The sequence below is a fragment of the Streptomyces sp. NPDC046303 genome, from assembly GCF_055588085.1.
In genome coordinates this window covers 1-56791 of the sequence record NZ_JBVJFA010000010.1, presented here as the reverse complement: position 1 = coordinate 56791, position 56791 = coordinate 1, and the positions used below count along the sequence as shown (strand labels likewise).

Here is a 56791-nt window from a genome sequence, read left to right as displayed (position 1 = left end):
GCCGGGTACACCTCCGCCGCGGTGGCCGCGGCCGCCTGCTTGAGGGTGGCGGTCATGGCCTCGCGGCACGCGGCGAGGGAGCCGCCGCCGCAGTGGACCCGGGACGGCGGATCGGCCACCGGCCGCCCGAGGACCATCCGCAGGTCCTCGTCCGCGTAGCTCCACCAGCCGTACTGGAAGGCCGATCCGGCATGCGAACCGGTGGGCCCGTGACCTGCGTTGGGTGCCTCGTCGACGGTCAGCGAGGCGCGCAGGGCGTCGTACAGCGGTGTGCCGAGGCTCGGTTCGAACTCGGCCTTGATCAGCCGCGGCCACCAGGCGTCCATGATCCTGATCGCGTCCGCGTGCGCGTACGTCCGCGAACCCCGGGCGGTCTCCTTGCGCTTGCCGCCGCTCGCCTGCCAGGCGGCCAACTTGTCGACGGCCGCGGCGACCGCCGGGTCGGCGACCGGTCCGCTGCGCAGCACGGCGAGGAGTTCGGGCAGCAGGTTCTCGGCGCGCAGGTCGGTGACGGCGGCCTCGGCCATCGCCTGCGTGAGCGTGGCGCGCGTGACCCCGCCGGCCGTGACGAGCTGCTTGACCCGGCGGTCGAGGAGATCGCCTCGGTGCACGGCGCCCATGCCGAAGCCGGCCGCGCCGTAGTCCTTCGCCTGCTTGTTGTTCCAACTGATGTAGTAGTCCTGGCCGATGGACTGCGGGTGCTCGGCGGGCGGGGTGTAGGCGGCGGTGTTCGCGGCCGGGTCGAAGCCCTGCCACTCGTACGACTGCCGGGCGTGCACGGGCAGGGCTGCGTCCACGCCCGGCGCGCGCACGGGGTTCAGCCCGCTGTTGTAGTACGCGGCTTCGCGCGAGTCGGCGTAGAACCAGTTGAAGGCGTAGCCGATGTGCTGGGCCGCCTGCTGGAAGGTGCGGGCGTCCGTGACGTACGACGGGTCGTTGAGCATCTGGAAGCCGATGATCGAGTCGGCTTCGTGCCGGTAGGTGGAGCGCAGCGCCGTGTAGGCGACGGGCTTCCCGGCCACCGTGGCGCGGTGGGTGACGATGCCGTAGTGCGTGCGCCAGACCTGCATCCGGTAGGAGCCGTCGGGGGTCGGGTCGGCGACCGACTTCTTCCAGGCGTTGGTGCGTTCCAGCTTCTCCATCGGGGTGCAGGTGCCCCGGTAGAGGTAGGAGGTGCTCGCCTTGGTCGGTGCGCCGCCGCCGGGCTCGCACAGTTCGACGGCGAAGGTGTCGGTGATGTCCTGGCCCGCGGAGGTGGCGCTCCAGGCGTAGTCCTGGCCGCGGCCCAGCTGCACGTACATGCTGACGCCCGCGAAGGAGGCGCCGCGGGCGCTGATGCCGGGGCCCTGGAGCTCCTGGAGCATGAGGAGCTGGGGCGCGAGGTAGCCGGTCTGCGGCCCGAAGACGGCGACGGGGTGGCCGCTCGCGGTGTGGGCGCCGGAGACGAGCAGGGCGTTGGACATGCTCTGCTTCAGGAGCTTCGGCGGACTCGCGGCCTCCTGGGCGGTCGCCGCGCCCGTACGGTCGTGGACGAGCTGTTCGGCGGCCACGGATCCGGCGTCCGGGAGGGCGGCGCCCTGCGGGTCCGCGGGCTTCTGGGCATACGGGAAGCTCGTGCCGTCGTGGACGGTGAGCACGGCCTCGGGGTCGTTGCGCTGGCGGAAGGACTCCCAGACCCTGGTGCCCTCCTCCGGGCCGTACCTCTGCTGGGCGGACAGCAGGGACAGCGCGGCCTGCACCTCGCCGCCGCCCCCGCCGCCGAAGAGGCCGCCGACGACGGAGGCCAGGGCGATCAGGTCGGTGATCTTGAAGGGCTGGATCTCGCCGGCGTTGGTGATCGAGTCGATGTGGCCGGTGAGGACGTACTCGCCGGGGAAGTAGCGGCCGTTCTTGGACTGGGTGCGGTAGAGGTTGATGCCGTCGACGTAGGCCTGCGCGTCCTCCATCGCGAGCCGGCCGCGCTCGCCCCCGGTGGTGCGTATCCGGTCCACCTGGGCCTGGAGGTCGGCCTCGGTGTACGGGGCCTGCGGCCAGAACTGCTGCTCCAGGCCCTGGTTGGCGAGGGCGCCGCCCGCGAAGGGCGTCAGGTCGCCGCGCCCCACGTGCCGGAAGAGGTCCATCTGCCAGAGCCGGTCCTGGGCTGCGGCGTATCCCGCGCCGAAGGAGGTGCCGTAGCGGGTGGTGCCCTTGATGTGGGGGACGCCGGTCTTCTTGTCGCGGGTGATGGTGACGTCGGGGCGCGGGCTGGTGGTGGATTCGACCTGGTCGGCCGGGACGCCGAAGGACGCCGTGTTGAAGAAGTCGTTGACCTTGGCGTCGGTCAGGCCCGGATAGCCGGCCACCAGCGAGTCGTAGCGCGCCAGTTGGTCGGAGGTGTGGGCGGGCAACGTCCCGAACGCCTGGTGCAGGAGGATCTGCGCGAGGGTGGCGTTGCCGCTCTGGCCGGGCGGCAGGATGTCCGAGCACTGGCTGCCGCAGTAGTCGGCGATCGGGAGCGGCACCGGGTCGGCTGCGCCGGCGGCGCCCGCGGCCGTGGCGGCCGGTGTCAGCAGGGTCGCGCCGAGGGCGATCAGCGCGGTGGCGACGGCAGTTCTCAGGCGAGCGGTGGGACGTCGCATACGTGCTCCTCCGTGGGGGGCAGGAAGCGGTCACGGGGAGGGTACTGATGGATCTACCGCTCAGTAAGGTGAATGCCCGTCACTTTTTCGATCGGGCGGGCGGATTGGAAATTGCGTTGCCGGGGCGGCGGGCGCCGGGGGAGGCTCCTGGCATGTCACAGAGCACCGCGCATCAAGAGCCGGCCGTCCGCACGCGCCGGGGCCGGGACGTATCCGACCTCTTCTCCGGCGGCCGCCTCCTGGCGGTCCCCCGCAAGGCGGCCCGGCGCGAGCAGTTGCTCGTCCACCTCGCGCAGACCCTCTTCGCGGCGGACCGGGAGTACACGGAGCCCGAGGTGAACGACGCCCTGCGCACGGTGCACGAGGACTGCTCGGCGCTGCGGCGCTACCTGGTCACCTCCGGCCACCTCACCCGTACCCGGGACGGCAGCAGCTACCGGCGGGCGGCGACCACCCGGTAGTGGGTCGTCAGGCGGCCGTCGTCACCCAGTACGTGGAAGGCGACGGCGGGGGGCTCGTCGAGGTGGACGTGCTCGGACGCCCCCGTCCGCGCCTCCCACGGCAGCCGGACCGTGGAGACCACGCCCGGCGCCACCAGCAGCGGCCGGCCCGCGAAGACGGTGGCCGCCGCGGTGTGGGCGTGCCCGCACAGGAAGGCCGTCAGGTGCGGGTGCCGGTCGACGAGTCCGGCGAGCCCCTCCTCGCCGAACTGGCGGATCTCGTCCACGTACGGGACGTGCAGCGGGACCGGCGGGTGGTGGAAGGCGACCAGCACCGGGGTCTCGCGGGGAGTACCGGCGAGGACCCCGTCCAGCCAGGCCAGCGTGGCCTCCCCCAGGAGGCCGTGGTCCTCGCCGGGCACGGACGAGTCGCACACCGCGAGCACGAACCCGTCCCCGCGCAGCACCTGGTCGACCGGTTCCGCCGATGCTCCGGCGCCCTCCCCCAGCAGCCCCTGCCGGAAGGCGGCCCGCTCGTCGTGGTTGCCGGGGCAGACGACGAGCGGGTGGCGCGAGCGCATCAGCTCGGCGGCCTGCCCGTACTCGTCGGCAGTGGCGTGGTCGGCTATGTCCCCGGTGACCAGCACGGCGTCCAGGTCGTACGGCAGGGTCTCGAGGTACTCCATGACGGCTCGGGTACGGTCGGCCGCCCGCGGACCGCAGTCGAGGTGGATGTCGCTGAGATGGGCGATCACGATCACGGGTGATGCCTCCTTGGTGTCCGGTCGCGTGGTCGGCCCCCATTCAACTCAACGGGCCCGCGCGCGTCCCACGCCGCCCCGGCGAAGCATTGTCAGAGGGGCCGTTTACTGTTCGGTCAACTGATCACGCGCGACAAGGGGAGGCAGCGTGCGGCGCTGGGAGTACGTCGACGGCGGCTCGGCCAAGTTCTGGGAAGCGGCGGCGGAGGGCACGTCGGTGACCGTCCGCTTCGGGCGCACCGGGACCGCCGGACAGACCCGGGTCAAGGAGTTCGGCTCCGCCGCTGACGCCCAGTCGCACCTGGTCAAGGCCATAGCCGAGAAGGAGCGCAAGGGCTACGCGGAGACCGGGGCGGCCGCCGGAGCAGCCACTCCCGCAGAGCCAGGCACCGCGGAGCCGGTCATCGCCGTCGCCCCTGCCGCGCCGGCCGTACCCGCGGACGAGGACACCTTCGTCCTGCCCGCGGCGTGGAAGCGGAATCTGCATCCGCGGCGGGGCGGGGTGAGCGGGACCGTGCCCGACGTCGACGCGAGCGCGCCGCAGACGGTGCGTGAGTGGCTCGAACGGGACGCGCAGAGCGTCGAGCGGGCACTCCGCTCCCCGCAGAGCGACCCCGAACTCGTGGAGGCCGCCCGGGCCCACCGGTCCGGCAGTCGGAACCCGCTGGGCGCCGCGGTGCTCGCCACGCTCCTGAGGCAGCACACCCTCGACTTCACCGTCCTCGCGGATGCGTGGGCGGCCGAGTTCGGGCTGCCGTTCGCCGCCCGCGCGGCGGCCGAGCTGCCTGAGATCCGGCCCGTGTGGGCGGCGCGGAAGGGCAAGCACGTCATCGACGGGGTGATCACGCAGCCGGACGACGACGGCCCCGACGGCAGCTGGGGCAGGCTGGCTTCCCGGCCGGCCCTCGAGCGCGTCCGGGCCCTGCTGTCCATGGCGGACGAAGAGACGTACCAGGCCGCCGTCGCCGGCCTCGCGCGCGCCCGCCGCACCACCCGCCAGCACGTGGCGGCGTGCTTCATCGCCCCCTCGGAGCAGGAGTGGGTGGACGAGTGCTGTGCCGATCCGGCAACGCGCACGCACACGGACCGGGCCGTGCGGGAGCTGCTGCTGTGCTCCCTCGGATCGCCCGAGCAGGTGGCCCTGTTCGGCGGCCGCGTGGAGCTCGGCTGGCGGGGCTGGAGCGCGGAGGTCATCGCGACCCTCGCGGAGGGCGTCGGGCCGGCGATGGCACCCCTGCTGGCAGCCGAACTCAACGGGAAGTACACCGACACGGACGGCATCAAGTCCATGGCGGGGGCACTCGCCGAGCTGCCCTCCGACGAGGCCTTCGGCTTCCTCGTGGACCGCCTCGACAACAAGCACGTCCGGGTGTCCGCCGCCGCCGCGGCCCGCCGGTATCCGGCGCGGGCCGTGCGCATCCTCGCGCAGGCCTCGCTCGGCACCGGGCCTTCGGCGGCGATGGCCCGTCAGCTGCTGGGCGCGCACGTCGCCGCCCACCGGGAGCTCGCGCTCACCCTGTTGCCGGCCCTCCCCGAGGAACTCGCCGCGCTCGTGGCTCCCCTCGCGCACCGGGCGCAGCGCGTGGAGGAGGCCCCGGCGGAGGCGCTGCCGCCGCTGCTGACCAGCCCGCCGTGGACCCTCAAGCGGACGGTGGTCAAACCGCGCGTGGTCACCGGCCTGGTGCCTCCGGAAGGAGCCCGGATCAACTGGCGGACCGGCGAGCAGGAGGCGTGGGCCTCCACCGAATCCTGGGTCACCGGCTGGGAGCCGCACTACCCGTGGGAGACGTACGCCAAGAACCTGCGCCAAGGTCTGCGGCGCAGGATGTGGGACGCGCTGGCGGTGTTGGTCAAGGGTCCCGCCGACCTGGTGCGTCCGCTGCTCACCGGCTGGGAGGGCACCGAGTACACCTATGAGGGGCTGAACTCCTTCAAGCCGCTCGTCGCCCGCCACGAACTGGCCGCCCTGCCGGTGGCCGTGAGCATGGCGACCCGCAACCCGACGGTCATGGCACCCCTCCTCCTCCCCTTCCTCGATGCGGGCGTGGCCCGGCTGATGGCCGAGTGGCTGGTACGGCTCAAAGTGGCGGGTGAGACGGCGCGTTCCTGGTTCGTGCGGCATGGCGCCGACGCGGCCCGGCTGCTCGTCCCCGACGCGCTCGGCGCTCCCGGGGCGGCGCGGACGGCCGCCGAGCGGGCCCTCTCGGTGATCGTGGCGGCGCACGGCGCGGACCTGGTGCGCCCGGTGGTCGCGGAGTACGGACCGGAGGCCGCCGAGGCCCTGGAGCAGCTGCTGACCGCCGATCCGCTGGCGGCCGCGCTGCCCGCTCGCATGCCCAAGGTGGCCGACTGGGCCGATCCGCGGGCGCTGCCGCAGATCCTGCTGAAGTCCGGCGGGGCCCTGCCCGCCCCGGCGACCGGCCACGTGCTGACGATGTTGGCGGTGTCCACGCCGACTGCGCGGTTCCCGGGGCTGGACCAGGTGGGCGAGCTGTGCACGCGGGAGTCGCTGACCGCCTTCGTGTGGGGCCTGTTCACGGAGTGGCAGCTCGCCGGGATGCCGGCGAAGGAGGCGTGGGCGCTGACCGCGCTCGGCTGGTTCGGCGACGACTCGACCGTACGCGACCTCACGCCGGTGATCCGCGCGTGGCCCGGCGAGGGCGCCCACCACCGGGCCGTCGACGGCCTCGACGTCCTGGCGGCGATCGGCACCGATGTCGCCCTGCTGCACCTGCACGGGATCGCGCAGCGGGTGAAGTTCAAGGCGCTGAAGCTGCGCGCGCAGGAGAAGATCTCCGAGGTCGCGGCCGGGCTGGGGCTCACCGGTGAGCAGCTGTCGGACCGTCTGGTGCCGGACCTCGGTCTCGGCGCGGACGGCAGCACGGTCATCGACTACGGCACGCGCCGCTTCACCGTCGGCTTCGACGAGCAGCTCAAGCCGTACGTGCTCGATGAGGACGGCCGGCGCCTGAAGGACCTGCCGAAGCCCGGTACCCGCGACGACACGGAGCTCGCCACCGCCGAGCGCAAGCGGTTCATGGCGCTGAAGAAGGACGTCCGGACGATCGCCTCGGACCAGGTACGGCGGCTGGAGGCCGCGATGGTCGACGGGCGCTCGTGGACGGGCGCCGAGTTCCGCCGGCTGTTCGTGGAGCACCCGCTGGTGTGGCACCTGGTGCGGCGTCTGGTCTGGCGGGCCGAATCTCAGGGCGAGGTGACCGCGTTCCGGGTGGCCGAGGACCGCACGTACGCCGATGTCGAGGACGAGACGGTGAAGTTCGGGGACGACGCGAGCATCACCGTGGCGCACCCGCTGCACTTGGACGGCGCCCTGGAGACCTGGTCCGGGCTGTTCGCGGACTACGAGATCGTGCAGCCGTTCCCGCAGCTGGGCCGGCCGGTGCTGGCGGTGACGGAGGAGGAGGCCGCCGGTGCGCGCCTGACCCGTTTCGAGGGCTTCACGGTGCCCGTCGGCAGGCTGCTCGCGCTGCAGAAGCGCGGCTGGGAGCGCGGCGAGCCGCAGGACGCGGGGGTGGAGCGGTGGTTCTCCCGCCGGCTGGGCCCCGAGCGCCATCTGGTGATCCAGCTCGACGAGGGCATCGCGGTCGGGATGATCGGCGAGTTCCCCGACCAGAAGCTGGAGACGATCTGGCTCGACACCCGTCCCGGCGACCACTGGAGCTCCCGCAGCTATCCGCTGAAGTTCGGCGACCTGTCCCCGGTCATCGTCTCCGAGGTGCTGGTCGACCTGACGGAGCTGACGTCATGACGGCCGCCACCCCTGCCCCGGCCGCGGATCAGCTGCAGCGGCCGCCCGCCGAAGTCCGCTACGCCGGGGAACTCGCCGCCCTGCGCGCCGCCGACACCGATCACCGGCCGCCGGGCTGGCAGTTGAGCCTGCGGGCCGCCCGCCGCTTCATCGTCGGAGACCGGGAGGCGGGCATCGGCCGCAAGTTCGTCGGGGACACGGCCCTGGTCGAGCGGGCCCTGGTGGCGCTGGCGACGAACCGGGGCCTGATGCTGGTGGGCGAGCCCGGCACGGCGAAGTCGCTGCTGTCGGAGCTGATCGCGGCGGCCGTCAGCGGGGACTCCACGCTCGTCGTCCAAGGCGGCGCGGCAACGACCGAGGACCAGATCAAGTACTCCTGGAACTACGCCCTGCTCGTCTCCGAGGGCCCGTCGCAGCGCTCGCTGGTACCGGCTCCCATGCTGAGCGGGATGCGGGAGGGGCGGCTCGTACGGTTCGAGGAGATCACCCGCTGCCCGCTGGAGGTCCAGGACTCGCTCCTGTCGCTGCTCTCCGAACGGGTCGTCGCGGTACCGGAGCTGGCGGGCCCGGACGCCATGGTGTTCGCCCGCCAGGGCTTCAACGTGATCGCGACGGCGAACACCCGCGACCGCGGGGTCAACGAGATGAGCGCCGCGCTCAAGCGGCGGTTCAACTACGAGACGGTGTTCCCCATCTCCGACCTGGACACCGAGATCGCCCTGGTCGAGACGGAGGCGAAGGCCCTGCTCCAGCGCTCGGGCGTGACCGCGGCGCCGGACCCGGACGTCCTGGAGGTGCTCGTCACCACCTTCCGGGAGCTGCGCTCCGGAGTCGGCCGCGACGGGGCGGGCACGGACCGGCTGTCCTCCGTGATGAGCACCGCCGAAGCCGTGTCGGTGGCCCACGCGGTGGGCGTACGGGGGTGGTTCCTGCGCGGCGAGCCGGGCAACGCGGCGGACCTGGTCACCTGCCTGGCGGGTACGGCGGCCAAGGACAGTCCGGAGGACCTGGCCCGGCTGCGCCGCTACCTCGAACAGCGGGCGGCCAAGCGCGGCGGGGCGCAGTGGAAGGCCCTGCACGCGTCACGCCACCTGCTGGCGGGCCGATGAATGCATGAGCAGGTGAGCCGATGACCGCAACCTTCCTGGGCGTACGCCACCACTCCCCCGCGTGTGCCCGCCTGGTCGCCCGCACGATCGGGGAGCTCCGGCCCGCCCACGTACTGGTCGAGGGTCCGGCCGATCTCAACGGCCGCCTGGACGAGCTGCTGCTGGGCCATGAGCTGCCCGTCGCCGTGTTCAGCCACTACCGGGACCCGGAGCGCACCGCCACGTCCTGGGCGCCGCTGTGCGACTACTCGCCCGAGTGGGTGGCGCTGACGGCGGGCCGGGCGGCGGGGGCGGAGGTGCGTTTCATCGACCTGCCGGCCTGGCACCCGGCGTTCGCCGGACGCACCAACCGGTACGCGGACGCCGAGGCCCGCTACGCCGAGGCGACCGACCGGCTATGCCGGCGCTTCCACGTCGATTCCGTCGACGCCCTCTGGGACCGGATGTTCGAATCGGAGCCGGAGCCCGCGTCCGGTGCCGGTGGCGGGGACGACTCGGGGGACGGCGGGCTCGGCGCCCGGCTGGAGGCGTACTTCGACGTCGTACGCGGCGACGCGGACGCGGATGACGGCGACCAGGCACGGGAGCGGTACATGGCCGCCTGGGTACGGGCCGCCGTGGCCGACGCCGGGGAGCGCCCGGTCCTCGTGGTCACGGGCGGCTTCCACCGGCCCGCGCTGGTCGCGCTGGCCGGTTCACCAGCGGCCGGCGACCCCGGCGGCGGCTGGCCGGAGGTACCGGAGCCGCCCGACGGGGCCGTCGGCGGGAGCTTCCTGGTCCCGTACTCCTTCCGGCAGCTCGACGCCTTCGCCGGGTACCAGTCCGGGATGCCCTCGCCCGCGTACTACCAGCGGCTGTGGGAGGCGGGCCCCGTCGCCGCCGGCGAAGGCCTGGTACGGGCGGTCGCCGGGCGGCTGCGCGACCGCGGCCATCCGGTCTCGACGGCCGGGCTGATCGCCGCGCGCGGCACCGCGCTGGGCCTGGCCGCGCTGCGCGGGCACCGGGCGCCGACCCGCCTTGACCTGCTGGACGGACTGGCCGGGGCGCTGATCACCGAGGCGCTCGACGAGCCGCTGCCGTGGACCCGGCGCGGCCCGCTGCGCCCCGGAGCCCACCCGGTCGTCGTGGAGATGGTCGCCGCCTGCAGCGGTGACCGCGTCGGGCGGCTGCATCCCGATACGCCGTTGCCTCCGCTCGTGCACGACGTCGAGGCCCGGCTGGCCGCGCTGGACCTGGGTCCGGACCACGGCCGTCCCGTCACGCTGCGCCTGACCGACCCGGCTGACCTGACCCGCAGTCAGGTCCTGCACCGGCTGCGGGTCCTGGACATACCGGGCTTCACCCGGGTGAGCGGCCCCTCCCACGGCACCGACCCGGTGTTCACCGAGACCTGGGAGCCCCGTACGGCGTCGGGCCGTGAGGCCGCGCTGATCGAGGCGGGCGGTTTTGGCGCGACCCTCGACGCGGCCTCGGCCGTCGCCCTCGACGACCGGATGCGCGCCGCGGGCCCGGAGCCCGACGCCCTGGCGGGGGTCCTGTTCGACGCCGTGGTGTGCGGCGCGACGCGGCTGTCCGCCCGCCTGGTCGCGGAGTTGGGGGCCGGGCTCGGGCGGGCGACCGCGCTCGGAGCGCTGGGCGGGGCACTGCACACGGCCCTCGGGCTGTGGCGGCACGACCGGGTGTACGGCGTGGCCCGCGACCCGCTGCTCGGCGCCGCCGTCGACACCGCCGTCGGCCGCGTCCTGTGGCTGGCCGAGGGCGTTCAGGGGGCGGGCGCGGGCCCCGACCAGGGCAGGCTGCGCGCGCTGTCCGCCGTACGGGATGCGGTCCTGCACGCCGAGGAGCTGCTGTCGGTGTCGCGGGAGGCGGTGGCCGGGGTCTGCCGCCGGATCGGCACGGATCCGGCGGTCCCGGCCGACCTGCGGGGTGCGGCCTTCGGTCTGCGCCGCGTGCTGGGGGACACCGGCACCGGCGGTCTCGACGCGGCCGCCGCGACCCGCGCGGCGGCCGCGCCCGGGATGCTCGGGGACTGGCTGGCGGGCCTGTTCGCCCTCGCCCGTACCGAGCTGACGTCGGGCGGCGGACCGGAACCGCTGGTCGGCGTGCTCGACGAGCTGGTCCGTGACATGTCCGAGGAGGATTTCCTGGCGGGTCTGCCCGCGCTGCGGCAGGCCTTCGCGTACTTCCCGCCCCGCGAGCGCGAGCGGATCGCCGCCCAACTGATCGAACGGCGCGGGCTGCGCGGCTCGGCACGGTCGCTGCTGCGCGTCACCGCCGACCCGCTGCTGATCGCGCGGGCCCGGAGCCTGGAGAACCAAGTGGAACGCACCCTTGACCGCTACGGCCTGCGAGCCGCCCCGTGACCGCCCCCGGCCCCCGTCCGGCCGGCGCCGGCGCCCCCGATCCCGGCCTGGAGCGGTGGCGGCTCATCCTGGGCGCCCCCGCCGAACGCTGCACGGGCCCGCTCGGCGCCGAGGCCGCCGCCCGCGACGCCGCACTGGACTGGCTCTACGGCCGCGACCCGGAACAGGCCCGGCGAGGTGTCCGTCCCGGCGTGAACGCACGTCAGGGCGGGGACGGCCCCTCGGCGGTCACCGCGGTCGACTGGCTCGACGACATCCACCGGCTCTTCCCCAAGGAGACGATCGAACGGCTGGAGCGGGACGCCGTCGAGCTCTACGAGATCCACGAGATCGTCACCGACCCGGCCGTGCTGGAGCGCGTGGAGCCCAACGCGACCCTGCTGCGCGCCGTGCTGCGCACCAAGCACTTGATGAACCCGGAGGTGCTGCGCCTGGCCCGGCGGATCGTGGAGACGGTGGTGCGCCGGCTCCTGGAGCGGTTGACGCCGGAGATCCGGCGCTCGTTCACCGGTACGCGCTCGCGGCGCCCCAGCCTGCTGCCCTCGGCCCGCGACTTCGACTTCCGCGGTACCGTCCGCGCCAACCTGGCCCACTACCAGCCCGCCGAGCGGCGCATCCTGATCGAGCGGCCGCGCTTCCACTCGCGGACCCGGCCCCACCTGGAGCAGTGGCAGCTGATCCTGCTGGTGGACCAGTCCGGTTCCATGGTCGACTCGGTCATCCACTCCGCGGTCACGGCCGCGAGCCTGTGGGGGCTGCCGGGCCTGAAGACCCACCTGGTCGCCTTCGACACCAGCGTGGTGGACCTGACGAGCGATGTCACCGACCCGGTCGAGCTGCTCATGCGCGTCCAGCTCGGCGGCGGCACCGACATCGCGAAGGCCGTCGACTACGGCACCCGGCTGATCGACAACCCGCGGCGCGCCATCGTCGCGCTGATCACCGACTTCTACGAGGGCGGCGACCCGTACCGGCTGGTGCGCGCCGTACGCGAGCTGGCCGGACAGGGCACGACCGTACTGGGCCTCGCCGCCCTCGACGAGGAGGCGAACCCGGCGTACGACCGGGAGATCGCGCAGCGGCTCGCGGACGCCGGTGCGCACGTCGGCGCGATGACGCCCGGTCAGCTCGCCGAGTTCGTCGCCGAAAGGCTGGGCCGATGACGGCGGGCTCCGGGACGGCACGCACCGGGACGGCACGCACCGACCTGCTGGCCCTCGACCTCGCCACCTTGGCCTCGCTCGCCAACCGCGGCCTGGTCAAACGTGCCGTGAAGGAGCTGGAGGCGGGCGCCGGGGCGGTGGTGTCCGCGGACGCGGACGATACGCTCCGCGGCGGGTTCCCGGACGGCACCGAGGTGTCGCTGCCGCCGGGTGCGGGCCTCGACCGGGGCGCGTGCACCTGTGGGGCACCGGGGATCTGCCGGCACCTGATCGGCCTGGTCCTCGCCTGTCAGCGGGCGGCCGCCGAGACCGGGGCCGCTACCGGGGCCGGCGCCGATGTGGCAGGGGAGCCGTGGTCCCCCGGCAGCCTCGACGACGACGCGCTGAGCGCCGCGGTCGGGGCGCGGGCCGTGGCAGCCGCCCGGCGGACCTTCACCCGCGGCTACACCGCCCGGCTGCACCACGCCACGGCCGAGGAGCCCGCCGCCCGGGCCGAGCTGCCCACCTGTACGGTGCGGTTCCCGGTACCGGCACCGGACGGCATCGGGCACGCGGTCACCGACGCCACCGCCGACCGGCGCGGGGAGGTCATCGCGCTCGCCGTCTGGGCTTTCCGTGCCGCCACCGAGGCCGATCCGGCGGATCCGCCCGTCCAGGTGGACGTGGGCGGGAGTGGCGGCCGGGCGCGGGCCGCCGGGTCGCCGGAGCTGAGCACGGCGGCCGCCCTCCTCGAGGACCTGCTGCTGGACGGCGCGGCCCACGCCGGCCCGGTCCTGGCGACGGCCCTGCGCCGGGTGCGGGACGAGCTGACGGCCCGGGCCCTGCACTGGCCCGCCGGAACGCTGACCGACGTGATCGAGCAGCTCGACGACCACGCCGCCCGCGGCGTCCGCTACCGGGCCGAGCGGCTCGCCGCCCTGGTCACCGAGTTCCACGCCCGCCACCGCGCGGCCACGCACACCGCGCACACCGCGCACACCACGCAGCTCGCCGCGTCCCAGATCCTGGGGTCGGCGGAGCGCGGCGACACCGCTCTGCGCCGGGTGCGCCTCACGGCGCTCGGCTGCCGGATCAGCGGTACCCCGGCCGACCGGACCGCCGAGGTGTTCCTCGCCGACGGCAACGCCGGGACCGGCCTGGTGCTGCGCCGACGGTGGGACCTCGCGCCGGGCCAGGAGCCGACCGGGCCCGATCTGGCGACCCGGCGGGTGGCCGGGGCCCCGCTGGGCGCGGTGGCCCGCGCCAACCTGGTGAGCGAGAGTGCCTCCCGTACGCCCGGCCTGTCGGTCACCATCGGCGGCAGCCGGGTGGCGTCGACGAGCGTGACACCGGTCGGCTCGGCATGGTCGGAGCTGCCGGAGCCGCTGCTGCTCAGGGACTTCGGCGCCCACGCCCGCGCCCTGGACCGGCTGCCGCCGTACCTGGTCCGGCCCCGGACCGAGGCCGACTCCGTCCGCGTGGTCGAGGTGCACGAGGTCGGGGAGCTGGGCTACGACCCGGCCGAGCAGCGTCTCGAGGCGACCGTGCGCGACGCGCACGGGGCTTGCGCCACGCTCTCGGCGACGCACAACCCGTACAGCCCCGGCGCGCTGGACGTGCTCGCCTCGTGCCTGGACGGCAGCCGGGGCGAGGTCCGCTGCCTGAGCGCTTTCGTCCGCGTGACGGGCGGCGGGCTCGTCTTCGACCCGATCGCGGTCATGACGGCCGAGGGCGTGACCGTACCGGACCTGAGCCCCGCCACCGGCTCCCGCCTCGTACCGAACCTGCTGCCGCGTCCGCGCGACCCTCTCACCGAGGCCCTGGAGGGCGCGCTGGCGGCGATGGCCGCGCCGGCCGACCGCGGCCTGCGCGAACTCGGCGAGGGCGCCCGCGCCCAGCTCGAGGCCGCCGCGACGGGTCTGTCCCGCGCGGGGCTGTCGGCCTCCGCCGGGCTGGTCCGGGCCTTCCTCACGACCCTGCACGAGGAGGGCCCGCCCGCGGCGGCACGCCCCTGGGTGGACGCGCAGATCCACCTGCTGTCCGCCCTGGAACTCCATGCCCGCACCACCTGAGCCCGCGCGTGGAACGCCGGCTCGCACGCCCGCACCACGAAGTCGGCGCCCTCGGCGTGACGTTGCGAGCCGAGAGCCGTCTACGCGGGGCCGTCGCCGGCCCCGGGTGCGGTGTGATCCAGCTCGGCGGCCAGTTCCTCGGCCTCGGGGTCGTTGAGCAGCGACAGGCGGTCCGGGCAGTCACCGATCTCCTCGCACACCGCGAGGGCGCCGGTGAGGGTCTCGATCGCCTGCACCGGCTCCCCCTGTGCGAGCTGGACGACTCCCCACGCCCGCAAGGCGCTTGCCCGGCCCCGCCGGTCGCCCAGGCCGGTGGCGATGTCCAGGGCTTCGCGCGCGGAACGGGCCGCTTCCGGCAACTCGCCCATGCGGGACCGTACGAACGCCAGATGGTGCAGGGCATGCGCCTGCGCACGCCGGTCGCCCAGCAGCCGGGCGGTCTCCAGCGCGTCGTTGTGGGCTTCGACGGCCGCGGTGTTGGCGCCGGTACAGCGGTGCACCGCCCCCAGGTGGTTGAGGCTGTACACCTGCCCCCGCCGGTCACGCAGCTCCCGGGCCGTTTCCAGGGCGGCAGCGTGGCCCGCCTCTTGCGCCTGGAGCTCCCCTCGCGGCCGCGAACGCGCCCGGCAGCTGACGTGCGGTGGTGTCCGGCGGTGCCGGCGGTTATCCGCGGTGCGTCTCCAGCAGCCTGAGCCAGATTTCGCTGATCGTCGGGAAGGCCGGGACCGCGTGCCAGAGGCGTTCGATCGGGACCTCGCCCGCCACGGCGATGGTGGCCGCGTGCAGCAGTTCGGCGGCGCCCGGGCCGACGAAGGTGGCTCCGAGGAGGATCCCGCGGTCCAGGTCGACGACCATCCGGGCGCGGCCGCGGTAGCCGTCGGCGTAGAGTCCGGCGCCCGAGACCTTGGAGAGGTCGTGGTCGACGGCGCGGACCCGGTGGCCCGCCCGTTCGGCCTCGGCGAGGCTGAGGCCGACCGCGGCGGCTTCCGGGTCGCTGAAGACCACCTGCGGGACGGCCCGGGTGTCGGCGGTCGCCGCGTGCGCACCCCAGGGGCCGGTGGCGAGCGGGGCGCCGCCTTCCGCGCGGGCGGCGATCGCGGCTCCCGCGATACGGGCCTGGTATTTGCCCTGGTGGGTCAGGAGCGCGCGGTGGTTGACGTCGCCGACGGCGTACAGCCAGTCGTGCCCGGGCACCCGGCAGCTGTCGTCGACCCCGATCCACTGCCTCGCGGGCAGCCCGACCGTGTCCAGCCCGATGTCCTCGGTCCGCGGCGCGCGTCCGGTCGCCACCAGCAGTTCGTCGCCCTCGACGAGCTCGCCGCCCTCCAGCACCACCGTGACGGGGCCGGTGGTGCCGTCCCGTACGACGGCCTCGGCGCTCACACCCGTACGGACCACCGCGCCCGCCTCGCGCAGCGCCTCGGCGACCAGCCCGCCGGCGAAGGGCTCCATCCGCGGCAGCAGTCCCGAACCGCGTACGAGTACGGTGACCTGCGATCCGAGGCCCTGCCATGCCGTGGCCATCTCCGCGGCCACCACCGAGCCGCCCACGATCAGCAGCCGCCCCGGCACCTCCCGGGCCGACGTCGCCTCGCGGCTGGTCCACGGGCCGGCCGCGGCCATCCCGGGGACGTCGGGGATCACGGCCCGGCTCCCGGTGGCGACCACCACCGCGTGGCGGGCGGACAGTACGTGGTGCTCGCCCTCGGGGCTGGTGACGGCGACCTTGCGGACCCCGTACAGACGGCCGTGGCCCCGGTAGACATGGGCGCCGATCGAGTCTAGCCAGTCGATCTGGCCCTCGTCCTTCCAGTTCCCGGTCCAGTAGTCGCGGTGCGCGAACACCGCCGCCGTGTCGAGCGGCCCCCCGGCGGCGCCCGCCAGGCCCGGCACCCGGCGGGCATCGGCCCGCGCCAGCACCGGGCGCAGCAGCGCCTTGCTCGGGATGCACGCCCAGTACGAGCACTCCCCGCCCACGAGCTCGCTCTCGACCAGGGCGGTACTCAGCCCGGCGGCGCGGGTCCGGTCGGCGACGTTCTCGCCTGCCGGCCCCCCGCCGAGCACCACTACGTCGTACTCCACGGCTCCAGTCATACGGGTCAGTGTCGCCGCCCGCCGGGGGCGGCGTCACGCAATCAGGCCTCCGGCGTGCCGGTGTCCTGGCCGCCCTGCTGCTCCGCGGCGATCTTGGCGCGCACCTCGTCCATGTCGAGGGCGCGCGCCTGCGCGATGAGGTCCGTCAGGGCCGCCTCGGGCAGGGCGCCGGGCTGGGCGAAGATCGCCACCTGGTCCCGGACGATCATCAGGGTCGGGATCGAGGTGATCTGGAAGGCTCCGGCCAGCTCCTGCTGCGCCTCGGTGTCCACCTTGGCGAAGACCAGGTCGGGGTGGGCCTGCGAGGCCTTCTCGAAGACCGGGGCGAACTGCAGGCACGGCCGGCACCAGCCCGCCCAGAAGTCGATCAGCACGAACGGGTTCTCGCTGACCGTCTGGTCGAAGTTTTCCTTGGTGAGCTCGACTGTAGCCACGGTGTCCTGCCTCCTGATTGGGCGTTCTGCTCCTTGAACCAACGACGTGTGCGCATCATTCCGCCCGCGACCGGACGGTTCCTAGAACGGATGCCCTGCGGGGGTGGAGCGGGTCGTGGTCCAGCGCAGCTCGGTGAAGGCGTCCAGGTTGGCCTCGCCGCCGAACCGGGCGCCAGTGCCGGAGGCGCCCACTCCGCCGAACGGGGCAACGGCCTCGTCGTTGACGGTCTGGTCGTTGACGTGCGCGATCCCGGTCGGGATCCGCTCGGCCAGGTCCAGCCCGCGCGCCGCGTCCCGGGTGACGATCCCGAGGGAGAGCCCGTACGGGCCGGCCGAGGCCAGCTCCACCGCCTCCTCCTCCGTGACGAAGGACCGAACGGGCGCGACGGGCCCGAAGACCTCCTCGGCGTAGGCGGGGGTGTCGTCGCACACCCCGGCCAGCACGGTCGGCCGGTAGAACAGGTCGCGGTGGGTGCCGCCCGCGACGAGCTTGGCGCCCTGTCCGGTGCTGGCCTCGACCAGGGCGTGTACGCGCTCCACCTGGGCCCGGTCGATCAGCGGGCCCAGATGGACCTGCTCGCGGTACGGGTCCCCCACCGCCAGGGCCTCCGCGCGTACGGCGAGCCGCTCCACGTACTCGTCGTAGAGCGAGGCGTGCACGAGGTGGCGGCCGGCGGTCATGCAGATCTGGCCCTGGTGGAAGAAGGAACCCCAGGAGGCCTGGGCCACGGCGGCCTCCACGTCCGCGTCGCGGAGTACGACGAGGGCCGAGTTGCCGCCCAACTCCAGGTGGACGCGCGTGAGGTGACGGCCCGCCAGTTCGGCGACGGACCGGCCGGCGGCGGTGGATCCGGTGAACGACACCACCCGGACCCGCGGATCGGCGACGACCGCGGCCCCCGTCTCGGCGCCGCCCGGCAGGACGTGCAGCAGGCCGCCCGGCAGTCCCGCGGCGGCGAAGACGGCGGCGAGCGCGAGACCTCCGCAGACGGCGGTGCGCCGGTCCGGCTTGAGCAGCACCGCGTTGCCGAGGGCCAGCGCGGGCGCCACCGAGCGGATCGACAGGATCAGCGGGGCGTTGAACGGGGCCACGACCCCGACCACCCCGGCCGGCACCCGCCGGGTGAACGAGAGCCGGGGCGCCTCGCTCGGCAGCACCTGCCCGGTCGGGCGGGAGGCCAGCGCGGCGGCCTCGTAGCACTCCTGCGCGGCGACGTGCAGCTCGAAGTCGGCCTTGCCCGGTATCGAGCCGGACTCCCGCACCAGCCATTCCCGCAGCTCGTCGGCGTGCGCGGTGAACAGGTCCCCGGCGCGGCGCAGCACGGCCGCCCGCTCCGGGTGGGTGGCGCGCGCCCACTCGCGCTGCGCGGCCTGCGCCCGTACGGCCGCCTCCGCGACATCAGCGGGCGCGGCCAGGTCGACGGTGGCGAGGGTGCGGCCGGTGGCGGGTTCGACGACCGGGGCGGCGCCGCCGGTGAGGGTGGGTCCGTCCTGCCAGAGCGTCGGATCGAGGATCGGCATGGCGCGGGGCCTCCGGGTGGGATGGGCGAGTGCCGGGCGTGCGGGGGGCGTGCGGGGGGCGGCAGCACGCGCCATCGTGCCAGACCGGAGGCTCCACTTCTGTTCAGTTATTGGGCAGTTGAGGAGGGGCGGTGACCGGAAACGATCGACGCCCTTCAGCGCTCCAGGACGAGCGCGATGCCCTGCCCGACCCCGATGCACAGCGCCGCCATGCCGGTGCCCGAGCCCGCCGCCGCCAGCTGGTGCGCGACCGAGCCGGCCAGGCGGGCCCCCGACGCGCCGAGGGGGTGGCCGATCGCGATGGCGCCCCCGCGCGGATTGACCACCGCCGGGTCGAGCTCCGGCCAGGCCGCCAGGCAGCCCAACGCCTGTGCGGCGAAAGCCTCGTTGAGTTCGAAGGCGGTGAGGTCGCCGAACCCTCGGCCGGCCTTGCCGAGCGCCTGCTGCACGGCGTCCACCGGGCCCAGTCCGAAGAGCTGGGGCTCGATGCCGGTGACGGCGGAGGCACGGATGCGGGCGAGGGGCTCCCGGCCGGTGGCGGCCAGGCCCGCCTCGTCGGTCAGCAGAAGGGCCGCGGCGCCGTCGTTGAGCGGGGAGGCGTTGCCGGCCGTGACCGTACCCCGGCCGTCCGTACGGAAGGCGGGCTTCAGCCGGGCCAGGGCCTCGGGCGTGGAACCCTCCCGGATGCACTCGTCCCGTACCAGGTCCACGCCCTCGTACGGCGCGACCTCGCCGTCGTACAGACCGGCGGCCCAGGCGGCCGCCGCCTTGCGGTGGCTCTCCAGGGCGAAGGCGTCCTGCGCCTCGCGCGTGATGGCGTACTTGTCGGCGACGAGTTCGGCGCCCTCGCCGAGGGAGACGGTCCACTCCGCGGGCATCCGCGGGTTGGTCATCCGCCAGCCCAGCGTGGTGGACCACATCTGCTGGTGGCCGGCCGGGAAGGTGCGTTCGGGCTTCTGCACCACCCAGGGGGCGCGGGTCATCGACTCGACTCCGCCCGCGATGGCGACGGAGGCGTCGCCCAGCGCGATGGCGCGGGCGGCCTGGATCACGGCTTCGAGGCCCGATCCGCACAGCCGGTTGACGGTGACGCCCGGGACGCTCACCGGGAGGCCGGCCAGCAGGACCGCCATCCGGGCGACGTCGCGGTTGTCCTCGCCCGCGCCGTTGGCGTCGCCGAAGACGACGTCGTCGATGCGGGCCGGGTCGAGGTCGGGCGTACGCTCCACCAGCGCGCGGACCACGTGCGCGGCGAGGTCGTCCGGCCGGACTCCGGCGAAGGCCCCGCCGAACTTGCCGATCGGGGTGCGGACGGCGTCGACGACGTAGACGTCGCGGACGGTGCGGATGCTCATGGGGTCGCTCCTGGGCGGATCCGTACGGGCGGTGGCGCTTCGGTGCGTGTGTGGGCACCGCGGGACGCCGCCGGGCGCGCCCGGTGGGACGCGCCCGCAGTCTCCGTCCGCAGGTCACCGCCTGTCAACGGCCCCCGGCCCCGGAAGCGGCCGGCACGCCGCGCCGGGCTTCTGGCGTGAAAGCGGCCGTCCCCCGTCTCCTGGCCGCCGGTCGTCAGGTCGACTCGCGGTGGACGGCCCTCGCCGCCATCAGGTCGTGCCGCTCCGTGACCTCCGACGGCTCCCGCACGGCGCGGTCCACCAGCGAGGCCAGGTGGTCCCCGGTCGGCAGTTCGATCTGCACCGTGCTCAGCCGGGGCCGCAGCAGCCGTCCGATGAGCAGGTCGTCGGCGCCGATGACGGCGACGTCCTCGGGGATGCGCAGCCCCTCGTCCTGCAGGGCCCGCATGAGCAGCATGGCGTACTCGTCGTTGTACGCGAAGACGGCGTCCAGACCGAGTCCGCGCCAGCGGGCCGCGAGCGACGCGGCCGACTCCTCGGAGTAGGCCATCGGGAGGGCCTCGATCTGCGCACCGGCCGCACCGGCCCCGGCCGCTCCCCGCACCGCCTCGCGGGCGCCCGCCAGCCGGGGCGCGGAGAACAGTTCCATGCCGTCCTCCTCGGGCACGATCACGCCGATCCGGCGCCGGCCGCGCTCGACCAGGTGGGCGGCGGCCCGTGCTCCGACCTGCTCCTGGTTCATGACCAGCGCGTGCGCGCCCGGCACGCTGCCCGGGCCCATGGTGATCACCGCGCGGGCCCCGGCCCGCTTGAGGGTGGCCACGTTGTGCGCCGAGAGCGTGGTCTCACCCAGGGAGATCACCGCCACGGGACGCAGCTCGGCCCAGGCGCGGGCGGCCTCGTCACCGCTGAGGCCGAGGCTGCCGTACTGGACCACGGTGTAGTCGAGCCGGCGCAGTGCCCACTGGAGTTCGTTGAGGAAGGTGCTGTACAGCGGCCCGACCGGCACGTGCGAGGTGGGCAGCAGCACGATCCGGGTGTGCCCGGCGCGCAGGCTGCGGGCCGCCGCGTGGGGCACGTATCCGAGTTCCTCGGCGGCCTCGCGCACCTTGCGGCGGGTCGGCTCGCTGATGCGCACGGCTTCGGCGTTGTTCAGGACGTACGAGACCGTGGCGCGCGACACGCCCGCGAGCCTGGCGACGTCGGCACTGGTCGGCACGGGGGGCGGCGGGGCCTGCGGCGGCGTGGAGGAGCCGGAGCGCCCCGAGGCGGGTGCCGGCGACGGCGACTTCGATGACTGAGACATTGCCGTGGCATCTTTCCAGACCGGTTGCGGCCGGGGGCTAGCGGATGGCCGGAATCGGCTGCTACACAGTGGTTACACGATTCATTGACACGTGTAACTGACGCGCCGCATCCGCTTCGCCGAGCACGTCGCCGCGCGTGTCCCGACGTGCCGCCGCCCTGTCGCGCTCCGTCGCACCCCCGCCGTCGCGACAGGGCGGCGCGCACCCCTCCCGCCCCCCATCCCTCATCCCCTCGCACCCGCCCAGGAGGGCACCGTGGGCCTTTCCTCCCCCGGCAACGGCATCGGCAGCGCCGCCGCCGGCCCAGCCACCGCCGGCCCAGCCACCGCCGGCACGTCCGCCGCGACCGGCCCGTCCCGCCCCGGACGAGGGCTGCTGCCGCTGCTGCTCGTCGGCAACAGCGCCATGTACGCCCTGTACACAGGCGTCGCCGGCGTCCTGCTCGCGCTCCAGGTGGAAGATGTCGATCCGGCGAACAAAGTGGCGAACTTCGGCCTGATCGCAGGGGTCTCGGCGGTCTTCGCCACGGTGTTCAACCCCGTCGCCGGTGCCCTGTCCGACCGCAGCGGACGGCGCAACCCCTGGATCCTCGGCGGCGGACTCGCCGCCGTACCGGCGATGTTCCTGCTCGGCTTCGCCGACACGATCCTGCTGATCACGATCGCCTGGTGCCTCGGCCAGGCCGTCATGAACGTCTACCAGGCCGCCCTCACCTCCGTGGTGCCCGACCGGGTGCCGATGGACGCACGCGGCAAGGCCTCCGCGGCCGTCGGCCTCGGCCTGCCCTTCGGTTCCACGCTCGGCGCGCTGGTCGGCGCGGCCTTCTCCGACGACTACCGCACCGGCTACCTCGTCTTCGGCGCGCTCGTGGCGGGCTCGGCGGTCCTCTTCACCGCCTGCACCCGCGAGCAGCGGCTGCCGGCGCGCGCGCCGCTGCCCGTCAAGGCGCAGCTCGCCGCCTTCGCGAGCGCGCTGCGCGACCACGACTTCCGGTGGGCCTTCATCGGGCGGGCGCTGCTCGTCCTCGGGTACTTCGCGGTGAGCGGCTACCAGCTCTACGTCCTCCAGGACCACACGGTGCTGCCCGGCGGCATGGAGCCGGAGGCCGCGGTGGCGGTGCTGATGCCGCTGACCAGCGTGGCGATGGTCGTCTCCACGGTCCTCGGCGGCTACCTCTCCGACCGCTTCGACCGCCGCAAGCTCTTCGTGGGCGCCTCCGCCCTGCTGTCGGCGGTGGCGCTGGTGATCCCGGCCCTGTCGGCCGGCTGGACGGCGATGCTGGCCTTCTCGGTCGTCAACGGGCTCGCGTTCGGCTGCTACATGGCCGTGGACACCGCGCTCGTGACGCTGGTGCTCCCCAAGGCCGAGGACGCGGCCCGCGACATGGGCGTGCTCAACATCGCCAACGCCGGTCCGCAGATCGTCGCGCCGTTCATCGCCTCGGTCGTGGTCTCGCTCAGCGGCGGGTACACGGCCCTGTTCGTCGTCGCGGCCGTACTGGCGGTGGCGGGCGCCCTGGCCGTGATGCCGATCCGCAGCGTGCGCTGACCCGTCCCCTCCCCTCTCCCCGTTCCCTCCTGTCTCGCCACCGTTCCTCCCCTCATCGACGAAAGGCACCACCGTGCTGCTGCACACCCAGACCTGGGGCGAGGGCGAGCGCATCGCCCTCCTGGTCCACGGGATCATGGCCGACCACCGGACCTGGCGCCGGGTGGGTCCCGCCCTCGCCGACCGCGGATACCACGTGATCGCCGTGGACCTGCGCGGCCACGGGGCCAACGGCCGGGGCGAGTACAGCCCGGCGCTCTTCGCGGACGACCTGGTCGAGACCCTGCCGTCGGGCGCCGAACTCGCCGTGGGCCACTCCCTGGGCGCCTTGACCCTGTCGCTCGCGGTGGACCAGCTGAGGCCGCGGCGCGCGGTGTTCTCCGACCCGGCGTGGCACCTCTCCGCCTCCCCGGAGGGCTTCGGGCCGGAGCTGCTCGCGGAGTTCAAGACAGCGCCCAGAGAACGGATCCAGGCGATGAACCCGCGATGGGAGGAGGCCGATGTGGACATCGAGCGGGCGACCCTGGCGGTGTGGGACGAGGCCACCGCGCTGAGCCTCGTCCCGCTGAGGGGAGCCGACCTGATGCCGGCGGCCCCCGCAGTCCCTTCGCTGGTACAGCTCGCCGATCCGAGCACGCTGGTCTCGCCGGAACGGGCGGCGGTCCTCAAGAGCCGTGGTTTCGAGGTGCGTTCGGTCGCCGGGGCCGGACACACCATCCACCGGGACGACTTCGACGGGTTCATGGCCTCGCTGGAAGGTTGGATCTAGTCACCTCCGGCCACCCACCGCTACGGTCTCCTTACTGATCGGTAGGGGGAGTGGTCGCGGTGTCTGATTCTTCAGCGTCAACGGTCTCGGCGGCGGGGCCGGCCGCCTGCGGCTCCGGACACGGATCCGACTACGGCTACGGCTCCGGCTCCGGCTCCGGCTCCGGCTCCGGCGGGCCGTCGGGCCTGGTGGAGACGGCGGCAGCTCTCGCCGAAGGCCGCTGCTCGGCACGGGAGTTGACGGAGCGCGCCCTGCACCGGATCGCGGCCGCCCAGCCCCGGCTCAACGCGTTCCGGACGGTGCGCGCCGAAGCCGCCCTCGCGGAGGCGGACGCGGCGGACCGGCGGCTGGCCGCGGGCGAGCGGCTGCCGCTGCTGGGCGTTCCGCTCGCCGTGAAGGACGACATGGACGTGGCCGGCGAGCCGACCTCCTTCGGCTGCGCCGGCGCCTTCCCCGCGAAGGCCGCCGACAGCGAGGCGGTACGCAGGCTGCGCGCGGCCGGTGCCGTGATCGTCGGCAAGACCCAGACGCCGGAGCTGGGCCAGTGGCCGTTCACCGAGGGCGAGGCCTTCGGAGAGACCCGCAACCCGTGGAACACCGCCTACACGCCCGGCGGTTCCTCGGGCGGCTCGGCGGCCGCGGTGGCGGCGGGACTGGTCCCGGCGGCGCTCGGGTCCGACGGCGCGGGCTCCGTCCGGATCCCCGCGGCCTGGACGCACCTGATCGGCGTGAAACCGCAGCGCGGGCGGATCTCCACCTGGCCGGAGCCGGAGTCCTTCCACGGGCTCACCGTCAACGGCGTCCTGGCCCGTACGGTGGCCGACGCGGCCCTCCTTCTGGACGCGGCGAGCGGCCCGCACCCCGAGGACCTGCACCGGCCGGCCCGCATCTCGGCCGCGGAGGCGGCCCGCCGCACGCCGCGCCGGCTGCGCATCGCCCTGTCGTTCGCGATGCCGTTCACGGCGACGCCCAAGTCCCTGGACCCGGAGGTGCGTTCGGCGGTGGAGCGGCTGGCGGCGCGGCTGGAGTCGCTGGGCCACGAGGTGGTTCCCGAGGACCCCCGGTACGGTCCGATCGGCCTGACCTTCGTCCCCCGGGCGACGAGCGGCGTACGGGACTGGGCGTCGCGGGTTCCGGATCCCGGGCTGCTGGACCCCCGTACGCACGAGGCGGTACGGACGGGCCGGATCCTGGGCGGCCTGCCCCTGCGCGCGGCCCGCCGGACGGAAGCGGTGCTGCGCCGGCGGGTCGGGGAGATCTTCGGCCGCTTCGACGTGGTCCTGACCCCGACGACGGCCACCCCGCCCCTGCGGATCGGAGCGCTGTCGGGCCTGGGTGCGATGGCCACGGACCGGGCGATGATCGCCGCCTGCCCGTACGCCTGGACGTGGAACGTGCTGGGCTGGCCGGGCGTGAACGTTCCGGCGGGCTTCACGGAGGACGGCCTGCCGACGGGGGCCCAGCTCCTGGGCCCGGCCGACTCGGAGCCGACCCTGCTGGGCCTGGCGGCGCAGCTGGAGTCGGCGGAGGGATGGGCCGCGAGGTGGGCCGGGGACTCCTGGGGCCGATAGCCGGGCGGGCACTCCCCTAGACACCCCCTAGAGGCCCCAGGCCCTACGGAAGGCCGTCAGGCAAGCGACCGAAGTCCAGGGGCTTGGGGAGAGGGCGTGGCGGGCGTCGGCGAGCCGTGTGAGGGACCTGGCGCCCGCGTCGGGCCCTGTGGCCTGCTTGAGGCGGTCCGAGGTCAGGGTCGCCCCGAAGAAGTCCATCACCGTCGCGGCGAAGAGCATGAAGGCGGCGAGCTCGCACCCCAGGCGCGTGGCCGCGGGCATCTGCGGCGACCCGTCGGCCGCGCGGAGACCGGCGCCCTGCCGCAGACACCACGCGCCCAGCTCCTCGTACCACTCGCGGAACCGGTCCGCTGAGGCGCCCGCAGGTTCGATGAGTTCGATGCGGTTGACGAGCGCGAGGCCCGCCGCGCCCGTGGCTTCCCGCAGCAGGCCGTGGCGAACGCCGGCCAGCCGTGCCACGGCCTCGCTTCGCATGAGTTGCGGCACCTCTTGCACCAGGTCGATCTCGCTTCCTTCCTCGTGCCGGCCGACCAACGCGCGAGCGCTGCGCTGCAGTTCCCGGGGGAGGCCGCCCGACAGGACGTAGCACAGGGCTACGAAGGGGTCCTTCCATCCCAGGAGCAGCCCGTGAAGCATCTGCTGCGCGTTGGGAAGCTCCAGGCGCTGGAGCGTGAGGACATCGTCGAAACAGCTGTCGAACACATCACGGAAGGGCATCCCGCGCCGTGCGAAGCTCGCGGCGGCCTCCTCCGAAACGGAGACAAGGAAGAAGCATCGGCTGGCGCCGAACATTCCCTTGACATCGTTGAGGAACTTCTCGACTTCCTCCGCGCTTCTCACCTTGTCCAGCTCGTCGACGGCGATGATGAGCTGGTAATGCTGGGTCACTGCCTCAAGGAACACCCGGAGCCCGGCCACGATCTCGGGATAGCTCTTGGCCCGTTCACCCATCGTCGTCCCTTGTTTGGCACTGATGTCGACTCCTACCGGAAGCTGGCGCGCACCACCGAGCCTGAGCGTCATCGTGTGCTCAGCGCTGAGCGTCTGCTCGTAGCGGATCTGCCGGAGCTGGTCGAGGGCGAGTTCACGGAGCGCGGCCTCCCGGGAGTACCTCGACTTGTCGGATGTTCCGGCTCGGGCGATATGCCACAACTCCCTGGCCACCTTCGCCAGCCGGCTCCCCGCGAGGATCAGCGCCGCACCGAGGAGGACCATCGCCACACCTCCCAGCAGCATCCACGTACCGCGCCCCAGCCCGCCGGACACCGTGAGCAGCGACAGGCCGCCCGCCGCGCACAGCGCCAGCGCAGGGCACCACCACCTGGCCAGATCCTCCGCCTTGGCATGCCGCCGGCTCTGCTCGGACCCCGGCCCACCGTCGGAGGCCGGTTCGGACGTGGACCGGAAGGCACGCGGCACCGCCAGCTCGACGGCGGCAACGAAGAACACCACCAAGAGGGCTGCCGCGGCCGCGGTCAGGACCACGCCGGCATAGGCCCACGAGTCACCCGGAGCGCTGACCAGCCGGGCCGCGCGGGCCACGAGTACGGCGCCGGCAGCCAGGACGGCCACTCCGGCCAGAGCGATACCGACCGCGGTGGCGACCCTGGTCGCATAGCGGGGCCGTGGACTGTCGTTCACCTCCGCTTCGAGGCTGCGGTCCGCATCGGGGCCCACCAGCGCACGGCAGACCTCGGCATGCAGGTGCAGGACGAAATCGCGCGGATCGTACGCGACGGGGGCGGCCACCCTGACCCCCAGCCGGGTGTGCTCCGGTGGTCGCAGGTCCGCGTCCTCGGACCCCTCGCTGGGCGGGCTGGAGGTCGTGAAGTACTCGATGAGCCGGGACTTGCCCACACCTCTCGGACCCGCGATGCCGAAGCTTCCCTCGCCCCACCGGTCGATCATCGACTCCAACCGCTCGAAGGCCGAGGTGACCACCACCTTTCTGTTGGCCACCGTCTCGCGGAGAAGGTCAAGGGAGCCGACCTGCATGCTCAAGGCGAACTGCGCGGCCACAGCACTGTTGAGGGCCGTGACGACCACCGTGTAAACGCACGATTCCGCCGCCGCGTCGAGGTCCGCCCGTGCCGCGTCCCATTCCGTCTCCAGGGCGCGGTACTCCTGCCGCTCGCGCGCCCGCGCTTGCTGCTCGCGCACGTCCTTCGCCAGGCTGGCCTCGACCTCGGACTCTGCGTTCCGCAGGGCCATGAGCTCGCGAAGCATCGCGACTCGGAGATCGTCCGGCCGCTTCGGCGGAGCGGCCGGACCGTCCTTCGCCATGCCCCGGATCCAGTGGCCCGAGACGGGCGTACGGGCGGCCAGCAGTTGTCGGGCCGTCTCCCGTCGCTGCCAGGCCACATTCAGCAGCACCCGCACACGGTCCGCCGCCTTGCCGGTCACCTCATCACGGGAAAGTTCACGGTTCAGATCGAGCAGCGCCGCCCGCACATCGCGCAGGCCGTCCGCCGCCTCAGAAAGCTCCGTGAACGCGGCGTACCGCACCGGATCGGATTCCATCTCCGCCACGAGCAGATCATCCAGGTGGCCCGCGACCTGGCGGGTCCGCTCCAGCTGGTCGGTCAGGTTCTGACGGATGGATTCCCGCTGCTCCTCCACCACAGCAGCGAGATCCGGGGCCTCCTGGAGAAGCCCCAGCTGGTCGGCGATATCGGACCGGGCACACACGGCGGCCATCGCCTGCCCCATCAACAAGGCTTCGTCCACGGCGTAGTGCCCCGCCATCGGACGCGGCAGGAAGGACCGCCGCATCTTCGCATAACCCGTGCCGAGCTCCCCCGGACGGATACCGCTGGGGAATGACATGGGGGATCACCCCACAGATCTCGGTCTCTCCCCCTCCAGGGTCATCCCGCTGCCGTCAGGCGGTCAAATCGGCCACAAGGCGACACTGCCCGGCAGACCACTGCAACGACTGTTGAAAGGCGGCGATCTCAGGTAAGTTCCTTTTGGGAACCTATAAGGACCGAGGGGATGTCGATGACTCAGCAGACCTGGACGGCCGTGGACGCGTACTTCGACGGGCTGTTGGTCGAGGAGGACGAGGCCCTGACGGCCGCCACGGCCGACAGCGAGGCGGCGGGGCTTCCGCCCCATCAGGTCGCGGCCAATCAGGGGAAGTTGCTCCACCTTCTCGCCCGGATTCGCGGCGCGCGCAGGATCCTGGAGATCGGCACGCTGGGGGGTTACAGCACCATCTGGCTCGCCCGGGCCCTCACCGAAGGCGGGCAGGTGGTCACGTTGGAGGTCGACGCACGGTGTGCCGAGGTCGCCGCCGCGAACATCGCCCGCGCCGGACTGCAGGACGTCGTCGACATCCGTCACGGCAGGGCCGTGGACCTCCTCCCGCAGCTCGCGGACACCGAGCCGTTCGACCTGGTCTTCATCGACGCCGACAAGCCGTCCAATCCCGAGTACCTCGAGTGGGCCCTCAGGCTGACGCGGCCCGGCAGCGTCATCATCGGCGACAACGTCGTCCGCGACGGCGCCGTGGTCGACGCCACCAGCTCCGACCCCCGCGTGCAAGGCGTCCGCCGCTTCACCGAACTGATCGCCGAACACCCCCAGCTGACGGCCACCGCCCTGCAGACCGTCGGCAGCAAGGGCTACGACGGCCTCGTCATGGCCCTCGTCACGCAGGAGCCGCGTCGGCGCCCCGTGTCCGACACCGCGACCCGCTAGCCTCACGCGGATGACGACCATTTCACCCCAGGACAACCACCCCACCGACCAGCCCGGCCGCGACGGAGCCACCGCCACCACCGAGGCCGATCCGCATGCCATCGGCCCGGTGCGGACGGAGTACGCACCCGACCCGGACGGCGATCCGGACCCGGGCGAGATCGTGTGGACCTGGGTCCCGTACGAGGAGAACGACGGCCGCGGCAAGGACCGCCCGGTCCTCGTCGTGGCCCGGGAGCCGGGCGAGCGGACGCTGCTCGCCGTACAGCTGTCCAGCAAGCGGCACGACCACGACCGGGAGTGGGTACCGATCGGCACCGGCCCGTGGGACAGCGCGCGCCGGGAGTCCTGGGTGGACGTCGACCGGGTGCTGCGGGTGCACGAGGCGGGGATGCGGCGCGAGGCCTGCGCGCTGGACCGGGGACGCTTCGGGCTGGTGGTCAACCGGCTGCGCGAACGCTACGGCTGGCGGTAGCCCCGGCCACCCGGTGGCCGGCCGGCCACCCGCCCGGCTCCGCCGCAGCCACGCCCCCAGGGGGTGTCTGACGGAGGTCCGCGGCGTCGCGATGCCCGGCACGCACTCTCGCAGCACCGGCTGTCCATGGAGACGCCCGGTCTCGACACCCCCGAGGCGAAGGCGGCCCTCGGTGACGCCGCCGAGGCCGCTGCCGGAGCCGTGGCATACGGCGCGTACTACCCCCGCGTCCCCTTCGACGTCTTCCTCACCTACGCCGACTTCGGCCTGCGTTACGACACCGAACCGGACGGCAGCCCGGAGCCCGTGAGCGCGGACGGCTGGATCGAGGCGTTCTGCCTCGCGGTTCTCGTCGACAAGACCGAACACCACGGCGAGGCCTTCCACTTCGCCCGCCGGGCGCTGCAGCGGGACAAGGCCGGATGGCCGTCGGCCGAGCTGATCAACGGTCTGCTCGCGTACGTCAGCGGAGACATCGGCAGGGAGTACCCGAAGGGTCCGCCGTCCCGCGAGGAGAAGCTCGCCGCGCTCGACGCCGCGCTCACGCGGATCGCCGGTCGGCAGGGCAGCGGCGAGGACGACCCGGAGAGCCACCCGCACAGCGTCGGGCTCCGCGCGCTGCGCGCCCTGACCCACGGCGATCGGGACGCGTTCCGTGCCGAGTTGGCCGCGCTGCTGCTCCCGCACGCCACCCTCGACGCCACCTCCCAAGGCGGTTCCGGCCGTGGCCCCTCCCCCACGCCCCGTACCCTGCTCCCCCTTCTCCCCCTGACCCTGACCGCGCTCGCCTGGCGCCGCGAAGGCTGGCGGCCGCCCATCGACACCGGCTACCTGCCGCGGGCGCTGGTCACCGGTTTCGCGACGGCAGGGCCGCGGGTCGGGGCGTACGGCCGCGCCGCCGGCCGGATGCGGTCGCGGCCCTCGCCGCCGGTCCGGTGATGGTCGAGCGGCCCGCGTCCCCGCTGGCCGTCCACCCCGAGGGGGAGGCGCTGTTCGAGCAGGCCGCCCGGGAAGCCCTCACCCCGCCGCCCGGGAAGCCGCGCTCCGTCCGGCAGTTGGCGCACGCCGCCAACGACCACAAGCTCCTGTTCATGGCACGCGCCGCGCAGTCCGCGGACGCGACGGAAGAGCAGTGCGAAGGCCTCCGCCTCGCAGCCCGGCTGAGCTCCACCATCTTCCGTGCGGCGCTCGCCGAGCCCGGCACCGACGTCGAGGTGACGGTCGACGGGGAGCGGCTCACGTACCCGGCGGGCCGGAACGACGAGACCGGCCCCGGGCAGTGGCACCAGGGGGTCCTCCTCGCCCTGGTCACCGGCCGCCGCGAGGACCTCGCCCCGTTCGCCCTCACCGGTCCCGCGTTCCACAAGGAGGACCGTTCCGCCTACGCGTCCTACCGCCGCGCCCTGCACGACTACCTGCGTGCCGAGGACCCCGGGCCCGCCACCGACCAGGCGCTGGCCGACGCCCCGCAGGTCAAGGCCTGGGGCTTCAAGGAGGCGCCGGCCGTTCTTCTCTCGCAGCTCGTCGAGGGGGACGAGGAGAGCTTCAACCTGGCCCTGCCGGACGCCCTCGAGGCCCATCGCGACCACTACGGCGTCTCGGACCGCGCCGAGCGCATCGAGGCGGCGGTCAGCCTCGACGTCCTGGCGCTGGCCTGCCGCGCCCGCCGTCGGGGCTGGGACATCAAGGTCTCGTCCCCCTACCTGCCGCCGCGCCTGCTCGAGGCGGCCGAACCCTTCTAGGCGAAGCCCGGTAGCCCGGTAGCCCGAGAGCCCGCCGAAGGTCTACGCGAAGGCGCGTTCGAAGGCCTCCCGGGTCTCCGGCTTGCGGTCCAGGATCCCGAACACCACCCGATCGAACACTTCTGCGAAGCGGCCGGCCAGCAACCCCCGGAAGGCCTCGGCCACCACCGCCGGATCGTTCTGGAAGACCCCGCACCCCCACGCGCCGAGCACCAGCCCCCGGTAACCGTGCAGGGCGGCCACCTCCAGGACGAGTCCGGCCCGCCGGACCAGCGCCCCCGGGACCTCTGCGGCCCGCTCCGGCTCCTGGCGGCGGATCGTGCCCGCGTTCGGGGCCGGGGAGGTCAGGAAGCCGACGCGGAAGGGGCTCTCCAGCAGAGCGCCCCCGTCGTCGCGGAAAACGGGGACCCCGGGCGAGTGAATCACCCGGTCGGTGTAGAAGGTGCTGCGCTCCGCGCGGTGGACCTCGTAGTACTCCGGAGCCTGGAGCAGGGTCTCGTACAGGGCCGAGGCGCGGCACAGCGCCTCCTCCTGGGCCTTGGCGCCGCGAACGTACCCGCCCCCGGGGTTCCGGGCCGAAGCGAAGTTCAGCACCGCCACCGAGGAGCCCTGCGCCGCGAGCCTGCGGGCGGCGACCGCGCTGCTCTCCCCGGTGACCTCGACGGCCGTCGCGCCCCCGCCACCGGCGATCACCTCGTCTGGAATCACCCGGTTTGGTCCATATATCCTGGTTCCCGCCTTGGCTTCCGCCACGGCGGCGGCCAGCTCGACCCGCCGTCCCGATTGCGCCCGGTACCCGCCGGCCGCCACGATCTCCGCGTTCTCCCGCGCGATCTCACGCAATCTGCTGCTCACTCCGCCATCCTGCACACCGCAAGTCCCAGAGGTAAAAGGATTTTGCACCCGCCAGACGGGTAGGCACGGGTGATGTCACGACCGACGTCACGACCGACGACAGGAGAAGAGGACCCGGTCATGCCCAAGGCACCACCCGCCCCCGCACCCACGCCCATATCCGAGAGCCAGGCCGAGGACCTGGTCCACGGCATCTGTTTCAAAACCGGCCCGCCCCGACTTCTCGGTGCCGAACTCGAATGGCTGGTCCTGGACGCCGAGCGGCCCGGTCGCCCCGTCTCCCCCGAGCGGCTGCGCGCCGCGCACAGCGCCGCACGCGCCCTGCCCCTGCACTCCCGGGTGACCGTCGAACCCGGCGGCCAGCTGGAACTCAGCTCGGCCCCCGCCACCTCCCTCAGCCGCTGCGTGGACAGCCTCCAGGCCGATCTGACCGCCGTACGCGCCGCCCTCCTCTCCCAGGGCATGTTCCTGGAGGGCCGCGGCCAGGATCCGCGGCTCCCCCACCGCCGCCTGCTCGCCAGCCCGCGCTACGACGCGATGGAGGCGTATTTCGACCGCACCGGCCCGGCCGGGCGCGCCATGATGCGCGCTTCCGCCTCCGTGCAGGTCTGCGTCGACGCCGGGTACGAGGAACCCGGCGCACTCGGCCACGGCCGGCGCTGGCGGCTCGCACACCTGCTGGGCGCCGTCCTGGTGGCCTCCTTCGCCAACTCCCCCGCGTACGAGGGCCCGTACGCCGGCTGGCGCTGTGCCCGCCAGGGGAACTGGGCCGACATCGACAGCCGCCGCTCCCTCGCCCCGCCGCTGGACGTCCTGCCGCGCGGCGGCTGGACCCGGCAGGCGCTGGACACCGAGGTGATGTGCATCCGGTCGTACGACGGCGAGCCGTGGACGATCCCGCAGGGCCTGACCTTCCGCGACTGGCTGCGCACCGGCGGCCACCCGGCGCACCCGGGGCTGCGGCCGCCCACCGCGGAGGACCTGGACTACCACCTGACCACGCTGTTCCCGCCGGTGCGGCCGCGCGGCCACCTGGAGCTGCGGATGATCGACGCACAGCCCGGTGACGACGGCTGGCTGGTCCCGGTGGCGGTCGTGCACGCGCTGTTCGACGATCCGGAGGCCGCCGAGACGGCGTACCGGGTGACCAAGGCGCTGGCCGACACGTACGGTTCCGCCCCCGCGCCCCGCAATCCGCTGTGGCGGTCCGCCGCCCGGCGCGGCCTGAGCGATCCGGAGCTGCGGGCGGCCGCCAAGGCCTGCTTCCGGGCCGCCGCCGAGGCGCTGCCCCGGCTCGGCGCGAGCGCCCACGTCCGCGAGACGGTCGGCGCCTTCACCGAGCGCTTCGTGCTGCGCGGCCGCTGCCCGGCCGACGACCCGCCGCAGCCCGCGTCCGCCACCACCGGGAAGGAGGCCCGCCGATGACCACCGAATCCCATCCCGGCCTGCGGGAGCGGGCGGCCGCCGCGCTGACCGCAGCACGGGCCCGGACGGCCGCGCTCACCGACGCGGTGACCGACCAGGACCTCACCGCGCAGCACTCCCCGCTGATGTCCCCGCTGGTCTGGGACCTGGCGCACATCGGCAACCAGGAGGAACTCTGGCTCCTCGGGCGGGTCGCCGGACGCGCGTCGATGCGCCCGGAGATCAACCCCCTCTACGACGCGTTCGAGCACCCCCGCTCCGAGCGGCCGAAGCTGCCGCTGCTCGGCCCCGCCGAAGCCCGCCGGTACGCGGCCGAGGTACGCGGCAGGGTCTTCGACCTGCTGGAGCACACACCCCTGGAGGGCAGTGCGCTCCTCGACGACGGCTTCGCCTTCGGGATGATCGCCCAGCACGAACAGCAGCACGACGAGACGATGCTGATCACCCATCAGCTCCGGCGGGGCGAGCCCGTACTGGCCGCCCCGGAGCCCGATGCCCCGTACGATCCGCCGCCGGCGGCCGAAGTCCTCGTACCCGGTGGCCCGTTCACCATGGGGACCTCGGCCGAGCCGTGGTCGCTGGACAACGAGCGGCCCGCGCACACCCGGGACGTCGCACCGTTCTGGATCGACACCGTGCCGGTGACCAATGCCGCGTACCAGGCGTTCATCGCGGACGGCGGCTACCACGAGCCCCGCTGGTGGGCCGCGCCCGGCTGGGCCCAGATCCGCGAGCACGGCATCGAGGCACCACTGTTCTGGCGCAGCGAGGGCGGCCAGTGGCTGCGCCGCCGGTTCGGGGCGACCGAACCGGTCCCGGACGACGAACCGGTGCTGCACGTCAGCTGGTACGAGGCGGACGCCTACGCGCGCTGGGCGGGGCGCCGGCTGCCCACCGAGGCCGAGTGGGAGAAGGCCGCCCGGCACGACCCCGCCACCGGCCGCTCCCGCCGCTACCCATGGGGCGACACGGAACCGGACCCGGTCCACGCCAACCTGGGCCAGCGCCACCTGCGTCCGGCCCGCGCCGGCAGCTACCCGGCCGGGGCCTCCCCGCTCGGGGTGCGCCAGCTGATCGGCGACGTGTGGGAGTGGACGGCTTCCGATTTCCTGCCGTACCCGGGGTTCCGGGCCTTCCCGTACCGCGAGTACTCGGAGGTGTTCTTCGGCCCCGAGCACAAGGTGCTGCGCGGCGGTTCCTTCGCGGTGGACCCGGTGGCCTGCCGGGGCACCTTCCGCAACTGGGACCTTCCGGTGCGGCGGCAGATCTTCTCCGGCTTCCGCACCGCGAGGGACGTCTGATGTGCCGTCACCTTGCCTACCTGGGCCCGGAGATACCGCTCGGCCGGCTGCTGATCGATCCGGAGCACTCGCTGGTCCACCAGTCCTGGGAGCCGCGCCACCAGCGCAGCGGCACGGTCAACGCCGACGGCTTCGGCGTCGGCTGGTACGCGGAGGGCGACCCGGTGCCCGCGCGCTACCGCCGGGCCGCGCCGGTCTGGTCCGATCTGACCTTCGCCGACCTCGCCCGCGTGGTGCGCAGCGAGGCCGCGCTGGCCGCCGTACGCGACGCCACCCTGCCGGGGGCCGACGGGGCGGCCGCGGCGGCTCCGTTCGCGGACGGTCCCTGGCTGTTCAGCCACAACGGCGCGCTGCGGGACTGGCCGGACTCGGTGGCCCCGCTGGCGCGCGGCCTGCCGCCCGTGGAACTCCTCCAGCTCGCCGCGAGCACCGATTCGGCGCTGGTCTGGGCGCTGGTCCTGCACCGGCTGCGGGCCGGGGCGGACCTCGGCCCGGCTCTGGGCGAAACGGTCCTGGAGCTGGCCGCGGCCGCACCCGGATCGCGCCTGAACCTGCTGCTGATGGACGGTACGGCCATCGCCGCGACGGCCTGGGGCGATTCGCTCTGGTACCTGGCCGACGAGGCGGCGCGGCGCACGGTGGTGGCGTCCGAGCCGTACGACGACGACTCCCGCTGGTGCGAGGTGCCCGACCGCACCCTGCTGACCGCGACCCGTACCCGGGTCGTGCTGACCCCCCTCAAGGAAACCCCGCCGGGGGACAAGGAGTGCCCGTGAACGACTTCCAGATGACCCGGACCCTCGACGAGCACGCCGCGGAGACGGCGCTGCGCGCGGACGTGCTGCACGGGCTGACGCAGACCCCGAAGGTGCTGCCCCCGAAGTGGTTCTACGACGCGCGGGGCAGTGAACTCTTCGAGGAGATCACCCGGTTGCCCGAGTACTACCCGACGCGCGCGGAGCGGGAGATCCTGCTGGAGCGGGCGCAGGAGATCGCCTCGGCGAGCGGGGCGCGGACCTTGGTGGAGCTGGGCTCCGGCTCCTCGGAGAAGACCCGGCACCTGATCGAGGCGATGCCCGCGCTGGACACCTACATCCCGGTGGACGTGAGCGAGAGCGCCCTGGCCGGTGCGGCCGAGACGCTGCTGGCGGCGCATCCGGGGCTGCGGGTGCACGCCCTGCTGGCCGACTTCACCAAGGCGCTGGTGTTGCCCGAGTCCCCCGGGCCCCGGCTGGTGGTGTTCCTGGGCGGCACGATCGGGAACCTGCTGCCGCCGGAGCGTGCGGTGTTCCTGGCGTCCGTCCGGGCGATGCTCTCGCCCGGGGACACGCTGCTGATCGGCACGGACCTGGTCAAGGACGAGGCCGTGCTGGTGGCGGCGTACGACGACGCACAAGGGGTGACCGCAGAGTTCAACCAGAACGTACTGGCCGTGATCAACCGCGAGTTGGGCGCGGACTTCCACACCGCCGACTTCGCGCACGTGGCGGTGTGGAACCGGGAGCAGGAGTGGATCGAGATGCGCCTGCGGGCCCGGTCGGAGCTGCTGGTGAAGATCCGGTCGCTGGACCTGGTGGTGCCGTTCGCGGCGGGTGAGGAGATCCTGACGGAGGTGTCCGCGAAGTTCCGTCAGGAGGGCGTGCGCAGGGAACTCTCCGCGGCGGGACTGGAGTTGGTCCAGTGGTGGACGGACGCGGCGGGCCGGTTCGCGCTGTCCTTGTCGGTCGCCGACGGCGCGGAGCGCTGAGCCGGGATGCCGGGCAGGGATGAGGCGGAGCCGATCGCCGCCTGAGCCGCGGCCGCGAGGTCCCGCCGGTGCCCGTGCCGGCCCGGCGGGATCCGCGGCAGCAGCGTGACCTCGGCGCGTACGCCGCGGGCCCGCGCGATCCGCCAGAGCGAGGCGGTCAGCGGGTCGTCCCCGACGAAGGCGGGCTCCCCGGCCGCCGCCCCGTCACACCGCAGGTACGCGAGGCGGACGGGCTGTACGGGTACCCGCGCGTCCAGGGCCGACTGGAAGGCCGCCCTGCGGAAGGCGCCCTGGGCGCGCCCGCACCAGGTGGAGCCTTCGGGGAAGACGGTGACCCGGTCCCCGGAGAGCAGCGCCCGGGTGAGGGTGTCGACGGTGGCGGGCAGGGCGCGGATCCGCTCGCGTTCGATGAACAGGGTGCCGGCCCGTGCGGCGAGGGCGCCGAGGACCGGCCAGGCCCTGATGTCGCTCTTGGCGAGCATCCGGCAGGGCAGAACGGCCGCGACGAGCGGGATGTCCAGCCAGGAGATGTGGTTGGCGACGATCAGGCGGCCGCCGCCCCGGCCCGGGCTGCCGTGCACGGTGATCCGTATGCCGAAGGCACCGACCAGCGCGGCCGACCAGGCCCGCACCACCGCGTGCCGGGGCCGGGCCGGCAGCAGCCGTACCGGCGGGGCGCCGAGGATCCCGGCCAGGATCAGCAGGACGGCGGCGCCGAGCCGGAGCACCGCGAGCGGGAGGCCCGCCGTGCGTCCCGCGTGGCCGGCGCAGGCCTCGGGGGTGCAGGGCGAGGTGGGGAGCCAGACGCTCATGCGCCCGGGGCGAGCGAGAGGAAGTGCTTGAGGTAGCGCGGGTTCGTGCGGCGCAGGGAGAGCAGCACGTACAGGTCGGCGCAGCCGAACGCGGCGTCGAAGGCGGGCTCGCCGCAGACCCAGGCGCCCAGGCGCAGGTAGCCGCGCAGCAGCGGGGGCAGTTCCATGCGGGCGGGGAAGGTGATGCCCTCGGGGTTCCAGGGGACGTGGGGGGTGACCCGGTACTCCTGGGGGGCCGAGGCGCGGGCCAGGGCCGCCTCGCGGGTGGCGGCCGCCAGGACCCCGCCGTCGGCGAGCGGTATCGAGCAGCAGCCGGCGAGCCAGTTGTGCCCGGAGCGGTCCATGTAGCGGGCGAGGCCGGCCCAAATGAGGGCGATGACGGCGCCGTTGCGGTGGTCGGGGTGGACGCAGGAGCGGCCGACCTCCACCAGGTCCGGGCGGATGGGGGCGAGGGCGGACAGGTCGAACTCGCCCTCGGAGTAGAGGCGTCCGGCGACGGCGGCGCGCTCCGGGGGAAGCAGCCGGTAGGTGCCGACGACCTGCTCGGTCTCCTCGTCCAGGACGAGGAGGTGGTCGCAGTACGCGTCGAAGGAGTCGATGTCGAGACCGGGCTCGGGCCCGTCCAGGCGGGCGCCGAGCTCGCCGGCGAAGACCCGGTACCGCAGGCGCTGGGCGGCGCGCACCTCGGTCTCGTCGCGGGCGAGGCGTACGGCGTAGCGGGGGCCCTGGGCGGTGGCGGTGGCGGTGCCGGTGCCGGTGGCGGTGCCCGTTGCGGTGGGGGAAAGGGGGGACGGGGACAGGGGTGCGATGGTCATGGCGGCTCCTGATCCGGGCGCGGAGAGCCGGGCCGGCAGGTGTGCGGCCTGGCTCCTTTACTTCTTCCGTGACCGGCTGGATTCGACATGACCGCTCAGCGGCACGCGGATGTGCGGACGCTGAACTCGGTGGTGGAGCAGATGGCCCGGGCGGACCGGCGGCGGGTCAGCGGTCGGCGCTGAGCACCTTGCTGATGGCCTCGGAGGCCGTCCGGGCGGCCTCCTTGGGGTCCTGCCCGGTCAGGACGGCCGTCATGAAGGGCTTGATCGGGTTCTTGGCCTCGACCTCGGCCCAGAGGGCGGACTTCGGGGTGGCCCGGCCCTGGGCGGCGCCGACGGCCATCGTGGCGGCGCCCTCGTTGCCGGCGACCACGTGCGCGAGGGTGGTCTTGTTCGGAACGTAGCTCATCGTGCGGGCCAGTTCCGTCTGCCACCTCTCGCTGACCAGGGCCGTGATCACGTCGACGGCTTGTTTGCGCTGCTTCGTGCGCTCCGGGACGATCAGGTCCGAGCCGCCGGTGAACACGGCGCCCGGCTTGTCGGAGGTCTTGCCGGGGATCGGGAAGTAGCCGAGCTTGCCCTTGAGGGCGGGGTTGGCGGCCTCGATCTCGGCGGCCTGGCCGGGCGGGGCGATGATCTGGGCGACCTGGCCGCGGGCGAAGACCTCCGACTGCGGGGGCGTCTCCTCGTCCGCGTCCCTGGGGCCGTCGCCGAGGGCCTGGAGCTGCTTGTAGAACTCCATGCCGGCCAGGGCCTTTTCCTCGTCGAGGGTGCCGACCCACCGGCTGCCGGTCTCGACGGCGAGTTCGCCGCCCTCGTCCCAGATGAAGCCGGCGAGGACGTACCAGTTCTGGCCGGCCAGGTAGATGCCCTGCTGTTCCGGCGTGTCCAGTTTCCGGGTGGTCTGGAGCCACTCCGCGCGGTTCCTGGGGGTGTTCTTGATCCCGGCGTTCGCGAAGAGTTCCCTGTTGTAGATCACGACCCGGTTCGCGGCGTACCAGGGGACTCCGTACTGGGCGCCGTCGATGCTCCCGGGGTCGGACAGGCCCTTGATCCAGTCTTTGCTGCCCCATTCGCGCAGCCCCTCGAGGGTGAGCTCTTCGAGCCCGCCGGTCTCGATGTACTGGGCCACCTGGGTGTTGCCGACCTCGATGACGTCGGCCGCCTCCTTGCTGCGGCCCTCCAGCACGGCGTTGACCTTCTCCCCGATGCCCGTCCACTCCTGGATCCTGACGTCCAGGTCGACGCCGGGGTGCTCCTGCTCGAAGGACGCGGTGAACTTGGCGATGAAGTCGTCCGAGGCGCTGCCCTTCATCAGCCAGAGCGTCACCTTCTGCGGGCCTCCGGCCGCGTCGCCCGACTGGCCGCAGCCCGTCAGGGCGACAGCGGCGGCGAGGGCGGTGCACACGGCAAGGAAGCGCATCTTCACGAAAGGTCACCTTCTGGGGACGGATCTCGGATGGCTTGAAATTGGCATAGACCAATGGGCGGGTCAAGGGCCTTTCGCCGGGACTGTTCACGCAAAGTTCGCGGAGCCGGACTTACTGGGGCACCGTAGAACGAGGCAAAAGCCACCCAGCGTCGGGAGACCCCATGTCCAATCACACGTACCGGGTGACCGAAATCGTCGGCACCTCCCACGAGGGCATCGATCAGGCCATCCGCAACGGGATCGCCCGTGCGGGCCAGACCTTGCGCAATCTCGACTGGTTCGAAGTCGTCCAGGTGCGCGGGCACATCGAGAACGGAGCGATCGCCCACTACCAGGTGGGGCTCAAGGTCGGCTTCCGCCTCGACGGCGAGGACTGAGCCGGCGCCCCACGGACTCCCCGGCGCGTTCAGGTCCGCCCTTCACCCTCCTGGGCGGCCTTGAGCTCCGGCGCCTCCGCCGCCCAGTTGGCGAGGACGACCCGGAACCCGGCGCCGCGGGCGGCCTGACAGACCAGTTCGTCGTCGTCCACGAACATGTGCACCTCCCGGCCCCGGGCGATCCGCTGCAGCACCTCCAGCTTGGTCGTCCGGGCCGGGCGCCGGTCCTGGTTCCCGCGCATCCACAGCCGGCCCTCGGGCAGGCCGTGCCGGGTGAGCCAGTCCACCGTGTCCGCCCGGCACCACTCCGGGCGCCCCGTCAGGTACACCACCTCGCAGTCGGCGGCGCTCTGCACCGCCAGGGCCACCCCGCGCGCCAGCGGCGGATCGGCCGGGGCCGCGCCGAAGAAGCCGGGCCAGTCGCGGGGGCGGCGCTCCAGGAAATGCTGGCGGTGGGCGGTGTCCGCCAGGGTGTTGTCGATGTCGAAGACGGCCAGCGGCCTGAGCGTGTTCCGGGTCATCCGGCAACCCTAGGGGGTGTCTGACGGAGGTCCAGCGGGGGAATCCTCGCGCGGCTGTGGTGTTGAGACCTGTGTGATCCGAAAACTCTCGCTGCTCGACCGGTCCCGCACCCGCGAGGGCCACTCGGCCCCGGAGGCCCTGAGGGACACCGTGGACCTGGCCCGGGCGGCCGAGGCCCTCGGCTACCACCGCTTCTGGGTGTCGGAGCACCACAGCGTGCCCGGCGTCGCGGGCTCCGCGCCGACCGTGCTGGCCGCTGCCGTGGCCGCTGCCACCGGCCGGATCCGGGTCGGCACGGGCGGCGTCATGCTGCCCAACCACCAGCCGCTGCTGGTCGCGGAGCAGTTCGGGGTCCTGGAGGCGCTGTTCCCCGGCCGGATCGACATGGGGCTCGGCCGTTCGGTGGGCTTCACCGACGGCATCCGGCGTGCCCTGGGCCGCGGCACCGGGGACGCCGAGCGGTTCGAGGAGCAGCTGGCCGAGCTGCTGGGCTGGCTGGACGGCAGCCAGCAGGCCCATCCGCAGGTGCACGCCCGGCCCGCCGAGGGGCTGCGGATACCGGCGTACGTGCTGGCCACGGGCGAAGGGGCCGGGATCGCCGCGCGGGCCGGGCTGCCGCTCGTGGTCGGAGACCTGCGGGCACGCGGCCGGGTCACGGAGGTCATCGAGAACTACCGCGCGGCGTTCCGGCCCTCCGCATGGGGCGCCGAACCGTACGTGGTGGTCTCCGGGACGGTGGCGGTGGCCGCCACCACGGAGGAGGCCCGGCGGATCCTGGTCCCGGAGGCCTGGTCCCTCGCGCACTCCCGCATCCGGGGCAGCTTCCCGCCGCTGCGGCCGGCCGAGGAGGTCGAGGCCCTGTCCATGACCCCGAAGGAGCGGGAGCTGTACGAGGGCGCCCTGGCCGGGCACGTCCACGGCACGGAGGAGCAGGTCGCGGCGGAGCTGGCCGAGGTCGCCGCGCTGACCGGCGCCGACGAACTGCTGGTCACCACGTCCACCCACGACCGGACGGCGCTGCTGGACTCCTACCGCAGGCTGGCCCGGATCGCGGGCCTCTGACGGGCGAGGCGGCCCTTTAAAGTAGGACGAATGCACCAGCCCGCCGATGCCGGCTCCGCCCGGCCCCGCCCCGCCGACGCCGGTTCCGGCGACGCCCGTCCCGCCGACGCCCGTCCCGCCCCTGATTCCCGCGTGCGCGTGCGGGGCGCCAGGGAGCACAACCTGCGCGGCGTCGACGTGGACATCCCGCGCGACGCGCTGACCGTGTTCACCGGGGTGTCCGGGTCCGGGAAGAGCTCGCTCGCCTTCGGCACGATCTACGCCGAGGCCCAGCGCCGGTACTTCGAGTCCGTGGCCCCGTACGCCCGTCGGCTCATCCACCAGATCGGCGCCCCGAAGGTGGACTCCCTCACGGGGCTGCCGCCCGCCGTCTCCCTCGAGCAGCGCCGCTCGTCACCGGGATCGCGGTCCTCGGTCGGAACGGTGACCCTGCTGTCCAACTCACTGCGGATGCTGTACTCACGGGCCGGCACCTACCCGCCGGGGGCCGGACGGCTCGACTCCGACGCCTTCTCCCCCAACACCGCCGCCGGAGCCTGCCCCTCGTGCCACGGACTCGGCCGGATCCACCGCACCAGCGAGGAACTCCTCGTCCCCGACCCGGGCCTGTCGATCCGTCAGGGCGCCATCGCGGCCTGGCCCGGCGCCTGGCAGGGCAAGAACCTGCGGGACATCCTGGAGGCGCTGGGCCACGACGTCGACCGTCCCTGGCGGGAACTGCCGGCCAAGGACCGCGAGTGGATCCTGTTCACCGAGGAGCAGCCGGTGGTGACCGTGCACCCGGTGCGCGAGGCCGAGCGGATCCAACGGCCCTACCAGGGCACGTACATGAGCGCCCACCGCTATGTGATGCGGACCTTCTCCGACAGCAAGAGCGCCACCCTGCGCGCCCGTGCGGAGGGCTTCCTCGCCGACTCCCCCTGCCCCGTGTGCGAGGGACGGCGGCTGCGCCCCGAGGCCCTGGCCGTGACCTTCGCGGGCTACGGGATCGCCGAACTGGCCGCCATGGCGCTGACCGGCCTGGACGCCGTACTCACCTCCGCGCCCGTGGAGGACGAGGCGGCGCGGGTGCTCGCGCAGGACCTGCGCTCCCGGATCGGGCCGGTGGTGGAGCTCGGGCTCGGCTACCTGAGCCTGGACCGCGCCGCGCCGACCCTGTCCGCGGGCGAGCTCCAGCGGCTGCGGCTGGCGACGCAGCTGCGGTCGGGGCTGTTCGGGGTGGTGTACGTGCTGGACGAGCCGTCGGCAGGTCTGCACCCGGCCGACACCGAGGCGCTGCTCGGCGTACTGGACCGGCTGAAGGAGTCCGGGAACACGGTGTTCGTCGTGGAGCACGACCTGGCGGTGGTGCGGCACGCGGACTGGCTGGTGGACGTGGGACCGCGGGCCGGGGAGCACGGCGGGCAGGTCCTGTACAGCGGGCCGCCGCGGGAGCTGGCCGGTGTGGCGGACTCGGTGACGGCCCGGCACCTGTTCGCGGCGCCGGAGCCCTCCGGGGCGCGGCGGCCGGTGCGCGGGGCCACCGGGTCGGTGCGCCTGAGCGGGGTCGGCCGGCACAACCTGCGGGACGTGCACGTGGCGTTCCCGCTGGGCGTGTTCACCGCGGTGACCGGGGTGTCGGGGTCGGGGAAGTCCACGCTGGTGGGCCAGGTGCTGGCCCGGGAGGTCGCCGAGCGGCTGGCGGAACCGGGCTTCCCCGTACGGCGGCTGGTGGAGGTGGACCAGAAGCCGATCGGCCGCACCCCGCGCTCCAACCTGGCCACGTACACGGGTCTGTTCGACGTGGTGCGCAGGCTGTTCACGGCGGCGCCGGAGGCGAGGGCGCGCGGCTGGAAGGCGGGCCGGTTCTCCTTCAACGTGCCGGGCGGCCGGTGCGAGACCTGTCAGGGCGAGGGGTTCGTCTCGGTGGAGCTGCTGTTCCTGCCGAGTACGTACGCCCCGTGCCCCGAGTGCGCGGGCGCGCGGTACAACGCCGAGACCCTGGAGGTCCGGTACGCGGGACTGAACATCGCGGAAGTGCTCGGGCTGACGGTGGAGTCGGCGGCCGGCTTCTTCTCGGAGGTCCCGGCGGCGGCGCGCAGCCTGCGGGCGCTGGAGGACATCGGGCTGGGCTACCTGCGGCTCGGGCAGCCGGCCACCGAGCTGTCGGGCGGCGAGGCGCAGCGGATCAAGCTGGCCACGGAGCTGCAGCGGCTGCGCCGGGACCACACGCTGTACCTGCTGGACGAGCCGACGACCGGGCTGCACCCGGCCGATGTGCGGGTGCTGCTGCGGCAGTTGCACGGGCTGGTGGACGCCGGGCATTCGGTGGTGGTCGTGGAACACGACATGGAGGCGGTGGCGGGCGCGGACTGGGTCATCGACCTGGGTCCGGGCGGCGGCACGGAGGGCGGCCGGATCGTCGCCTCGGGCACCCCGGCGCAGGTCGCCGCGGCGGGGACGGGCCGCACGGCGCCGTACCTGGCCCGGGCCCTCGGCGGGTAGCGGGCCACGGCCTGGGTCGTCTCTAGGCGTCGCCCGAGAGGAGCTGCTGGGGGATTTCGCGGAAGCTCCAGCGGCCCTGGCGGCGGGTGAACATCCACACGAGGTCGTAGCGGTCGGGCCAGGTGGCGGGGACCCCGAGGACCTCGTGGGCGCCGAGGGCGCGGACCAGCCGGGGGATGCCGTTGTGCTCCCAGCAGATGAGCACGGGCATCGGGGCGAGCAGCGCGGCGTGGGCGAGGGCCGGTTCGGCGCCGACGGCGAACTCGGCGCGCACCGGGGTGCGCAGCGCGGTGGCCAGCGCCGCGACGGTCTGCTTGCAGCGGGCGGGTGCCGTGCCCTTGCCGCCGGCCGCGAAGACGGCGGCGGGGCGGGGCAGCGAGGAGCCGCGGGCCGGCGGGAAGAGCCGCGGGAGCTCCTCGGAGCGGCGCCAGCCGCGGCCGGCCAGCGAGCCGGGGTCGTCCTCGCCCTCCTCGTCCCAGCCGGAGTCGCCGGCGTACGGCTTCTCCGCGTGCCGGATGACCATGATCAGGGCGTCCTTGGCCACGGTCCGCGGGCCGGGCGCCGGCCGCGCGGGCTCCTCCCCGGCGCAGCCGGCCACGGCCAGCGGGGCGAGGGCCGCGGCCAGCACGGCTCGGCGGCGCGGTCCGGACCCTGTAGGGGGATGGGGCATGGGTGCACTGTCCCCCACGGCCCGGGCCGCGCCGGGGCGCGGCGCGGCGTACGGCCCGTACGTGCGCCCGGTCGGCGGATCGGGTCAGCCGGTCGGCCGAGGCCGGTCACAGCACCGGTCCGGTCAGCCCTTGCGGACCGCCCGCAGCCATTCCTTGTTCATGGCGGCGATGGAGGGGAGCGGAATGCCCTTCGGGCAGGCCGTGGCGCATTCGCCGGTGAGGGTGCAGCCGCCGAAGCCCTCGTCGTCCATCGCGGCCACCATGTCCAGGACGCGGCTCTCCCGCTCGGGTGAGCCCTGCGGGAGGACGCCCAGGTGGTTGACCTTGGCGGAGGTGAAGAGCATCGCGGAGCCGTTGGGGCAGGCCGCCACGCAGGCGCCGCAGCCGATGCACTCGGCGTGCTCGAACGCGAAGTCGGCGTCGGCCTTGGGTACGGCGGTGGCGTGCGCCTCGGGAGCGGAACCGGTGGGGGCGGTGATGTAGCCGCCGGCCTGGATGATGCGGTCGAAGGCGCCGCGGTCGACGACGAGGTCCTTGACCACCGGGAAGGCGGCGGCCCGCCAGGGCTCGACGTCGATGGTGTCGCCGTCGGCGAAGGACCGCATGTGGAGCTGGCAGGTGGTGGTGCGTTCGGGGCCGTGGGCGTCGCCGTTGATGACGAGGCTGCACGCGCCACAGATGCCCTCGCGGCAGTCGTGGTCGAAGGCGACCGGGTCCTCGCCGCGCAGGATGAGGTCCTCGTTGAGGGTGTCGAGCATCTCGAGGAAGGACATGTCCCGGGAGATGCCGTCGACCTCGTAGGAGGCCATGGCGCCGGGGGCGTCGGGGCCGTGCTGGCGCCAGACGCGCAGGGTGAGCTTCATGCGTAGCTCCGCTGGGTGGGGTGGACGTACTCGAAGACGAGGTCTTCCTTGTGCAGGACGGGCGCGGCGCCGGTGCTCCGGAACTCCCAGGCCGCGGCGTAGGAGAACTCCTCGTCGCGGCGTTCGGCCTCGCCGTCCGGGGTCTGGGACTCCTCGCGGAAGTGGCCGCCGCAGGATTCCGTGCGGTGGAGCGCGTCGAGGCACATCAGCTCGGCGAGTTCCAGGTAGTCGACGATGCGGTTGGCCTTCTCCAGCGACTGGTTGAACTCTTCACCGGTGCCGGGGACCTTGATCCGGCGCCAGAACTCCGCACGGATCTGCGGGATCCGGTCGAGTGCCTTGCGCAGGCCCCCCTCGGTGCGGGCCATCCCGCAGTACTCCCACATGAGTTCGCCGATCTCGCGGTGGAAGGAGTCGGGGGTGCGGTCGCCGTCGACCGAGAGCAGCCTCGCGAGCCGCTCGCGGGTCTCCCGTACGGCTTCCCGGGCCTCGGGGTGGGTGTCGTCGACGGCTTCCCGGTGCGGGTGGCGCGCCAGGTAGTCGTTGATGGTGGCGGGCAGGACGAAGTAGCCGTCGGCGAGGCCCTGCATGAGGGCGGAGGCGCCGAGGCGGTTCGCGCCGTGGTCGGAGAAGTTGGCCTCGCCGATCGCGAACAGGCCGGGGACGGTGGTCTGGAGGTCGTAGTCGACCCACAGGCCACCCATCGTGTAGTGCACGGCGGGGTAGATCCGCATGGGGACCTCGTACGGGTTCTCGGCGGTGATCCGCTCGTACATCTCGAAGAGGTTGCCGTACTTCTCGGCGACCTTGTCGCGGCCCATGCGGCGGATGGCGTCGGCGAAATCGAGGTAGACGCCCTGGCCGCCGGGGCCGACGCCGCGGCCCTCGTCGCAGACGTTCTTGGCGGCGCGGGAGGCGATGTCGCGGGGCACGAGGTTGCCGAAGGAGGGGTAGATCCGCTCCAGGTAGTAGTCGCGCTCCGCCTCGGGGATCTCGGCTGGGGGGCGGGTGTCGCCCTCGGCCTTGGGGACCCAGATGCGGCCGTCGTTGCGCAGGGACTCGCTCATCAGGGTGAGCTTGGACTGGTGGTCGCCGGTGCGCGGGATGCAGGTGGGGTGGATCTGGGTGAAGCAGGGGTTGGCGAAGTAGGCGCCGCGCCGGTGCGCCCGCCAGACGGCGGTGGCGTTGGAGTTCATGGCGTTGGTGGAGAGGTAGAAGACGTTGCCGTAGCCGCCGCTCGCCAGGACCACCGCGTCCGCGTAGTGGGTGGAGATCTCCCCGGTGACGAGGTCGCGGGCCACGATGCCGCGGGCCACGCCGCCGACGGTGATCAGGTCGAGCATCTCGGTGCGGGCGTGCATCTCCACGTTGCCCGCGGCGATCTGCCGGGAGAGGGCCTGGTAGGCGCCGAGGAGGAGTTGCTGGCCCGTCTGGCCGCGGGCGTAGAAGGTGCGGGAGACCTGGACTCCGCCGAAGGAGCGGGTGTCGAGGAGTCCGCCGTACTCGCGGGCGAAGGGGACGCCCTGGGCGACGCACTGGTCGATGATCTCGACGGAGATCTGCGCGAGGCGGTGGACGTTGGATTCGCGGGCGCGGAAGTCGCCGCCCTTGACGGTGTCGTAGAAGAGGCGGTGCACCGAGTCGCCGTCGTTGCGGTAGTTCTTGGCCGCGTTGATGCCGCCCTGGGCGGCGATGGAGTGGGCGCGGCGCGGGGAGTCGGAGAAGCAGAACTGGACGACGTGGTAGCCCTGTTCGGCGAGGGTCGCGCCGGCGGAGCCGCCGGCCAGGCCGGTGCCGACGACGATGACGGTGTGCTTGCGGCGGTTGGCCGGATTGACGAGCTTGGCCTCGAAGCGGCGGCGGTCCCAGCGGTCCGCGATCGGGCCTGCCGGGGCCTTGGTGTCGACGAGGGGTTCGCCGGTGGTGTAGCGGGTGTAGTCGTGTCCGAGGTCGTTTCCGAGGTCGCTCATGGTCAGTTCACCACTCCGGTCATGACGGCCACGGGGACGGAGACGAAACCCGCGAAGAGGACGAGGGCCAGGGCGTTGGCCAGGAACTTCAGTACCCGCTCGCGGCGGGCGTTGCCCGCGCCGAGGGTCTGGGCGGCGCTCCAGAAGCCGTGCCGGACGTGCAGGCCGAGGGCGGTCATCGCCACGATGTAGATCGTGTTCCCGTACCAGGTGGAGAAGGTGGCCAGGACGTTCTCGTACGGGTGACCGGCCCAGGCGCGTTCGTTGACGGTGAGCGTGGTGAGGTCGAGCACGTGCCAGACGATGAAGAGGCCGAGGATGACGCCGCCCCAGCGCATGGTGCGGGTCGCGTAGCCGGCCTTCCGGCGCTTGTGGGCGTACTTCACCGGGCGGGCGCGGATGCCGCGGCGGCTGAGCTGGTACGCGGACACGGCGTGCGCGACGACCGCGGCGAGCAGCACCACGCGGACGATCCACAGGGCCCACTCGTGGTGCAGGAAGGGCGAGCCGAGGGTGCGCAGCCAGTGCGCGTAGCCGTTGAACTCCCCCGCCCCGAAGAAGATCTTGAGGTTGCCGAGCATGTGCACGACGAGGTAGCCGAGCATGATCAGGCCGGATACGGCCATCACGGACTTCTTGCCGACGGATGAGTCCCAGATCGTGCGCGTGGTGGACGGCCGTCGACCCGTCCGCGTTGCCAGAGCCATGTCCTCGACGGTAAGGACCAAAGTCCCGAAAGGTCCAAGACATGATTAAGCTAATCTCCATAGGGTCTGCCTATGGAGGCCTATGCTGGGGCTCATGCAGTTCCAGCAGCTCCTCTACTTCGTCGCCGTTGCCGACACCCGGCACTTCACGCGGGCCGCAGAGCAGGTCCATGTGGCCCAGCCCTCGCTGTCGCAGCAGATCAAGGCATTGGAGCGGGAGCTGGGCGCCGAGCTGTTCAGCCGGGCGCGGGGCAACATCGCGCTGACGGACGCGGGCGAGGCGCTGCTGCCGCTGGCCCGGCGGATCCTCGCGGACGCGGACACGGCGCGGCTGGAGGTGCAGGAGCTGGCGCAGCTGCGGCGCGGGCGGGTCCGGCTGGGGGCCACGCCCAGCGTCTGCACGGGCCTGCTGCCGGACGTGCTGCGCGCCTTCCACAGCGCGCATCCGGGGATCGAGCTGCTGATCGAGGAGAGCGGTTCCCTCGATCTCGTACGGGAACTGGCGCGCGGCGCCTTGGACCTGGCCCTGATCGCTCTGCCGTTGCCGCCTTCGGCCCCGGCACTGACCACGGTGGAGCTGCTGACCGAGGATCTGGTGGTGGTCTCGTCCGCGGAGGCGCCGGCGCCGGGCGGTGGCGGGGCGCTGACCATCTCCGGGCTGCGCGACGAGCCGATGGTGATGTTCCGGCACGGGTACGACCTGCGGGAGCTGACGGTGGCGGCCTGCCGCGCGGAGGGCTTCGAGCCGGTGTTCACGGTGGAGGGCGGCGAGATGGACGCGGTCCTCGGCTTCGTCCGGGCGGGGCTGGGCCTCGCCGTGGTCCCGGCGATGGTGGTGGACCGCGCCGGGCCGGGCCTGCGGGCGACGCCCTTGGCGGGCTCGCCGCTGCGCCGCACGATCGCACTGGCCCACCGCACCGACGTGGCTCCCCCGCGGGCGGCCCGCGAGCTGAAGCGCATCCTGCTGGGCTGAGCGGCCCCTCTACGGCCGCCATGCCGTCGCGTCGAGACCGCCCGCGCCGCCCTCCGGGTTCGCAGCGCGACGGCTCGTGCGTCCGGCCTTCCGCCGGCGGCTCCCCGTCAGCCGGTTGAACCCATGGGACCGGCTGCACCGGCTGATGCGGCACCGGGGCGTATGGACAGCACCCCGTCGAGCCCGCCGGCCAGCATGCCGAACGCGGAGTTCGCGTCGGCGACCGCCCCCGGATGGACTTGGTCGGCACTCTGCCCGGCGTCGATCCGGCGCCAGTTCTCGCGCCCCAGCTCCTGGCGGACCGTCACGAGGTGCAGCGCCGCCAGCCGGGCGGTGAGCGGCGGGGTTGACTCGGCCTCGAGGGCGGCGGCGAGCAGTTCCACCTCCCGGGCGGTGTAGAGGGCGAGGCGGGACTCCAGGCTGGCGGTGGAGAAGACCAGCCGCTCGAAGGCAAGGACCGCGGGGTGGTCGCAGAGCCCGGTGATCGGGTCCCGTCGGTCGAGGGCCGCCAGGAAGTGCTCGCGCATGGCGCCGACGGGGCCCTGCCCGGCGGGCCGTTCGCGCACGATGCGCGCCGCCTCGTCCTGATGGTCGGCGAACTGGTCCAGGACCAGGTCCTCCTTGGTGGGGAAGTAGCGGAACAGGGTGGGTTTGGAGACTTCCGCCGCCGCGGCGACATCCGCCACGGAGACGGAGTCGAAGCCCTGTTCCAGGAAGAGTTCGAGCGCCGTGGCCGCCAGTCGGCGGCGCGTACGGAGCTTCTTGTTCTCGCGCAGACCCGTCGTGTTGTCCATGCTTCACACCCTAGCACGTTCCGTTACCGAGTCACGTATCGAACTTGGTTATTTTTTTGACCGGGTTGCTTTTTTGCCGCCGAGCCGCTTTCCTGGAAGTCATCGATGCGACGAGAGGACTTCCGATGACCGACGTACTGATCGCGGGCTCCGGCCCCACCGGACTTACCCTGGCCTGCGAACTGGCCCTGCGCGGCATCGCCGTCCGGATCCTCGAGCGGCGTTCCGGACCCCACCGCGAGTCCCGGGGCAAGGGCCTCGACGCGAGCAGCCTCGAGGTCTTCGCCCGGCTCGGAGTCGCCGAGCGGCTCTCCGCCATCGGCAACCCCGGCGTCATCCTGCGCAAGTACTTCGACGGCGCCCACATCAACGACACCCCCGCCGGCAGCGGCGGCCTCCTGATCGGCCAGTGGCAGGTCGAGGAGGCCCTCCGTGAGCGGCTGGCCGGCCTCGGCGTTCCCCTCGAGTACGACGCCGCGGTGGTCGGGATCGCCCAGGACGCCGGCGGGGTCACCGCGCGGCTGGCCGACGGCCGTTCGGTCCGCGCGCGCTACGCCGCGGGGTGCGACGGCGGCCACAGCGCGATCCGCGAGCTCCTCGGGATCCCCTTCCAAGGGCGGACGGAGGAGAAGGTGTCGATGGTGCTGGGGGACGTGACGGCGCCGGGGCTGAGCCGGGACTACTGGCATCAGTGGTTCACCTCGGACGGCGGCGGCATACTGCTCTGCCCGATACCGGGGACGGACTGCTTCCAGCTCCAGGCCCCGCCCGAGCCGGACGAGCGGGGAGAGCCGCTGCCGCCCTCGATCGAGAGCTTCCAGCGGCTCTTCGACCGGCACGCCCGCTTGCCGGGGATCCGGCTGGCGGATCCGACCTGGCTCTCCTCGTGGCGGATCAACGTCCGCATGGCCGCCCGGATGCGCGAGGGCCGGGTCTTCCTCGCCGGCGACGCGGCGCACGTCCACCCGATAGCCGGCGGACTGGGCATGAACACCGGGATCAAGGACGCGGCCGCTCTCGCCCGGACCCTGGCCGCCGCCGTCACCGGCCCGGCTGCGGAGGGTGTGCTCGACGCGTACGAGGCCGAGCGCCTGCCGGTGGCGGCCGAGGTGCTCGCCGACACCTCCCGGCGGATGGAGCGGGTCATGGTGGCGGTCCGCGAGCCGGGGCGCGGGACGGAGGCGGGCATGAGCTGACCGGCAGCCCACTCGCCCGCCCCGCCCCGGCGCCCGCCCCGGCGTTCGATCCAGCGTTCGCCCCGGCGTTCGGCCCGCCGCCCGCTCCCTGGGCGGGTGGGCGGTCGGAGTCAGGACGGTGTGGGTACGGCGTCCGAGAGGGAGAGGGTGTGGATGCGGTCGGGGGCCCCCGGGCGCGCGTAGTACCAGCCCTGGGCGGTGTCGCAGCCGAGGTCGCGCAGCTGGGCGGCCTGGGCTCCGGTCTCCACTCCCTCGACGGTCACGGCGAGTTCGAGGCTGTGGGCGAGGGCGACGATCCCCTCCACGATCTTGACGTCGACCGGATTGGCCGGGCTCTGCTGCATCCCCTGGGTGAAGGAGCGGTCCAGCTTCAGGACGCTGACCGGGAGGCGGCGCAGGTTGGCCAGGTTCGAGTAGCCGGTGCCGAAATCGTCAAGGGCGATGTCCACGCCGAGGGCGGCGAGCCGGCGCAGCGGTTCGAGGAGTTGGTCATCGGCACCGATCAGGGCCGACTCGGTGACCTCCAGGCACAGTGCGCCCGGGGCGAGGCCCGACTTCTCCAGGACGGCGACGGTGTCGGCGACCAGGCCGGGGTGGTGCAGCTGGGTCGGTGAGAGGTTGACGTTGATCCGCAGGGACGAGCCGCCGTGCTGGCGCTGCCAGTTGCGGGCCTGCCGGACGGCCTCCTCAAGGACCCAGCGGCCGAGCGGCACGATCAGCCCGGTCCGTTCGGCGAGCGGTATGAAGCGGTCCGGGCCGAGCACCCCGTACTGCGGGTGCGACCAGCGCACCAGCGCCTCCGCGCCGTGCACGCTGCCGTCGTGCATGTGGACCAGCGGCTGGTACTCGATGAAGAACTCGCCGCGTTCCAGCGCCGCCGGCAGGGCGTTGGTCAGCCCGTGGCGGGTGATGGCCCGGGCGTCGGCCTCGGCGTCGGCGAACTCGAAGCGGTTGCCGCCGGCCGCCTTGGCCCGGTACATCGTGATGTCCGCGCTGCGCAGCACCTCCGCCGGGGTGCGCTCGCGGGCCGGGCCCTCGACGATGCCGATGCTGCCCCGGACCGTCAGCTCGCGGCCTTCCAGCCGGATCGGCGTCGACAGCGCGGACAGGATGCGCACCGCGAGGTCGGTCACCTCCTGCTCGGTGTCGGGACCGGTGGTCAGGGCGACGAACTCGTCCCCGCCGAGCCGGGCGACCACCTCGCCGGGGCCGGTCGCGCAGCTCTGCAGCCGGTCCGCGACCTCCACCAGCAGCCGGTCGCCCGCCGAGTGGCCGAGGCTGTCGTTGACCGCCTTGAACCCGTCGAGATCCAGGTAGCACAGGCCGAAGCGGCTGCCCCCGGCCCCGCTCAGGGCCTTCTCCAGCCGTTCGAAGAACAGCGTCCGGTTGGGCAGTCCGGTCAGGGCGTCGTGGGTCGCCTCGTAGCGCAGGCGCAGGTTCAGCAGGCGGCGTTCGGTGGTGTCCTCCATCAGCGCCAGCTGGTAGCGCGGCGCCCCGTCGGCGTCGCGCAGCAGCGACACCGTCAGGTTGGTCCACAGGACGGTGCCGTCGTGCCGGTAGTACGGCTTTTCCACGCGGAAGTTCTCCCGCTCGCCGCGCACCAGTTCCCCGTGCATCCGCCAGACGTGCGGGGTGTCGTCGGGGTGTCCCCACTCGCTGACCTTGCGGCCCCGGACATGTCCTTCCAGGCCGCCGAACATCTGCAGCAGCGCGTCGTTGACCTCGAGGATGTTCCCGTCCAGGTCGGCGATGCCGATGCCGACGGCCGCGCCCTCGAAGACCGCCCGGAACCGCTCCTCGCTCGCGTGCAGGGCCTGCTGCGCGTCGATGCGGGCGGTCAGCGCCGAGCGGGCGATGGCCTCCTGCTCCTTGAGGGTGCGCTCGCGCAGGGCGCGTGCGAAACCCGCCGCGATCCCGTGCTGGAGCCGCGCACAGCGGGACCGGTACTCCTCGGTGTCGTCCGCACCCGAGCCCCCGGGCCAGCCGGGCCCGCAGTAGAGCACCAGGTACGACTCGATCACCCCGAGGGTGCCCGACAGCGCCTCGGGGTCGGTGCAGTGCACGGCGACGAGCTCCGCGCCGACCCGCTGGGCAACGGCGGCATCGAAGGGCCGGGCGTGCAGGGCCTCGGCGAGCGTGCGGGTGAGCGGGACCAGATGCCGTTCGAACTCGGCACGGGTCAGCGACGTCGCCGTGACCGGAAAGATCGCCCGCCCCCAGATGGTCGCGAAACGGGCGATCCGGTCCTCGATACCGCCTTTGGGAGCCGCCGGCGGCTCCGCCACCGCGGACTCCGCCACCTCGGGCCCGGGGGCCGGCCCGCCGGCGGGCGCCGGGGCGGCGTCCGGCGCGCCCGCCGTCTGTGCAGGAAGTCTCACGCCTTGCGTCCCACGCCGCCGTAGCCGGAAAAGGCGTACGGGTCCTCGTGGACCGCGCCGTCCTCGGCGGACTCCGCGCGGTCCGGCCGCCAATCGGGCATGGACACCAGACCCGGCTCCAGCATCTCGAACCCCTCGAAGAAGCCGCGGATCTGCGCCCCGCTGCGCATGACGAGGGGGTTGCGGATGTCCCGGTAGACGCCGACGGCCCCGCCCGCGACCTCCTCCGTGAGCGGGATCCCCTCGAACGAGGCGTGGGTGAGGATCAGCAGGCTGCCGGGGGCCAGCGCGTCGCGCAGCTCGGCCACGGCCGTGTACGGGTCGTCCGCGTCCTCCAGGAAGTGCAGGACGGCGACGAGCAGGAGGGCCACCGGCCGGTCGAAGTCGAGCAGCCGGGTGACCTCCGGGGCGGTCAGGATGTCCTGCGGCTTGCGGAGGTCGGCGGCGACGACGGCGCTGCGCTCGTCACCGGCCAGGACGGCCTGACTGTGCGCGACGGCCACCGGGTCGTGGTCGACGTAGACCACGCGCGCCTCGGGGCTGGCGGCCTGCGCGATCTCGTGGACATTGCCGAAGGTGGGGATGCCGGAGCCGATGTCCAGGAACTGCGTGACGCCCTCGGCGACGGCGTGCCGCACGGTGCGGCGCATGAATGCCCGGTTGGCCTGCATGATCTTGGGCAGGCCCGGCATGAATTCCATGGCCCGGCGGGCCGCCTGGCGGTCGACCTCGAAATTGTGCGAGCCGCCCAGGTAGTAATCGTAGATGCGGGACACGCTCGGCACCGATATGTCGATGCCTGGCGGGGCCCAGGCGGGGCGCTCCATCGGGGTCTCCAAGCGTTGTTCCTACGGTGGTCCGTCCGCGGTCGGACTCCTGTCCGAGCCGAATGTACTGATCATTGCCCAACGGGGCGAGCAAAAGCGGAAATTGGCGATCCGTTCTTCGTCACACACCAAACACGCCTGGCGCACCCGTCCGGGAGAATGATCGATACCGACACATCCCTTTTGGGAATTGCGCGATGAGCGCCCGGACTCGCCCGTCTGGCGACGCACGAGTGGCTCAAACCTTTCTTGTTGACACTCCACCCGTTCAGGCGAACCGGGGCGGACCCTCGCGTGCGCGGGCATGCGCGAGCCCATGCTCCCGGGGTGAACAAAGCCTGTGCCAGACGCCTGCTGGCGGTCCCGGTCCTGTTGTGGGCTGCCCTCTCCGTCACCCCGGCCGTGGCTGATAGCTGCGCCTACGCGACGGCCGGCCACGGCGACGGCGCCTCCGCCGCCACCCTGGTCGCCTCGGCCTCCAGCGGTGGCCGAGGAGGCGGCCCGGGTGGCGGACATCACGGCGGCGAACACGGGGGCAAGCCCGGAGGCCGGACCGGTGGGGGCCACGGACACGGCGGACACCACGGGCACTCCGGACACCCCCACGGACACCACGGACACGGCGGACCCGGCGGGCACGGACACCACTGCCCGCCACCGCCTCCCCCGCCCTGCCCGCCGAAGCCCTCGCCTCCGCCGTCTCCGAAACCCACGCCGAAGCCGACCCCACCGCCGACGCCGACCCCACCGCCCAAGCCCACTCCGCCGCCGCCCGCACCGCCGCCCCCGCCGGCGCCGAAACCCGTACCGAAGCCCGTACCGAAGCCCGTGCCGAAGCCCGCCGCACCGAAGCCGGCGCCGCCCGCGGCCACTCCGCCCGCCCCCACCCCCGTGACGCCGCCGCCCGCGACCAGGCCGGTGGCCCGCCCCACGTACCACGCACCCGCCCGCAAGCCGGTCGAACGTCACATCTCGCCGGTGACCTTCACCTTGCTGACCGCCGCTCCCGCAGTCTTCGCGGTCGCCGCGCTGCGCCCCCGCTAACCCTTCTGCCCCGCCTGTCACCGATTTGGGAGTCATCTTGTCGGAATGGCTCGTCCTGACCCTCGCGATGGCCGCGGCCTGCGCCGTCGTGCTGTCCATCGCCTTCATCAACCACCGCAGGATCGGCGAGGACGACGATCCGAACGAAACCCCGGACGTCATCGAGTACATGACGATGATGATCGGAGTGATCTACGCGATCGTGCTGGGTCTGGCCATCGCCGGTGTCTGGGAGGGCCGCGGAGCCGCCCAGGAGTACGTGCGCCAGGAGGCGCAGGCCCTTCACGAGATCAGTGTCCGCTCCGAGGTCTACCCGGCCGAGGTCCGCAAGAAGATCCGGTCCGACGTCGACGCGTACGTGACGTACGTGGTGGACACGGAGTGGAGAGTGATGGCCGAGCACGGCGAACTCACGGCCCGCGGCGGGGAACTGCTGGAGCAGATCCGCCGGGACGTCACCGACTACGAGCCGCAGACCGACCACGAGGGGCAGGCCTACCAGCCGCTGGTCGACCAGGCGGCCGTGGTGGACGATGCCCGCAGTGCGCGCGGCCAGGGCGCCGGAGCCACGATGCCGGGGGTGGTGTGGTTCGGGCTCATCACGGGGGCCCTGGTGACGGTGGGGCTGATCTTCACCCTGCAGATCCGGCGCTCCTTCCGGGAACTGCTGCTGGCCGGCCTGTTCAGCGCGCTGATCGCCTTCCTGCTGTTCCTGATCTGGGACTTCGACGCGCCCTTCGGGCGGGGCATCTCCGCCACCGCCGAACCCTTCCTCACCCAGTTCCCGCACCTGGGTCTCGGGGACTGAGGGCGCGCACCACCGGCCGGAAGCCTGCCGAAGCCCGCGGAAGCCCGCGGAAGCCCGCGGAAGCCCGCCGAACCTGTCGGGGGACGGCGTCCGGCAAACCGGGGACGGGCCCCCCGTCCCCGGTTCGGCCTAAGCCCATGCCCCATTCGCCCGTTCCTGATCGCGGGCCGCGCCACCCGGACCTAGCGTGGCGGACATCGAGGCGCACGTCCCCCCACGTGCGGAAACCCCTTCCGCGGCTGCTCCTCGGGGATCCGGAGAATCAACCATGGGTGCGATACGTACCTCCGCCACAGCCCTGCTGAGCGCCGGCGCCACGGGCGCCGTACTCGCGCTCGGCATCCTCGGCACGCCCGCCGCGACCGCCGCGACCGCCGTCGAAGCCCGGCAGGTCACTTCGTTCGGGTTCGCCATCACCCCGTCCACGGTCTCGCCCGGCGGCCAGACGGTCCTCTCGGTGACCGGATGCAACGCCGCCTACGCCACCGCCTCCTCCGGCGTCTTCGACACCGTGAGCATCGCCCGCGGCCAGAGCGTACGGGTCACGGTGGACCGGGACGCCCGGCGCGGAGCCGTCTACGCCGTCTCCTTCACCTGCAACGGGGAGACCGGCTCGGGCGATCTGACGATCGCCGGCGGCACGACCAGGCCGACCACCAGTTCCACGCGGACCTACACCCCGGACGCCGCCGTCACCAGCTCCGCGCGGGGCGTTCAGGGTGGCCTCGGCGGCAGCGTGGCCGGCATGAATCCTGTGCAACTCGGTGCGGGCGCCGGCCTGCTCCTCTCCGCCGCGGCCGGTACGGCGTACACCCTGCGCCGCCGCGCGAGCCGCCGCGGCCATTGAATCCCCCGCCGCCCCGCGCTGTCGTTCCGGTGCGGATCGCCGGTAGCCGGTCGTCCCGGGTTTCTGCCAGCTACCCAGCAGCCCCACGA

The 56791-nt window shown here is 73.4% G+C and carries 46 protein-coding genes (1 of these 46 cut by a window edge); 25 read left to right on the top strand and 21 right to left on the bottom strand.

Annotated features, from left to right (window positions below; translation table 11 throughout):
- Positions 1-2618: the 5' portion of a penicillin acylase family protein gene (locus ACZ6I1_RS12910; protein WP_469286383.1), read on the bottom strand. The gene continues 142 nt to the left of window position 1, outside the view; 2618 of the gene's 2760 nt are visible here — the first part of the coding sequence; the start codon lies at positions 2616-2618; the stop codon falls past the left edge of the window.
- 152 nt (positions 2619-2770) lie between these two features.
- Between ACZ6I1_RS12910 and ACZ6I1_RS12905 the strand changes: the two genes are divergently transcribed.
- On the top strand, positions 2771-3079 hold the full coding sequence (locus ACZ6I1_RS12905) for a DUF2087 domain-containing protein (protein ID WP_469286381.1): 309 nt from the start codon (positions 2771-2773) through the stop codon (positions 3077-3079).
- Here ACZ6I1_RS12905 and ACZ6I1_RS12900 read toward each other — a convergent pair.
- Complete coding sequence (locus ACZ6I1_RS12900) at positions 3052-3819, bottom strand: metallophosphoesterase (protein ID WP_469286379.1); 768 nt, start codon at positions 3817-3819, stop codon at positions 3052-3054. The genes ACZ6I1_RS12905 and ACZ6I1_RS12900 overlap by 28 nt on opposite strands.
- 148 nt (positions 3820-3967) lie before the next feature.
- On the opposite strand from ACZ6I1_RS12900, the gene ACZ6I1_RS12895 reads away from it, so the two are divergent.
- Genes ACZ6I1_RS12895 through ACZ6I1_RS12875 form a run of 5 tightly spaced genes read left to right on the top strand, consistent with a single transcriptional unit; the run spans position 3968 to position 14274 of the window.
- Entirely contained in the window at positions 3968-7588 is a 3621-nt protein-coding gene (locus ACZ6I1_RS12895) for a DUF4132 domain-containing protein (protein WP_469286377.1), read from the top strand.
- On the top strand, positions 7585-8697 hold the full coding sequence (locus ACZ6I1_RS12890) for an ATP-binding protein (protein ID WP_469286375.1): 1113 nt from the start codon (positions 7585-7587) through the stop codon (positions 8695-8697). Before ACZ6I1_RS12895 ends, ACZ6I1_RS12890 begins: the two co-directional genes overlap by 4 nt.
- Before the next feature lie 20 nt (positions 8698-8717).
- Positions 8718-11060: a DUF5682 family protein gene (locus tag ACZ6I1_RS12885; protein WP_469286373.1), complete on the top strand. Its 2343-nt coding sequence runs from the start codon at positions 8718-8720 to the stop codon at positions 11058-11060.
- Positions 11057-12223 (top strand): VWA domain-containing protein, encoded by a 1167-nt coding sequence (locus tag ACZ6I1_RS12880; protein ID WP_469286371.1) that lies wholly within the window; start codon positions 11057-11059, stop codon positions 12221-12223. Before ACZ6I1_RS12885 ends, ACZ6I1_RS12880 begins: the two co-directional genes overlap by 4 nt.
- Positions 12220-14274 (top strand): hypothetical protein, encoded by a 2055-nt coding sequence (locus tag ACZ6I1_RS12875; RefSeq protein WP_469286369.1) that lies wholly within the window; start codon positions 12220-12222, stop codon positions 14272-14274. The genes ACZ6I1_RS12880 and ACZ6I1_RS12875 overlap by 4 nt, the downstream gene beginning before the upstream one ends.
- 80 nt (positions 14275-14354) lie before the next feature.
- Here ACZ6I1_RS12875 and ACZ6I1_RS12870 read toward each other — a convergent pair whose 3' ends face one another.
- The 6 genes from ACZ6I1_RS12870 to ACZ6I1_RS12845 form a co-directional block, all read right to left on the bottom strand.
- A complete protein-coding gene (locus tag ACZ6I1_RS12870) occupies positions 14355-14801 on the bottom strand; it encodes a tetratricopeptide repeat protein (RefSeq protein ID WP_469286367.1) in 447 nt (148 codons plus the stop codon).
- A 136-nt stretch (positions 14802-14937) separates the two neighbouring features.
- Positions 14938-16368, bottom strand: a complete 1431-nt coding sequence (locus ACZ6I1_RS12865; protein ID WP_469286365.1) for a dihydrolipoyl dehydrogenase family protein — start codon at positions 16366-16368, stop codon at positions 14938-14940.
- A gap of 41 nt (positions 16369-16409) precedes the next feature.
- Positions 16410-16802: a thioredoxin family protein gene (locus ACZ6I1_RS12860; RefSeq protein WP_469286363.1), complete on the bottom strand. Its 393-nt coding sequence runs from the start codon at positions 16800-16802 to the stop codon at positions 16410-16412.
- A gap of 81 nt (positions 16803-16883) precedes the next feature.
- The gene (locus ACZ6I1_RS12855; protein WP_469286361.1) at positions 16884-18323 is read right to left on the bottom strand and encodes an aldehyde dehydrogenase family protein; all 1440 of its coding nucleotides are present in this window, start codon (positions 18321-18323) and stop codon (positions 16884-16886) included.
- A 155-nt stretch (positions 18324-18478) separates the two neighbouring features.
- Entirely contained in the window at positions 18479-19678 is a 1200-nt protein-coding gene (locus ACZ6I1_RS12850; protein WP_469286359.1) for a thiolase family protein, read from the bottom strand.
- Positions 19679-19892: 214 nt separating this feature from the next.
- Positions 19893-20984 (bottom strand): LacI family DNA-binding transcriptional regulator, encoded by a 1092-nt coding sequence (locus ACZ6I1_RS12845; protein ID WP_469286357.1) that lies wholly within the window; start codon positions 20982-20984, stop codon positions 19893-19895.
- A 256-nt stretch (positions 20985-21240) separates the two neighbouring features.
- Between ACZ6I1_RS12845 and ACZ6I1_RS12840 the strand changes: the two genes are divergently transcribed.
- From ACZ6I1_RS12840 to ACZ6I1_RS12830, 3 genes are all read left to right on the top strand, one after another.
- Positions 21241-22533, top strand: coding sequence for an MFS transporter (locus tag ACZ6I1_RS12840; RefSeq protein ID WP_469286355.1), 1293 nt, complete (start codon positions 21241-21243; stop codon positions 22531-22533).
- 73 nt (positions 22534-22606) lie between these two features.
- A complete protein-coding gene (locus ACZ6I1_RS12835) occupies positions 22607-23302 on the top strand; it encodes an alpha/beta fold hydrolase (protein ID WP_469286353.1) in 696 nt (231 codons plus the stop codon).
- Positions 23303-23490: 188 nt separating this feature from the next.
- Positions 23491-24873 carry an amidase gene (locus ACZ6I1_RS12830; protein ID WP_469286720.1) on the top strand — a complete coding sequence of 461 codons (1383 nt, stop codon included), beginning with the start codon at positions 23491-23493 and terminating at the stop codon, positions 24871-24873.
- A gap of 27 nt (positions 24874-24900) precedes the next feature.
- On the opposite strand, the gene ACZ6I1_RS12825 is transcribed toward ACZ6I1_RS12830, so the two are convergent.
- Positions 24901-27699 (bottom strand): hypothetical protein, encoded by a 2799-nt coding sequence (locus ACZ6I1_RS12825; RefSeq protein ID WP_469286350.1) that lies wholly within the window; start codon positions 27697-27699, stop codon positions 24901-24903.
- Between the two features lie 174 nt (positions 27700-27873).
- On the opposite strand from ACZ6I1_RS12825, the gene ACZ6I1_RS12820 reads away from it, so the two are divergent.
- The 4 genes from ACZ6I1_RS12820 to ACZ6I1_RS12805 all read left to right on the top strand — a co-directional run bounded on the left by ACZ6I1_RS12820 (position 27874) and on the right by ACZ6I1_RS12805 (position 30792).
- Positions 27874-28575 carry an O-methyltransferase gene (locus tag ACZ6I1_RS12820; protein WP_469286348.1) on the top strand — a complete coding sequence of 234 codons (702 nt, stop codon included), beginning with the start codon at positions 27874-27876 and terminating at the stop codon, positions 28573-28575.
- 10 nt (positions 28576-28585) lie between these two features.
- Positions 28586-29050 carry a type II toxin-antitoxin system PemK/MazF family toxin gene (locus ACZ6I1_RS12815; protein ID WP_469286347.1) on the top strand — a complete coding sequence of 155 codons (465 nt, stop codon included), beginning with the start codon at positions 28586-28588 and terminating at the stop codon, positions 29048-29050.
- A gap of 126 nt (positions 29051-29176) precedes the next feature.
- Positions 29177-29989, top strand: coding sequence for an Imm49 family immunity protein (locus tag ACZ6I1_RS12810; protein WP_469286345.1), 813 nt, complete (start codon positions 29177-29179; stop codon positions 29987-29989).
- The gene (locus tag ACZ6I1_RS12805) at positions 29989-30792 is read left to right on the top strand and encodes an immunity 49 family protein (protein ID WP_469286344.1); all 804 of its coding nucleotides are present in this window, start codon (positions 29989-29991) and stop codon (positions 30790-30792) included. Before ACZ6I1_RS12810 ends, ACZ6I1_RS12805 begins: the two co-directional genes overlap by 1 nt.
- A gap of 42 nt (positions 30793-30834) precedes the next feature.
- On the opposite strand, the gene ACZ6I1_RS12800 is transcribed toward ACZ6I1_RS12805, so the two are convergent.
- Positions 30835-31647: a TIGR02452 family protein gene (locus ACZ6I1_RS12800; protein ID WP_469286342.1), complete on the bottom strand. Its 813-nt coding sequence runs from the start codon at positions 31645-31647 to the stop codon at positions 30835-30837.
- Between the two features lie 120 nt (positions 31648-31767).
- Here ACZ6I1_RS12800 and egtA point away from each other — a divergent pair, with 120 nt between their 5' ends.
- The 4 genes from egtA to egtD are packed head-to-tail and all read left to right on the top strand — an operon-like array spanning position 31768 to position 36120.
- Positions 31768-33072 (top strand): ergothioneine biosynthesis glutamate--cysteine ligase EgtA, encoded by a 1305-nt coding sequence (gene egtA, locus ACZ6I1_RS12795; protein ID WP_469286340.1) that lies wholly within the window; start codon positions 31768-31770, stop codon positions 33070-33072.
- Positions 33069-34373 (top strand): ergothioneine biosynthesis protein EgtB, encoded by a 1305-nt coding sequence (gene egtB, locus ACZ6I1_RS12790; RefSeq protein ID WP_469286338.1) that lies wholly within the window; start codon positions 33069-33071, stop codon positions 34371-34373. The genes egtA and egtB overlap by 4 nt, the downstream gene beginning before the upstream one ends.
- Positions 34373-35149, top strand: coding sequence for an ergothioneine biosynthesis protein EgtC (egtC, locus tag ACZ6I1_RS12785; protein ID WP_469286336.1), 777 nt, complete (start codon positions 34373-34375; stop codon positions 35147-35149). Before egtB ends, egtC begins: the two co-directional genes overlap by 1 nt.
- A gap of 11 nt (positions 35150-35160) precedes the next feature.
- Positions 35161-36120 (top strand): L-histidine N(alpha)-methyltransferase, encoded by a 960-nt coding sequence (gene egtD / locus ACZ6I1_RS12780; RefSeq protein ID WP_469286718.1) that lies wholly within the window; start codon positions 35161-35163, stop codon positions 36118-36120.
- Here the strand turns inward: egtD and ACZ6I1_RS12775 are convergent.
- The 3 genes from ACZ6I1_RS12775 to ACZ6I1_RS12765 all read right to left on the bottom strand — a co-directional run bounded on the left by ACZ6I1_RS12775 (position 36003) and on the right by ACZ6I1_RS12765 (position 39176).
- Entirely contained in the window at positions 36003-36932 is a 930-nt protein-coding gene (locus ACZ6I1_RS12775) for a lysophospholipid acyltransferase family protein (protein WP_469286333.1), read from the bottom strand. The two genes, egtD and ACZ6I1_RS12775, sit on opposite strands and share 118 nt — an antisense overlap.
- On the bottom strand, positions 36929-37747 hold the full coding sequence (locus ACZ6I1_RS12770) for a GNAT family N-acetyltransferase (RefSeq protein WP_469286331.1): 819 nt from the start codon (positions 37745-37747) through the stop codon (positions 36929-36931). The genes ACZ6I1_RS12775 and ACZ6I1_RS12770 overlap by 4 nt, the downstream gene beginning before the upstream one ends.
- A gap of 166 nt (positions 37748-37913) precedes the next feature.
- Positions 37914-39176 carry an extracellular solute-binding protein gene (locus ACZ6I1_RS12765; RefSeq protein ID WP_469286329.1) on the bottom strand — a complete coding sequence of 421 codons (1263 nt, stop codon included), beginning with the start codon at positions 39174-39176 and terminating at the stop codon, positions 37914-37916.
- Between the two features lie 164 nt (positions 39177-39340).
- Here ACZ6I1_RS12765 and ACZ6I1_RS12760 point away from each other — a divergent pair, with 164 nt between their 5' ends.
- A complete protein-coding gene (locus ACZ6I1_RS12760; protein ID WP_469286327.1) occupies positions 39341-39556 on the top strand; it encodes a dodecin in 216 nt (71 codons plus the stop codon).
- Positions 39557-39585: 29 nt separating this feature from the next.
- Here the strand turns inward: ACZ6I1_RS12760 and ACZ6I1_RS12755 are convergent, their stop codons facing one another.
- Positions 39586-40077, bottom strand: coding sequence for a phosphatase domain-containing protein (locus ACZ6I1_RS12755; RefSeq protein WP_469286325.1), 492 nt, complete (start codon positions 40075-40077; stop codon positions 39586-39588).
- A 73-nt stretch (positions 40078-40150) separates the two neighbouring features.
- Between ACZ6I1_RS12755 and ACZ6I1_RS12750 the strand changes: the two genes are divergently transcribed.
- Positions 40151-41140 carry an LLM class flavin-dependent oxidoreductase gene (locus ACZ6I1_RS12750; RefSeq protein WP_469286323.1) on the top strand — a complete coding sequence of 330 codons (990 nt, stop codon included), beginning with the start codon at positions 40151-40153 and terminating at the stop codon, positions 41138-41140.
- A gap of 30 nt (positions 41141-41170) precedes the next feature.
- Positions 41171-43624: an excinuclease ABC subunit UvrA gene (locus ACZ6I1_RS12745; RefSeq protein WP_469286321.1), complete on the top strand. Its 2454-nt coding sequence runs from the start codon at positions 41171-41173 to the stop codon at positions 43622-43624.
- A 22-nt stretch (positions 43625-43646) separates the two neighbouring features.
- On the opposite strand, the gene ACZ6I1_RS12740 is transcribed toward ACZ6I1_RS12745, so the two are convergent.
- The 4 genes from ACZ6I1_RS12740 to ACZ6I1_RS12725 form a co-directional block, all read right to left on the bottom strand.
- On the bottom strand, positions 43647-44294 hold the full coding sequence (locus tag ACZ6I1_RS12740) for a hypothetical protein (protein ID WP_469286319.1): 648 nt from the start codon (positions 44292-44294) through the stop codon (positions 43647-43649).
- A gap of 123 nt (positions 44295-44417) precedes the next feature.
- Entirely contained in the window at positions 44418-45158 is a 741-nt protein-coding gene (locus ACZ6I1_RS12735; protein ID WP_469286317.1) for a succinate dehydrogenase/fumarate reductase iron-sulfur subunit, read from the bottom strand.
- A complete protein-coding gene (locus tag ACZ6I1_RS12730; RefSeq protein WP_469286315.1) occupies positions 45155-47128 on the bottom strand; it encodes a fumarate reductase/succinate dehydrogenase flavoprotein subunit in 1974 nt (657 codons plus the stop codon). The genes ACZ6I1_RS12735 and ACZ6I1_RS12730 overlap by 4 nt, the downstream gene beginning before the upstream one ends.
- A 2-nt stretch (positions 47129-47130) precedes the next feature.
- Positions 47131-47835, bottom strand: a complete 705-nt coding sequence (locus ACZ6I1_RS12725) for a succinate dehydrogenase (protein WP_469286313.1) — start codon at positions 47833-47835, stop codon at positions 47131-47133.
- Between the two features lie 94 nt (positions 47836-47929).
- On the opposite strand from ACZ6I1_RS12725, the gene ACZ6I1_RS12720 reads away from it, so the two are divergent.
- Positions 47930-48808 (top strand): LysR family transcriptional regulator, encoded by an 879-nt coding sequence (locus ACZ6I1_RS12720; RefSeq protein ID WP_469286311.1) that lies wholly within the window; start codon positions 47930-47932, stop codon positions 48806-48808.
- Between the two features lie 107 nt (positions 48809-48915).
- On the opposite strand, the gene ACZ6I1_RS12715 is transcribed toward ACZ6I1_RS12720, so the two are convergent.
- A complete protein-coding gene (locus ACZ6I1_RS12715) occupies positions 48916-49602 on the bottom strand; it encodes a TetR/AcrR family transcriptional regulator (RefSeq protein ID WP_469286309.1) in 687 nt (228 codons plus the stop codon).
- A 125-nt stretch (positions 49603-49727) separates the two neighbouring features.
- Between ACZ6I1_RS12715 and ACZ6I1_RS12710 the strand changes: the two genes are divergently transcribed.
- The gene (locus tag ACZ6I1_RS12710; protein ID WP_469286306.1) at positions 49728-50798 is read left to right on the top strand and encodes an FAD-dependent monooxygenase; all 1071 of its coding nucleotides are present in this window, start codon (positions 49728-49730) and stop codon (positions 50796-50798) included.
- Positions 50799-50908: 110 nt separating this feature from the next.
- On the opposite strand, the gene ACZ6I1_RS12705 is transcribed toward ACZ6I1_RS12710, so the two are convergent.
- The gene (locus ACZ6I1_RS12705) at positions 50909-53098 is read right to left on the bottom strand and encodes a putative bifunctional diguanylate cyclase/phosphodiesterase (RefSeq protein WP_469286716.1); all 2190 of its coding nucleotides are present in this window, start codon (positions 53096-53098) and stop codon (positions 50909-50911) included.
- A 74-nt stretch (positions 53099-53172) separates the two neighbouring features.
- Complete coding sequence (locus ACZ6I1_RS12700) at positions 53173-54003, bottom strand: SAM-dependent methyltransferase (protein ID WP_469286714.1); 831 nt, start codon at positions 54001-54003, stop codon at positions 53173-53175.
- Positions 54004-54831: 828 nt separating this feature from the next.
- Between ACZ6I1_RS12700 and ACZ6I1_RS12695 the strand changes: the two genes are divergently transcribed.
- From ACZ6I1_RS12695 to ACZ6I1_RS12685, 3 genes are all read left to right on the top strand, one after another.
- Positions 54832-55047 carry a hypothetical protein gene (locus ACZ6I1_RS12695; protein WP_469286304.1) on the top strand — a complete coding sequence of 72 codons (216 nt, stop codon included), beginning with the start codon at positions 54832-54834 and terminating at the stop codon, positions 55045-55047.
- 37 nt (positions 55048-55084) lie between these two features.
- On the top strand, positions 55085-55855 hold the full coding sequence (locus ACZ6I1_RS12690; protein WP_469286302.1) for a bestrophin-like domain: 771 nt from the start codon (positions 55085-55087) through the stop codon (positions 55853-55855).
- 268 nt (positions 55856-56123) lie between these two features.
- The gene (locus ACZ6I1_RS12685) at positions 56124-56702 is read left to right on the top strand and encodes a hypothetical protein (RefSeq protein WP_469286300.1); all 579 of its coding nucleotides are present in this window, start codon (positions 56124-56126) and stop codon (positions 56700-56702) included.
- Positions 56703-56791 lie beyond the last annotated feature (89 nt).

Bases quoted from the DNA above. Each gene is read 5' to 3' on its own strand.
- egtC (WP_469286336.1), top strand. From the start codon at position 34,373: ATGTGCCGTCACCTTGCCTACCTGGGCCCGGAGATACCGCTCGGCCGG.
- ACZ6I1_RS12730 (WP_469286315.1), bottom strand. From the start codon at position 47,128: ATGAGCGACCTCGGAAACGACCTCGGACACGACTACACCCGCTACACC.
- ACZ6I1_RS12760 (WP_469286327.1), top strand. From the start codon at position 39,341: ATGTCCAATCACACGTACCGGGTGACCGAAATCGTCGGCACCTCCCAC.
- ACZ6I1_RS12710 (WP_469286306.1), top strand. From the start codon at position 49,728: ATGACCGACGTACTGATCGCGGGCTCCGGCCCCACCGGACTTACCCTG.
- ACZ6I1_RS12845 (WP_469286357.1), bottom strand. From the start codon at position 20,984: ATGTCTCAGTCATCGAAGTCGCCGTCGCCGGCACCCGCCTCGGGGCGC.
- ACZ6I1_RS12885 (WP_469286373.1), top strand. From the start codon at position 8,718: ATGACCGCAACCTTCCTGGGCGTACGCCACCACTCCCCCGCGTGTGCC.
- ACZ6I1_RS12775 (WP_469286333.1), bottom strand. From the start codon at position 36,932: ATGAGCGTCTGGCTCCCCACCTCGCCCTGCACCCCCGAGGCCTGCGCC.
- ACZ6I1_RS12905 (WP_469286381.1), top strand. From the start codon at position 2,771: ATGTCACAGAGCACCGCGCATCAAGAGCCGGCCGTCCGCACGCGCCGG.
- egtB (WP_469286338.1), top strand. From the start codon at position 33,069: ATGACCACCGAATCCCATCCCGGCCTGCGGGAGCGGGCGGCCGCCGCG.
- ACZ6I1_RS12865 (WP_469286365.1), bottom strand. From the start codon at position 16,368: ATGACTGGAGCCGTGGAGTACGACGTAGTGGTGCTCGGCGGGGGGCCG.
- ACZ6I1_RS12740 (WP_469286319.1), bottom strand. From the start codon at position 44,294: ATGCCCCATCCCCCTACAGGGTCCGGACCGCGCCGCCGAGCCGTGCTG.
- ACZ6I1_RS12890 (WP_469286375.1), top strand. From the start codon at position 7,585: ATGACGGCCGCCACCCCTGCCCCGGCCGCGGATCAGCTGCAGCGGCCG.
- ACZ6I1_RS12735 (WP_469286317.1), bottom strand. From the start codon at position 45,158: ATGAAGCTCACCCTGCGCGTCTGGCGCCAGCACGGCCCCGACGCCCCC.
- egtD (WP_469286718.1), top strand. From the start codon at position 35,161: ATGACCCGGACCCTCGACGAGCACGCCGCGGAGACGGCGCTGCGCGCG.
- ACZ6I1_RS12715 (WP_469286309.1), bottom strand. From the start codon at position 49,602: ATGGACAACACGACGGGTCTGCGCGAGAACAAGAAGCTCCGTACGCGC.
- ACZ6I1_RS12875 (WP_469286369.1), top strand. From the start codon at position 12,220: ATGACGGCGGGCTCCGGGACGGCACGCACCGGGACGGCACGCACCGAC.
- ACZ6I1_RS12810 (WP_469286345.1), top strand. From the start codon at position 29,177: ATGGAGACGCCCGGTCTCGACACCCCCGAGGCGAAGGCGGCCCTCGGT.
- ACZ6I1_RS12755 (WP_469286325.1), bottom strand. From the start codon at position 40,077: ATGACCCGGAACACGCTCAGGCCGCTGGCCGTCTTCGACATCGACAAC.
- ACZ6I1_RS12745 (WP_469286321.1), top strand. From the start codon at position 41,171: ATGCACCAGCCCGCCGATGCCGGCTCCGCCCGGCCCCGCCCCGCCGAC.
- ACZ6I1_RS12725 (WP_469286313.1), bottom strand. From the start codon at position 47,835: ATGGCTCTGGCAACGCGGACGGGTCGACGGCCGTCCACCACGCGCACG.
- ACZ6I1_RS12815 (WP_469286347.1), top strand. From the start codon at position 28,586: ATGACGACCATTTCACCCCAGGACAACCACCCCACCGACCAGCCCGGC.
- ACZ6I1_RS12805 (WP_469286344.1), top strand. From the start codon at position 29,989: ATGGTCGAGCGGCCCGCGTCCCCGCTGGCCGTCCACCCCGAGGGGGAG.
- ACZ6I1_RS12855 (WP_469286361.1), bottom strand. From the start codon at position 18,323: ATGCCGATCCTCGATCCGACGCTCTGGCAGGACGGACCCACCCTCACC.
- ACZ6I1_RS12770 (WP_469286331.1), bottom strand. From the start codon at position 37,747: ATGACCATCGCACCCCTGTCCCCGTCCCCCCTTTCCCCCACCGCAACG.
- egtA (WP_469286340.1), top strand. From the start codon at position 31,768: ATGCCCAAGGCACCACCCGCCCCCGCACCCACGCCCATATCCGAGAGC.
- ACZ6I1_RS12825 (WP_469286350.1), bottom strand. From the start codon at position 27,699: ATGTCATTCCCCAGCGGTATCCGTCCGGGGGAGCTCGGCACGGGTTAT.
- ACZ6I1_RS12685 (WP_469286300.1), top strand. From the start codon at position 56,124: ATGGGTGCGATACGTACCTCCGCCACAGCCCTGCTGAGCGCCGGCGCC.
- ACZ6I1_RS12820 (WP_469286348.1), top strand. From the start codon at position 27,874: ATGACTCAGCAGACCTGGACGGCCGTGGACGCGTACTTCGACGGGCTG.
- ACZ6I1_RS12700 (WP_469286714.1), bottom strand. From the start codon at position 54,003: ATGGAGCGCCCCGCCTGGGCCCCGCCAGGCATCGACATATCGGTGCCG.
- ACZ6I1_RS12720 (WP_469286311.1), top strand. From the start codon at position 47,930: ATGCAGTTCCAGCAGCTCCTCTACTTCGTCGCCGTTGCCGACACCCGG.
- ACZ6I1_RS12850 (WP_469286359.1), bottom strand. From the start codon at position 19,678: ATGAGCATCCGCACCGTCCGCGACGTCTACGTCGTCGACGCCGTCCGC.